The 57,671-nt window shown below is 30.1% G+C and carries 51 protein-coding genes (1 of these 51 only partly in view); 24 read left to right on the top strand and 27 right to left on the bottom strand.

Annotated features, from left to right (window positions below):
* The 4 genes from BTO16_RS05260 to guaB all read left to right on the top strand — a co-directional run.
* On the top strand, positions 1–1,005 hold the 3' portion of the coding sequence (locus BTO16_RS05260; protein ID WP_105020584.1) for an imelysin family protein. Its footprint begins 96 nt before the window's first position; the window shows 1,005 of its 1,101 coding nt (coding positions 97–1,101); the start codon falls outside the window, past its left edge; its stop codon occupies positions 1,003–1,005.
* 67 nt (positions 1,006–1,072) lie between these two features.
* Positions 1,073–2,446, top strand: coding sequence for an HTTM domain-containing protein (locus BTO16_RS05255; protein WP_105020583.1), 1,374 nt, complete (start codon positions 1,073–1,075; stop codon positions 2,444–2,446).
* Positions 2,447–2,449: 3 nt separating this feature from the next.
* Complete coding sequence (locus tag BTO16_RS05250; protein WP_105020582.1) at positions 2,450–4,849, top strand: TonB-dependent receptor family protein; 2,400 nt, start codon at positions 2,450–2,452, stop codon at positions 4,847–4,849.
* A 66-nt stretch (positions 4,850–4,915) separates the two neighbouring features.
* Positions 4,916–6,391 carry an IMP dehydrogenase gene (gene guaB, locus BTO16_RS05245; RefSeq protein WP_105020581.1) on the top strand — a complete coding sequence of 492 codons (1,476 nt, stop codon included), beginning with the start codon at positions 4,916–4,918 and terminating at the stop codon, positions 6,389–6,391.
* Positions 6,392–6,691: 300 nt separating this feature from the next.
* Here the strand turns inward: guaB and BTO16_RS05240 are convergent, their stop codons facing one another.
* The 8 genes from BTO16_RS05240 to BTO16_RS05205 form a co-directional block, all read right to left on the bottom strand.
* Positions 6,692–7,465: a LuxR C-terminal-related transcriptional regulator gene (locus BTO16_RS05240; protein ID WP_105020580.1), complete on the bottom strand. Its 774-nt coding sequence runs from the start codon at positions 7,463–7,465 to the stop codon at positions 6,692–6,694.
* Between the two features lie 177 nt (positions 7,466–7,642).
* Entirely contained in the window at positions 7,643–8,053 is a 411-nt protein-coding gene (locus BTO16_RS05235; RefSeq protein ID WP_105020579.1) for a hypothetical protein, read from the bottom strand.
* Between the two features lie 120 nt (positions 8,054–8,173).
* Positions 8,174–8,464, bottom strand: a complete 291-nt coding sequence (locus BTO16_RS05230) for a hypothetical protein (protein WP_105020578.1) — start codon at positions 8,462–8,464, stop codon at positions 8,174–8,176.
* 9 nt (positions 8,465–8,473) lie between these two features.
* Entirely contained in the window at positions 8,474–8,704 is a 231-nt protein-coding gene (locus tag BTO16_RS05225) for a DUF6090 family protein (RefSeq protein WP_105020577.1), read from the bottom strand.
* 166 nt (positions 8,705–8,870) lie between these two features.
* Positions 8,871–9,383: a hypothetical protein gene (locus BTO16_RS05220; RefSeq protein ID WP_105020576.1), complete on the bottom strand. Its 513-nt coding sequence runs from the start codon at positions 9,381–9,383 to the stop codon at positions 8,871–8,873.
* A 53-nt stretch (positions 9,384–9,436) separates the two neighbouring features.
* On the bottom strand, positions 9,437–9,949 hold the full coding sequence (locus BTO16_RS05215; RefSeq protein ID WP_105020575.1) for a RidA family protein: 513 nt from the start codon (positions 9,947–9,949) through the stop codon (positions 9,437–9,439).
* A gap of 167 nt (positions 9,950–10,116) precedes the next feature.
* Positions 10,117–11,295: an aspartate aminotransferase family protein gene (locus BTO16_RS05210; RefSeq protein ID WP_105020574.1), complete on the bottom strand. Its 1,179-nt coding sequence runs from the start codon at positions 11,293–11,295 to the stop codon at positions 10,117–10,119.
* Between the two features lie 2 nt (positions 11,296–11,297).
* Positions 11,298–12,938 (bottom strand): OstA-like protein, encoded by a 1,641-nt coding sequence (locus BTO16_RS05205; protein ID WP_245891984.1) that lies wholly within the window; start codon positions 12,936–12,938, stop codon positions 11,298–11,300.
* 201 nt (positions 12,939–13,139) lie between these two features.
* On the opposite strand from BTO16_RS05205, the gene BTO16_RS05200 reads away from it, so the two are divergent.
* Positions 13,140–14,576: a pyridoxal phosphate-dependent decarboxylase family protein gene (locus BTO16_RS05200; RefSeq protein WP_105020573.1), complete on the top strand. Its 1,437-nt coding sequence runs from the start codon at positions 13,140–13,142 to the stop codon at positions 14,574–14,576.
* Here BTO16_RS05200 and BTO16_RS05195 read toward each other — a convergent pair.
* A complete protein-coding gene (locus BTO16_RS05195) occupies positions 14,545–15,768 on the bottom strand; it encodes a hypothetical protein (protein ID WP_105020572.1) in 1,224 nt (407 codons plus the stop codon). The genes BTO16_RS05200 and BTO16_RS05195 overlap by 32 nt on opposite strands.
* A gap of 5 nt (positions 15,769–15,773) precedes the next feature.
* Positions 15,774–16,214 carry an RrF2 family transcriptional regulator gene (locus BTO16_RS05190; RefSeq protein WP_105020571.1) on the bottom strand — a complete coding sequence of 147 codons (441 nt, stop codon included), beginning with the start codon at positions 16,212–16,214 and terminating at the stop codon, positions 15,774–15,776.
* A gap of 147 nt (positions 16,215–16,361) precedes the next feature.
* Between BTO16_RS05190 and nirK the strand changes: the two genes are divergently transcribed.
* Genes nirK through BTO16_RS05165 form a run of 5 tightly spaced genes read left to right on the top strand, consistent with a single transcriptional unit; the run spans position 16,362 to position 21,303 of the window.
* A complete protein-coding gene (gene nirK, locus BTO16_RS05185; protein WP_105020570.1) occupies positions 16,362–17,816 on the top strand; it encodes a copper-containing nitrite reductase in 1,455 nt (484 codons plus the stop codon).
* A gap of 19 nt (positions 17,817–17,835) precedes the next feature.
* Positions 17,836–18,609, top strand: a complete 774-nt coding sequence (locus tag BTO16_RS05180; RefSeq protein ID WP_245891982.1) for a formylglycine-generating enzyme family protein — start codon at positions 17,836–17,838, stop codon at positions 18,607–18,609.
* Between the two features lies 1 nt (position 18,610).
* On the top strand, positions 18,611–19,318 hold the full coding sequence (locus tag BTO16_RS05175) for an SCO family protein (RefSeq protein WP_105021515.1): 708 nt from the start codon (positions 18,611–18,613) through the stop codon (positions 19,316–19,318).
* A gap of 4 nt (positions 19,319–19,322) precedes the next feature.
* Positions 19,323–20,045: an iron-sulfur cluster repair di-iron protein gene (gene ric, locus BTO16_RS05170; protein ID WP_105020568.1), complete on the top strand. Its 723-nt coding sequence runs from the start codon at positions 19,323–19,325 to the stop codon at positions 20,043–20,045.
* A gap of 4 nt (positions 20,046–20,049) precedes the next feature.
* Positions 20,050–21,303, top strand: coding sequence for an alginate export family protein (locus BTO16_RS05165; RefSeq protein ID WP_105020567.1), 1,254 nt, complete (start codon positions 20,050–20,052; stop codon positions 21,301–21,303).
* Between the two features lie 83 nt (positions 21,304–21,386).
* On the opposite strand, the gene BTO16_RS05160 is transcribed toward BTO16_RS05165, so the two are convergent.
* From BTO16_RS05160 to BTO16_RS05135, 6 genes are all read right to left on the bottom strand, one after another.
* Positions 21,387–22,658 carry an adenylosuccinate synthase gene (locus tag BTO16_RS05160; protein WP_105020566.1) on the bottom strand — a complete coding sequence of 424 codons (1,272 nt, stop codon included), beginning with the start codon at positions 22,656–22,658 and terminating at the stop codon, positions 21,387–21,389.
* Positions 22,659–22,702: 44 nt separating this feature from the next.
* Complete coding sequence (locus BTO16_RS05155; RefSeq protein ID WP_105020565.1) at positions 22,703–23,152, bottom strand: Fur family transcriptional regulator; 450 nt, start codon at positions 23,150–23,152, stop codon at positions 22,703–22,705.
* A 71-nt stretch (positions 23,153–23,223) separates the two neighbouring features.
* Positions 23,224–25,446 (bottom strand): RelA/SpoT family protein, encoded by a 2,223-nt coding sequence (locus tag BTO16_RS05150; protein WP_105020564.1) that lies wholly within the window; start codon positions 25,444–25,446, stop codon positions 23,224–23,226.
* Between the two features lie 173 nt (positions 25,447–25,619).
* Positions 25,620–26,852 (bottom strand): M48 family metallopeptidase, encoded by a 1,233-nt coding sequence (locus BTO16_RS05145; RefSeq protein WP_105020563.1) that lies wholly within the window; start codon positions 26,850–26,852, stop codon positions 25,620–25,622.
* Entirely contained in the window at positions 26,852–27,598 is a 747-nt protein-coding gene (gene ppgK, locus BTO16_RS05140; RefSeq protein WP_105020562.1) for a polyphosphate--glucose phosphotransferase, read from the bottom strand. The genes BTO16_RS05145 and ppgK overlap by 1 nt, the downstream gene beginning before the upstream one ends.
* A gap of 3 nt (positions 27,599–27,601) precedes the next feature.
* A complete protein-coding gene (locus tag BTO16_RS05135; RefSeq protein ID WP_105020561.1) occupies positions 27,602–28,399 on the bottom strand; it encodes a TrmH family RNA methyltransferase in 798 nt (265 codons plus the stop codon).
* A 367-nt stretch (positions 28,400–28,766) separates the two neighbouring features.
* On the opposite strand from BTO16_RS05135, the gene BTO16_RS05130 reads away from it, so the two are divergent.
* Positions 28,767–29,135, top strand: a complete 369-nt coding sequence (locus BTO16_RS05130) for a hypothetical protein (RefSeq protein WP_105020560.1) — start codon at positions 28,767–28,769, stop codon at positions 29,133–29,135.
* 89 nt (positions 29,136–29,224) lie between these two features.
* On the opposite strand, the gene BTO16_RS05125 is transcribed toward BTO16_RS05130, so the two are convergent.
* The 3 genes from BTO16_RS05125 to BTO16_RS05115 form a co-directional block, all read right to left on the bottom strand.
* Positions 29,225–30,520, bottom strand: coding sequence for an amidohydrolase family protein (locus BTO16_RS05125; protein ID WP_105021514.1), 1,296 nt, complete (start codon positions 30,518–30,520; stop codon positions 29,225–29,227).
* A gap of 5 nt (positions 30,521–30,525) precedes the next feature.
* Entirely contained in the window at positions 30,526–33,534 is a 3,009-nt protein-coding gene (locus tag BTO16_RS05120) for an amidohydrolase family protein (protein ID WP_211298199.1), read from the bottom strand.
* Between the two features lie 93 nt (positions 33,535–33,627).
* On the bottom strand, positions 33,628–34,704 hold the full coding sequence (locus tag BTO16_RS05115; protein ID WP_105020558.1) for a DUF3810 domain-containing protein: 1,077 nt from the start codon (positions 34,702–34,704) through the stop codon (positions 33,628–33,630).
* Between the two features lie 138 nt (positions 34,705–34,842).
* Between BTO16_RS05115 and dnaB the strand changes: the two genes are divergently transcribed.
* From dnaB to bshA, 4 genes are all read left to right on the top strand, one after another.
* Positions 34,843–36,351: a replicative DNA helicase gene (gene dnaB / locus BTO16_RS05110; RefSeq protein ID WP_105020557.1), complete on the top strand. Its 1,509-nt coding sequence runs from the start codon at positions 34,843–34,845 to the stop codon at positions 36,349–36,351.
* A gap of 365 nt (positions 36,352–36,716) precedes the next feature.
* Positions 36,717–37,901: an asparagine synthetase B gene (locus tag BTO16_RS05105; protein WP_105020556.1), complete on the top strand. Its 1,185-nt coding sequence runs from the start codon at positions 36,717–36,719 to the stop codon at positions 37,899–37,901.
* A 131-nt stretch (positions 37,902–38,032) separates the two neighbouring features.
* Positions 38,033–38,878 carry a transketolase gene (locus tag BTO16_RS05100; protein ID WP_105020555.1) on the top strand — a complete coding sequence of 282 codons (846 nt, stop codon included), beginning with the start codon at positions 38,033–38,035 and terminating at the stop codon, positions 38,876–38,878.
* Between the two features lie 148 nt (positions 38,879–39,026).
* Positions 39,027–40,160 (top strand): N-acetyl-alpha-D-glucosaminyl L-malate synthase BshA, encoded by a 1,134-nt coding sequence (gene bshA / locus BTO16_RS05095; protein WP_105020554.1) that lies wholly within the window; start codon positions 39,027–39,029, stop codon positions 40,158–40,160.
* Between the two features lie 75 nt (positions 40,161–40,235).
* Here bshA and BTO16_RS05090 read toward each other — a convergent pair whose 3' ends face one another.
* Positions 40,236–40,874, bottom strand: coding sequence for a DUF937 domain-containing protein (locus tag BTO16_RS05090; protein ID WP_105020553.1), 639 nt, complete (start codon positions 40,872–40,874; stop codon positions 40,236–40,238).
* 122 nt (positions 40,875–40,996) lie between these two features.
* Between BTO16_RS05090 and BTO16_RS05085 the strand changes: the two genes are divergently transcribed.
* The 3 genes from BTO16_RS05085 (at position 40,997) to BTO16_RS05075 (ending at position 44,507) form a co-directional block, all read left to right on the top strand.
* The gene (locus BTO16_RS05085) at positions 40,997–42,325 is read left to right on the top strand and encodes a dicarboxylate/amino acid:cation symporter (protein ID WP_105020552.1); all 1,329 of its coding nucleotides are present in this window, start codon (positions 40,997–40,999) and stop codon (positions 42,323–42,325) included.
* A complete protein-coding gene (locus BTO16_RS05080) occupies positions 42,326–43,174 on the top strand; it encodes a sulfurtransferase (protein ID WP_105020551.1) in 849 nt (282 codons plus the stop codon).
* A 76-nt stretch (positions 43,175–43,250) separates the two neighbouring features.
* On the top strand, positions 43,251–44,507 hold the full coding sequence (locus BTO16_RS05075; RefSeq protein WP_105020550.1) for a dicarboxylate/amino acid:cation symporter: 1,257 nt from the start codon (positions 43,251–43,253) through the stop codon (positions 44,505–44,507).
* A gap of 34 nt (positions 44,508–44,541) precedes the next feature.
* On the opposite strand, the gene BTO16_RS05070 is transcribed toward BTO16_RS05075, so the two are convergent.
* The 4 genes from BTO16_RS05070 to BTO16_RS05055 all read right to left on the bottom strand — a co-directional run bounded on the left by BTO16_RS05070 (position 44,542) and on the right by BTO16_RS05055 (position 48,163).
* Positions 44,542–46,197, bottom strand: a complete 1,656-nt coding sequence (locus tag BTO16_RS05070; protein WP_170064410.1) for a serine hydrolase domain-containing protein — start codon at positions 46,195–46,197, stop codon at positions 44,542–44,544.
* Positions 46,198–46,759: 562 nt separating this feature from the next.
* The gene (locus BTO16_RS05065) at positions 46,760–47,416 is read right to left on the bottom strand and encodes an HAD family hydrolase (RefSeq protein ID WP_105021513.1); all 657 of its coding nucleotides are present in this window, start codon (positions 47,414–47,416) and stop codon (positions 46,760–46,762) included.
* A 1-nt stretch (position 47,417) separates the two neighbouring features.
* On the bottom strand, positions 47,418–47,732 hold the full coding sequence (locus BTO16_RS05060) for a hypothetical protein (protein WP_105020548.1): 315 nt from the start codon (positions 47,730–47,732) through the stop codon (positions 47,418–47,420).
* 14 nt (positions 47,733–47,746) lie between these two features.
* Positions 47,747–48,163 carry a thiol-disulfide oxidoreductase DCC family protein gene (locus BTO16_RS05055; protein ID WP_105020547.1) on the bottom strand — a complete coding sequence of 139 codons (417 nt, stop codon included), beginning with the start codon at positions 48,161–48,163 and terminating at the stop codon, positions 47,747–47,749.
* Positions 48,164–48,340: 177 nt separating this feature from the next.
* Between BTO16_RS05055 and BTO16_RS05050 the strand changes: the two genes are divergently transcribed.
* The 4 genes from BTO16_RS05050 to BTO16_RS05035 are packed head-to-tail and all read left to right on the top strand — an operon-like array spanning position 48,341 to position 52,644.
* A complete protein-coding gene (locus BTO16_RS05050) occupies positions 48,341–49,033 on the top strand; it encodes an ABC transporter ATP-binding protein (protein WP_105020546.1) in 693 nt (230 codons plus the stop codon).
* Positions 49,034–49,035: 2 nt separating this feature from the next.
* Positions 49,036–50,268 carry an ABC transporter permease gene (locus tag BTO16_RS05045; protein WP_105020545.1) on the top strand — a complete coding sequence of 411 codons (1,233 nt, stop codon included), beginning with the start codon at positions 49,036–49,038 and terminating at the stop codon, positions 50,266–50,268.
* 2 nt (positions 50,269–50,270) lie between these two features.
* Positions 50,271–51,515, top strand: a complete 1,245-nt coding sequence (locus tag BTO16_RS05040; protein ID WP_105020544.1) for an ABC transporter permease — start codon at positions 50,271–50,273, stop codon at positions 51,513–51,515.
* A gap of 16 nt (positions 51,516–51,531) precedes the next feature.
* Positions 51,532–52,644: an efflux RND transporter periplasmic adaptor subunit gene (locus BTO16_RS05035; RefSeq protein ID WP_105020543.1), complete on the top strand. Its 1,113-nt coding sequence runs from the start codon at positions 51,532–51,534 to the stop codon at positions 52,642–52,644.
* A 249-nt stretch (positions 52,645–52,893) separates the two neighbouring features.
* Here the strand turns inward: BTO16_RS05035 and BTO16_RS05030 are convergent, their stop codons facing one another.
* Positions 52,894–53,706, bottom strand: coding sequence for a DUF1853 family protein (locus tag BTO16_RS05030; RefSeq protein ID WP_105020542.1), 813 nt, complete (start codon positions 53,704–53,706; stop codon positions 52,894–52,896).
* 125 nt (positions 53,707–53,831) lie between these two features.
* Here BTO16_RS05030 and BTO16_RS05025 point away from each other — a divergent pair, with 125 nt between their 5' ends.
* Positions 53,832–54,506, top strand: coding sequence for a DUF2461 domain-containing protein (locus BTO16_RS05025; RefSeq protein WP_105020541.1), 675 nt, complete (start codon positions 53,832–53,834; stop codon positions 54,504–54,506).
* Positions 54,507–54,606: 100 nt separating this feature from the next.
* On the opposite strand, the gene BTO16_RS05020 is transcribed toward BTO16_RS05025, so the two are convergent.
* Complete coding sequence (locus tag BTO16_RS05020; protein WP_262503046.1) at positions 54,607–55,974, bottom strand: MATE family efflux transporter; 1,368 nt, start codon at positions 55,972–55,974, stop codon at positions 54,607–54,609.
* 74 nt (positions 55,975–56,048) lie between these two features.
* On the opposite strand from BTO16_RS05020, the gene BTO16_RS05015 reads away from it, so the two are divergent.
* Complete coding sequence (locus BTO16_RS05015) at positions 56,049–56,444, top strand: acyl-CoA thioesterase (RefSeq protein ID WP_105020539.1); 396 nt, start codon at positions 56,049–56,051, stop codon at positions 56,442–56,444.
* Positions 56,445–56,532: 88 nt separating this feature from the next.
* Here the strand turns inward: BTO16_RS05015 and BTO16_RS05010 are convergent.
* Positions 56,533–57,671, bottom strand: a 1,139-nt coding sequence (locus tag BTO16_RS05010; protein ID WP_105020538.1) for a hypothetical protein, incomplete at its 5' end; no start/stop codon positions are given.

The raw sequence follows: 57,671 nt of genomic DNA, 5'->3' as shown, positions 1-57,671 counted from the left end.
GATAGAAGTGCACTATTGGTAAATATTGCAGATAACATAATTATTCCCGCTTATGAGGATTTTAGTAATAAAATGAGCGCTTTAAAAACCGCTGGAGAAATTTTTACAACAACTCCTAATCAAACTAATTTAAACACTTTAAGAGCATCTTGGTTTGTTGCCTATAAAACATGGCAACAAATAGAGGTGTTTAATATTGGTAAAGCAGAAGAAATTCAGTTTTCATTTTACATGAATATTTATCCTTTAACGGTCAAAGATGTAGAAGATAATATTGCAAACGGAAGCTATGATTTAAATAGCGTAAATAACCAAGATGCACAAGGTTTTCCTGCATTAGACTATTTACTGTATGGCGTTGCAGATACAGATGCTACTATTTTAGAAAAATATACTTCAGCAGCGAATAAAGAGAATTATAAAAAATATATTACAGCTGTTTTAAATCAAATGAACACACTTACAGCAAGTGTTACTAAAGATTTTAAAGCACAAAGAAATACATTTGTTAACAATACCTCTAACACGTTAACGGGTTCTGTTAATGAATTGATCAATGATTATATTTTTTATTTTGAAAAACGAGTAAGAGCGGGTAAGTTTGGTATTCCTGCAGGAATTTTTTCATCAAACCCTTTGCCAGAAAAAGTAGAGGGATTTTATAAAAATGATATTTCTAAAGAATTGTCATTACAAGCTTTAACTGCTGTAAAAAATTTATTTGAAGGTAAATATTATGCTACTGCAACTACTGGTGTAAGTTTTAAAGCCTATTTAATAAAATTAAATAGAGCTGACATTGCAACAAGTATTTCTAGTCAATTTGAAGCTGCAGAAGCAGAAATTAATAAATTAAATAATAGTTTTTCAATACAAATTAATTTGGATAATACAGCAATGACAAAGTCTTACGACGAATTACAAAAAGCAGTTGTATTGTTAAAAGTTGATATGTTGCAAACTTTTAATGTAAGTGTCGATTATGTTGATGCTGATGGAGATTAATACAAAGAATATAAATTAAACAAATACCTGGTTTCTATGGAGAAATCAATAAAAACTAGGTTTTTTTATGTTAGTAAATAAAATAAAATATAATTTTAAAGAACAAACAAGTGCTGCTCCTTTAGCAATATTTCGTTTGTTTTTTGGGCTGATGCTATTTGCAAGTATTATCCGTTTTTGGACTAATGGATGGATAGAAAAACTCTACTTAGCGCCAAGTTTTCATTTTTCTTATTTCGGTTTTAGTTGGATACAACCAATTGGGAATTACACGTATTTATTGTTTATTATTTGTGGTTTATCGGCACTTTTTGTGGCAATTGGTTATAAATATAGAATCGCAATTTGTACCTTTTTTCTATCATTTTTATACATAGAATTAATGGACAAAACCACATATTTAAATCACTACTACTTTATAAGTATTGTTAGTTTTTTGATGTTATTTTTACCTGCAAATGCTTATTTTTCTTTGGATGCAGTTATCAGAAAAAAGCAATACCAGCAAATTCCAAGATGGACAATAGATAGCATAAAATTATTGTTAGTAATTATCTATTTTTATGCAGGTTTAGCGAAACTAAATTCAGATTGGTTGTTTAGAGCGATGCCTTTAAAAATTTGGTTGCCCTCAAAATATGATCTTCCTTTTATTGGCGAAAACCTCATGCAACAAAACTGGTTTCATTTTGCCATGAGTTGGTCTGGCATGTTATATGATTTGGCAATTCCGTTTTTATTGCTGAATAAGAGAACCCGTTTTGTGGCTTTTTTATTCGTAATCTTTTTCCATGTATTTACAAGAGTATTGTTCCCGATAGGTATGTTTCCTTATATAATGATCGTTTCTGCGCTTATTTTCTTTGATGCCAGCCTTCATGATAAAATTATAAACTTCATTAAGAAATACATTCTAAAATCTAAAAAAACTGTTTTAATAGTTACTGATTTTCATTTCTCTAAGGTTAAAAGAAACTTAGTTCTAGCAGTATTTGGTGTATTTTTTGCAATTCAAATCTTGTTGCCTTGGCGTTATTTAATGTATCCTGGAGAGTTGTTTTGGACAGAGGAAGGCTATCGTTTTTCGTGGCGCGTAATGTTAATGGAAAAAGCAGGAAGTACTAATTTTAAAATTGTTGATTTGGAATCTGGTAAATACTTTAGCGTTCATAATACCGATTTTTTAACTTCTTTTCAAGAAAAACAAATGAGTTATCAACCTGATTTTATTTTGGAATATGCACATTTTTTAGGAGATCATTTTACAAAACAAGGACATAAAAATGTGGGCGTTTTTGCAGAGAGTTATGTAGCTTTGAACGGCAGATTAAGCACCGAATTTATTGATAAAAAAGTAGATTTATATCAACAAAAAGCATCTTTTAAACATAAAAAATGGGTTCTACCTTTTCAATCAAAAATAAAAATTAAAGGAATATAAATAATGAAATTTAAAAGACTAACATTTTTTTTAATCTTTATTCAATCTAGTATTTATAGTCAATATAAAATAGCTGGCGTAGTAGTTTCAAAAGACAATCAACCTATTCATAAAGTTCAAATTTATAATGAAACGGGCGGTTTGTTAGCACAAACAGATGTTTTAGGTAAGTTTAGTTTTTCGACGGATAAAAAGGAAGTTCCATTAATTTTTTATGCAGAAGAATATCGACTTAAAAACGTATTTATCCAATTAAAAAATTATGAAAACTTAAATGTAATTTTAGAAATTTTTTCTCAAAATTTATCAGAAATACAAATTAAAGCAAGAAAAGAAAGAGTTTTTGAACTCAAGAGATTACAAGATGTAGAAGGTACCTCGATTTTTGCGGGTAAAAAGACAGAAGTTATTTTAGTAAATCAATCTACGGCAAATTTAGCAACTAACAACGCACGTCAAATTTTTAATCAAATTGCGGGTTTAAATATTTATCAAAATGATGATGCAGGTTTGCAATTAAATATTGGCGGTAGAGGTTTAGACCCAAATAGAACGGCTAATTTTAATACGCGTCAAAACGGATATGATATTAGTGCAGATGTTTTAGGATATCCAGAAAGTTATTATACACCAGCTTCAGAAAGTCTCGAAGAAATTCAGGTAATTAGAGGTGCAGCATCACTTCAATATGGAACTCAGTTTGGTGGTTTGGTGAATTTTGTTACTAAAAAACCAACCAAGGAACAAGAAATAGTTTTTAGAAATACTGCGGGTAGTTTTGGTTTGTTTACCAATTTTACAAGTTTAAGCGACACGCAAGGAAACTGGAGTTATTATACCTTTGTAAATTATAAAAAGGGAGAAGGGTTTAGACCAAATTCTAATTTTGAATCTAAAAATGCTTTTCTACATTTAGAATACCAATTGAATGAAAAAAGTAAACTTTCTTTAGAATTAACAGGTTTAGATTATTTAGCGCAGCAAGCTGGCGGATTAACAGATGCAATGTTTAATGAAAACCCATATCAAAGCAATAGAAAGCGAAATTGGTTTCAAGTAAAATGGTTTTTGTACAACTTAAAATGGGAGCATAAATTCTCTGATAAAACTAATTTTTCTTTTAATTTCTTTGGATTGGATGCGTCTAGAGATGCTCTTGGTTTTAGAACGAATAGAGTAAATCAAGCAGATCCTGGTTCTGAAAGAGATTTAATAAAAGGAACTTTCAAAAATTTTGGGTTTGAATCTAGATTGTTAAGCTCGTATACAATATTCGATAAAAAAGCTACTTTTTTAATTGGTTCAAAGTTTTACAAGGCAAATAACACAAATATGCAAGGTCCAGGTTCTAATGGTTCAGCAGCAGATTTTGAAATGAGATTAGATGAATATCCTAATTATCCAAGACAATCGAATAGTAAATTCCCTAATTTAAATCTTTCTTTATTTGGAGAAAATATTTTTTATATCAATGAAAAACTTTCAATCACTCCTGGTTTTAGAGTAGAATATATCAATACTAAAAGAGACGAAATTATAAAAGATATTGTTACCGATGCTGCTGGTAACGTAATTAATGACAACTTGCGAGATGAAGAAGAAAGCAACGAAAGAAATTTTATACTTTTAGGAATTGGTACAAGTTATAAGTTCAACAACTCGTTAGAATTTTATGGAAATATTTCCCAGAATTATCGTTCTGTAACTTTTTCTGATATTAGCACAGCAAACCCGGCTTTCGAAATTTCACAAGATATAACCGATGAAAATGGATTTACTATCGACGCTGGTTTTAGAGGAAACTTTAAAAATTATTTTTCTTATGATGCCAATGTTTTTGGGGTTTTTTACAACGACAGAATAAATATTTATACCAGAGCAGACGGCAAAGCAGAGAGAGATAATATTGGTGATGCAAGAATTTTAGGAATCGAAAGTTTAATCGATTTTAATGTAAAAAAAATCTTAAACATGAATTCAAATTATGTTTTTAATTATTTCATTAATTTGTCTTTTATTACATCAGAATATACAAAATCAGAAAAAAGTGGGGTGGTTGGCAATGAGGTAGAATTTATACCGAATGTAAATATAAAAACAGGCATTCGTTTTGGCTACAAAAACTTTTTATCAAGCCTACAATATTCGTATTTGTCAAGTCAGTTTTCGGATGCTACAAATGCAAAAGGAGGAAGTCTTAGCGGCGTAACGGGAGAAATTCCTTCCTATGGTATTTTAGATTTTTCAACATCCTATAAATATAAATTTGCTAAATTAGAAGCAGGTGTAAATAATGTATTAGACAATTCTTATTTTACTCGAAGAGCAACAGGATATCCTGGTCCAGGAATTATCCCGTCTGCACCGAGAAATTATTATATAGGTTTAGAACTTAAATTCTAGCGTTGAATTCTCTATAAATTCAATAATAAATCGTAAATTCGCTGGCAATTATACCTTAATTGCAACATGATAGCACATAACAACAAAATTTTAGGAGAAGGCTTAACATACGACGATGTCTTACTCGTACCAGCCTTTTCTAAAGTACTTCCAAGAGAAGTAAATATTCAAACAAAATTTACTAGAAATATAACTATAAACGTTCCTATTGTATCTGCAGCGATGGATACGGTTACCGAATCTGCTTTGGCAATTGCCATGGCTAGAGAAGGCGGAATAGGAGTTTTACATAAAAACATGTCTATAGAGCAACAAGCTCAAGAAGTTAGAAAAGTAAAACGTGCAGAAAGCGGAATGATTCTAGACCCAGTAACGTTGCCCTTAACTGCAGTTGTTTCTGATGCTAAACAAAACATGAAAGAACACGGAATTGGTGGAATTCCAATTGTGGATAAAGACGGAATTTTAAAAGGAATCGTTACCAACAGAGATTTGCGTTTTGAACATGACGGTAATAGACCTATTGTTGAGGTAATGACCAGTGAAAACTTGGTAACTGCTGCAGTTGGAACATCTTTATCAGATGCAGAAAAAATTCTTCAGAATTATAAAATAGAAAAACTTTTAATTGTTGATAAAGATTATAAATTAAAAGGATTAATCACTTTTAGAGATATAACTAAAGTAACTCAAAAGCCAATTGCAAACAAAGATTCTTTTGGTAGATTAAGAGTGGCAGCCGCTTTAGGTGTTACTAGTGATGCTGTGGAAAGAACAGAAGCTTTAGTAAATGCTGGTGTAGACGCCGTAGTAATAGATACAGCTCACGGTCATACAGAAGGAGTTGTAAACGTTTTAATGGCAATTAAAGCTAAATTCCCAAATTTAGACGTTGTTGTTGGGAATATTGCTACTCCAGAAGCCGCACAATTTTTAGTTGCCGCAGGTGCGGATGCTATAAAAGTAGGTATTGGCCCTGGCTCTATTTGTACCACTAGAATTGTTGCAGGTGTTGGATTTCCTCAGTTTTCTGCAGTTTTAGAAGTTGCCGAAGCAATTAAAGGTAGTGGAGTTCCTGTAATTGCGGATGGTGGAATTCGTTACACAGGTGATATTCCAAAAGCAATTGCTGCAGGTGCAGATACAGTAATGTTAGGTTCGTTATTGGCAGGTACTAAAGAATCTCCTGGTGAAACTATTATTTACGAAGGTAGAAAATTTAAATCCTATAGAGGAATGGGCTCTATTGAAGCGATGAAGCAAGGCTCAAAAGATCGTTATTTTCAAGATGTAGAAGATGATATTAAAAAACTAGTTCCGGAAGGAATTGTAGGTCGTGTGCCTTATAAAGGTGAATTGTTTGAAAGCATTCATCAATTTATTGGCGGTTTACGAGCAGGAATGGGATATTGCGGAGCAAAAGATATTGAAACGCTAAAAGAAACAGGTAAATTTATTAGAATTACCGCAAGCGGAATTAATGAAAGTCATCCTCATGATGTAGTAATTACAAAAGAGTCACCAAATTATAGTAGGAGGTAAGTCTAGACTTTTTATAAAAATATAAAACCAAGCAAATTTTGCTTGGTTTTTTTATGGTTTTAGGATTTGTAAAAATAAGTTTCGAAGCCTAAGTCTTAAGGCGAATAAATAAACTACAGACAAAGACTTCGTGATTACTATTATCGATAATCTATATTTATATGCTATTGCTAAACTAATAATTGAGAGCTTAACTTCTGTATCTCTTGCTAAAGTTTAAGGGAATAATTTTATCTTTCAATTTAAACTTTATATAAAACTTAGCAAACCTATTTTTTAAAATCAGAAAGAACTTTAATTTTAAAATAACTGATTTACTAAACAATATTGCACTAATTGAATCGTCGAGTCAAAGTTTAATTTACTTAAAATATTCTTTCGATGCACATTTACGGTATGTGGACTTATAAAAAGTTTTTCGGCAATTTCTGCACTTGTATTATTTAAAGCCAATAAGCGAACCACATCTTTTTCTCTATTTGTTAAAGCAACAGATAATAATTTTTGAGAATAGTTTTTATAAAAAAGAGTCTCATATTCGTTTTCTTCATTCAGTTTCTTAACAGATGCTATAATTGGTCGTTGCTCTCCGCCACCAACAATACTTAAATGAGCAATACCAATAATGGGTTTGCCAGTTTCGTCAAAAATAATAGGTGTTAAATGCTCAAACGTATTTAGGTATTCTCCTTTACTATTTTTTATTCTAAAATTCCAAGAATAACACAATTTAGGTCTATCGATTGTAGGAATTTCGGTCATTGTAAAAAGCATCAAATCTTCTAAAACACGCATCCAAATAGGTAAATCATCAGGATGAAAATGAGAAAACCAATACGGCGCGCCAAGTGTTGCCATTTTCTCTATATCTAAACCAAGTGTGTATTCGAAATTTTTACTAACAAAAGGATATGTTTTAGTACTTGTATTTGTTATGATAAAAAAAGATTGCATTCTTGGTAAGTATGCATCTAGTTCTTTTAATTTTTCAATATGAGTTTCAATTACAGTTCCACTAAACTCTTTATGAGTTTCAAATATTTCAGCAAAGAGGTCGAGGTTGTTTTTTTTCATCTTTTTAATATCTGACACAAAATAAAATTTAAATTTAGAAGAACAACATATTTAAGACTTTAAAATCATTTTAATATTACTAAACGCTGTTTAACAGTTAGTTAAGGTTTTTATAATAAAGATTACTAAATCTGTAATAATCTACTTAATTTTTTCATGTATTAACATTGAATTTTATCATTTCGAAATTCGTCTTAAACTTATAGGTTTATTATAGAAAATATTTATTAAAGAAACACTTCCATCAGCATTTAATTTTATATTTTCCACACGGTTTCTATAAAAAAGATTGTCATTTAAATATCTTAAATTACCATCAATAAAACGGCGCTGAGAATTATATTGAAAATTCTTTTTATCATAAGTACTTTCATATAATTGATTACCTCTTTCCTCAAAGAATAGGGTGTCATTTTTTTTATTTACATAAGTACCTACAACGCTTTTTAAGATTTTTGAACTAGGATTTGTAATTGAAAACTCTTTATCGATATCTCTGTTTAAATTAAATTCTGAATTTATTTTACTGCAAAATTTAATTGCATAATCCTCAAACAAACGCGACGGAATTATTACATTTCGAATCATTTGATTATAATAAACAACAAAATTGCGATAGGTTGGGTTGTATTTGTAATAGTCAAATTCTTCTGGTTTTTTTCTCTTAGTTTTTATATCTTGAGAATACCAGTCATAATTTTTTATTTTTTACATCCTATGCTCTACGAGTAGATTTTCTAAATTTTTATTATAATGATCAATATCAACCCGAACATTTTGATATAAAAAGAACAATTTTTCGATATGATTTTTGTATTTATTATTAAGTTCATTTGTTTGATTTATTAATAGATTAAAACCTCTATCATTTATCGTAAAAGGTACGTTGGTTCTAATCATCTCAGCCAAATTAAAATCGTCAATTTTGTTTTCATCCTGTGATTTCAAGTTTTTAAAATCGGTTTGACTGTACTCCTCAATAATAGAGTCTTTATGCAAATAAAACTTTTAAACATCCTGAATAATCTTTACATCAACAACTAACTCGTTTATTATTTGATTAAAAATAACTTCCGTTTTTTTATGTTGAAGCTTATTTTCATTCCAATTATTAACTTGCAGAGCAATTAAAACACCAATAACGACGAGTATTATTTCACCAATTGCGTAAATAAAATATCTATTAAATTTGCTTTCTTTCAATAGTCTTCGGCGTATTTTTTGAAAGAATTTTATCATTGGTTAGCGGTTTGTTATAATTTACTAAAATATTTTTTTGTTGCAGAAAGTTACGGTTTTCTGAACGAGGAATTTACTAGAGAAATTTAGAAGTAGGTAAAAGAGCAACTAACTTTTGGTTTAGTTAAATACACTAATTTTTTAGATACGGATTAGATAAAGTTTTTTATTCCTTATTCAAAAAATCAGCAACTACGGTGTTTTTATCAGATTCCATTTCACAAGTCCAACTATCTATCCACCATCTTCCATTCTCAAAATGTAGTTGTATGCTATTTAGTCCTCTAATATTGGATTCAGTTTTTGGGTCAGTTCGTATTTCAAAAGCACTCCATACTTGCGCAATATTTCCATACTTACTAACTAGCCTTTTTAGTTCTTTTTCATAAAAATCTTCTTTTGGAGATAATCCCACGGGTATATATTCCGCTTCCAATGAATGAGTTTCTGCTTTTCCATTTTCATCAAATCTTGTAATGAAGGCATTTTTTGAGTGAATAAAATTATCTCTTTCAAACTCCCAAGGTTCGTTACTTGAACCTGAAACAACATCATAATATGCATTTATTATTGAATCTATTGATTTAACATTTTCTGCGTATTTCTCTTCGGTAGTTTGTGCGAAAATTGAATTACAAACAAAAATTAAGCTAATTGATAAATGTATTATTTTATTCATATCTATTGGTTTTGAAATCTTTGAGAACTGTTTTTATCAAAGTAATTTTATAATTACTCGGGTTTATAAACTTCAAGTTCAATTTCTATCATAAAACTTGGTAATGCCAATTCATTAACTCCAAGCCAAGAACCAGTAGGAAACTGTTTTTTATAAATGTAATTTCTATATTCTGCATTTTCAAGAAATAATTGCATGTTGGTCGTAAAAATATTTTCGACAACAACATCATCAAAAGTACAACCATAGTGTTTTAAAATGGCATCCAAATCTGCATAACAGTTTCTCATTTGTTGGGCAAAATCTCCTATTGCTGTTGGGTTACCTTCATCATCCATACTAACAGCTCCAGAAATTTTAATATCGTTTCCTATTTTCACAGCATGTGAATATCCATAGGCTTTTTCAACTTCTGGTCTAAGCGAAAAATACTCTGGTTTTTCTTTTTCGATTATAATTTCTTCTTTTTGCTTCTCATTTTGTTTGCAACTTTGAACAACAAAAGTTAAGGAGAAAAGAACCATTAGAAAAGTTAATTTTTTAGAGTAGTTTTTTAGCTTTTTCATTATATATGTATTTTATGCCTACTTTTTTCGGTTTTCAGCGATCCCGTATCTTAATCAATATTATTTTAAATACTTGAATTTGTATTATTTATAAAAGTAGATGATTTCTGTTATAGATACAAGTTTGTAATAAAAAGTGAAGTTAAATAATTTTAGGAGATAAAAAGCTAAACCAATTCCTCAATAGTTTCAATAATAATAGAACAACCAAGTAGTAATTCCTCATCAGAAATAGTTAACGGAGGCGTAATCCGCATTGCTTTTCCTTCAAATAATAAGAAGAATAAAATCAATCCTTTTTCTAGACATTTTAGAATAATTTTTGCTGCTAATTCAGGCGATTCAACAAGCGCAATTAACATTAATCCTTTTCCTCTAATTTCTTTTATTGCTGGATGTTGTAAGTGTTTTCTGATGATAATTTCTTTTCGTAAACTTTCTGAAAGCAAGTTTTGATCTAGAATCTCTTTTACAGTTGCAGTTGCGGCAGCAGCAATAACAGGATGTCCTGCAAAAGTAGAAATATGGCCTAATTTAGGATTGTCTTTCAACAAACTCATGTGCTCGAAAGACGCAATAAAAGCTCCAATTGGCATGCCGCCGCCCAAACCTTTTCCTGCAACAATAATATCCGGAACGACATTGTAATTTTCAAAGCCCCAAAACTTTCCTGTTCTGCCTATTCCAGATTGTATTTCATCCAAAATTAACAAAGCACCTACTTCTTCGCAACGTTGTTTTACTTTTGTTAAATATCCGTTTAAGGGTTCTATAAATCCTGCTCCTCCTTGAATCGTTTCTAAAATTACAGCGGCAGTTTTGTGCGTTATTTTTTGCAAGCAAAAATCGCAATTAAAAGCAATAAATTTTATACCCGGAATTAAAGGTCTAAAAGCAGCATTCTGTCTTTCAACACCAGAAACACTCATGGCACCTTGTGTATTGCCATGATACGAGTTTTTTGCTGCAATAATTTCTGATCTGTTAGTTACTCTTTTTGCTAGTTTTAAAGCGCCTTCTGTAGCTTCTGTACCTGAGTTTGTAATATATACGGATGCTAAATTTTCTGGTAATGTGGAGGCTAATAATTTGCATAAATCCACTTGTGGTTCTTGAATAAATTCACCGTAAACCATGACATGTGTGTATTTATCAACCTGATTTTTAATAGCTTCAGAAACTTTTGGATGATTATGGCCTAAACTATTTGCAGAAACTCCAGCAACAAAATCTAAATATTTTTTTCCGTGAACATCGTAAATATAACTTCCTTTTGCATGAGAAATTTCTATTGCAAGTGGGTGAGGTGAAGTTTGTGCTTGATATTTAAAAAAATCTGATGTCATTTTTATTGCTTTTTAGTTGAAGCAGACAAATCTTTTTCTTTTTTAGGCTTTTTCTTTTCGAACGCTGCATCCTCCATCATTATTGCCGGTTTTTTTGAACCTTCTTTTTTTATAGGTGCTTTCTTTTCATCAGCATCTATAATAAAAATGTCTTCCATCTTTTTCGGTTGTTCACTTTCTCGCCAAATAAAATCTTTTAATTTTTTTACATCTTCTGGCAACATCGATGGTGGATAGGTTTTTCCTTCGGATGCTTTTAAATATTTTATAGACGCTACAATTCCGTTCTCAAAAGTAAACTCAATATTACTAGAAATTTCCTTAGTAATTGTTTCAATAATGTTAGTTTCTTCGTTTCTATTGTAATAAACAGACTCTGCATTTCCTTTTACTAGGAGCGTTTTTAGCTTGTTTTCTTCAAATCTGCCAAACATATTTCTACCTTTAATTTGATTAAAGTCGTCTAAAGACAATGAATCTTTAGAAATTATAAAGGCATTATTAAACACTTTTAAAGAGTCTAATTTTTCGGTATCAACATTCGATTTTAGATAAATAGTATCACCAGTAATTTGATTTTTATCAGACCAAATAACCGGATTTCTATACATTTTTGTTAAACCAGTAGCTTGATTGGTGTGAATAGAATCGCACTTTCCTTGCAAATCTGATTTGAATATTTTTACATTATGGTAGGTTCTCACAATACGTTTTTTTGCTTTACCAGTAACCAATAAAGTATCACCATGAATAAACATAGAATCCTTTTCTACAATAGAAATCGCGACCGCTTTTTTAATAATAAAAAGAGAATCTTTTAACTCAAAAATTTCTGCATAATTTCCTTTGGTAATAAAATTCTGAATCGTATCAATTACTTGAATATTGTTTGTTGCAGAAGCAAAACCTTTTTTCTTATCATAGTACAAACTATCGCCTTCAACAGTTCTTTCTTTTAAATATAATTTTGCGTTTTTTACAAAGTGAGAAATATCTGTTTTTGTATCGTAAAATCCTTTTTCGCAGTAAATTTTATTGCTATTTTTTGTATTTGTTATGGTCGACGGTCCCCATAAATAGGTAAAACCAGTTTCGGTGTAATAATCTAAATGTTCAGACACTAAATTATGCTCAGGATTTACAACGGTTACTCTTGTAGTGGCAATAAATTTTTTATTTTCTAAATAGTAATTTCCAACTTTACTTTTTAATGTATTTGTAGCATCTTTAATAGTTGCATAGCTTTTATAATATAACTTTTGATTGATTCTGTCAAATTGTAACGTATCTGTGCTTAAAGTCATCGTTGGATCTTTCAAAACAACATTTCCCCAAGATAGCGCTTGTTTAGAATTAGCATCGTAATCTGCATAATCACTAGTTTGGGTAATGGTATCTCCTTGTTTTATAAAAACGTTACCAATCGCTTTAAAGAAGTTTTCTTTTTTGTAGTACAATGCTTTTTGGCAAGTTAAATCGATGCCTTCATGGTTCATTTTTACATTACCAATAAGTATACTTGCGCCTGGATATTTTTCCTCATCAGCTTCCTGAATCTCAGCTTTATAGACAATTCTCCTTTTTTCTTGCGAAAACGAAATTGAAGTAAAAAGGATGAGTATTAAAAAAAAGAATCTTTTCAAGATATTTGTTTTGTCGCAAAAATAACGAAAAGAATATTGTTGGTTACTAAAGAAAAGTGAAAGTTCGTTTTATTTGTAATATCAAGTAATTTTAGCTGTTTAAACCGATAATTAATTTATGAAATTGACAATTTTTCATAAAATGATATTTATTAGCTAAATTGTATTTTACATCTTGTAATTTTACCAAAAAATAATATAATGAAGCCTTTTTTTGATTTATCAGTAGAAGAAATGAAATCGTACGGTTATAAAATTGTTGATTTAATTGTAAGCCATTATGAGCATATAGAAAGTAAAAAACCAGTAAGTACAGCTTCTAGAAAAGAAATGGATACTATTTTTTTACAAGAAGCTCCAGAAAAAGGAATGCCAGCAGATAAAGTTTTAGATTTTGTAATGGAAAACGTAATGCCAAATAGCAACATTTCTAGTCATCCAAAAGCATTTTCTTTTGTGCCAGGACCAAGTAATTTTATTAGCACCATGGCAGATTCTTTAGCAACCGGTTTTAATATTTTTTCTGGCGGATGGATCGTTTCTCCAGCGGCTGCAGAATTAGAAATTGTAACCTTAAATTGGTTATTAAAAATGTTTAATTTTCCAGTTGCACAAGGAGGCGGAATTTTTACAAGCGGTGGCTCTATGGCAAATTTAACAGCTTTGGTTACCGCTAGAAGAATTAAATGCGGAGATGATTTTTCTGATGCAATTATTTATTTATCAGATCAAGCGCATTCATCAAACATAAAAGCAATTAGAGTTTTAGGCTTTAAAAAAGAACAAATTAGAATAATTCCGACGGATATTGAATTTAAATTTAGCATTAATAAGCTTAAAAATGAAATTGCAAAAGATCGCTTAAAAGGGAAAAAACCTTTTTGTATTATCGCATCTGCAGGGACAACAAATACAGGAACAGTTGATCCTTTAGATGTCTTAGCAGACATTTGTGAAAAAGAAAACTTATGGTTTCATATTGACGGCGCTTATGGTGGAGCTGCAATTTTATCCAAAAAAGGGAGCAAAATTTTACAAGGAATTGAACGTGCAGATTCTTTGACTGTAGACCCTCATAAATGGTTTTTTCAACCGTATGAAATTGGTTGTTTGTTGGTTAAAGATGCTTCTTGGTTAAGCAATACTTTTAGCGAAAAACCAGCGTATTTAAGGGATATTGAAGGCAATGAATCCGAAATTAATTTTTATGATTATGGCATTCAATTAACAAGAAGATTTAGAGCTTTAAAGTTTTATATGTCTATAAAAACCTATGGTTTAGAAACATTTAAAGAGGCTATTTCTTACAATATCGATTTAGCAGAAAAAACGGAAGATACCTTAAGAAAAAGTAAGAATTGGGAAATTGTTTCTCCTGCAACTTTAGCGATTATCAATTTTAGATATAATCCTTTAGATTTAAATTTATCCGAAGAAACACTAGACAAATTAAATCAAGAAATTTCTGCTAGGGTAGTAGCATCCAAAGAAGCCCTATTGGTTACGACTATTTTACAAAACCAAATCGTTATAAGAATGTGTTTAATAAACCCAAAAACGACTATTAATCATATTAAAGAGACGCTAGAACAGTGTAATAAATTTGCTATTGAAATTCTTGAGGAGTGGAAAAAATAGCTTTAAAATTCTGAATACATATTCCTAAAACGGCAATGGGAATTAATGCACTTACAGTTACTAAAACTACATAATAATTATTGATGATTGAGAGTTGCTGCCAATTGCAAAAACCTTTGTAAAAAATAAGTATTTCTGATAAAATAAATCCTAAAAGATAAATTCTTATCCAAAATTTTGAGAGATTTAACAAACCAAATTCTTTTAAAAAAATAAACAAACTTAGGCTCACAATTCCTAAAAAAGTAAGGTGTAAATATCCTATCACAAAATCGATAATTTGCGATACTAATTCAGCAAAAAGTGGAATGGCAGTAAATGCTTGTAAAACAATTTTAAATACAAAAAGTATATAAATAAATTGTAATAAATGATAGGTAAAAGGAGCTAATTTATTAGATAAATCAAGTTTAATAGAATTTAGTATTTGTTGAAATTTAAATAACGCAAATAATTGTAATACAGAACCTAAAAAGGCTATTACGTAAATAATAACTGAAGGTTTTATCCATAAAAAAGATAAAAACAAAGTAAGGCAACAACTTAAAACTAAGAGTTTATAAAATAAAGAAATTGCTTTTTTATTAATTAAAATTTTGTGTTTCTCCAACAAGAAAATAAAGAGTCCTAAAAGACAAAAAATAAACCAGCCATTATATTGAAAGTGCAAATAGAAATAGATAGCATTTTTATATAAAGTAGATGTGTTACCAAGTGTTTTCATAATAACTCCTAAAGCCCAAGGCCCAATGCTAGAAATCACCAAAAATAGTAGAGATGTATTTATAAATTGATAAGAATAGCTTTTTTTGCTACAGTGATGATGCTTTCTAAAAAAAGAATAAAACCAATACGTACAAATTAAAAAAAGTGTAGAAAAAATAATTGAAAATAAAGCATATCTTGTAATTGGGAAACTTACAAGCATGCCTAAAATAGTAACTTGTGTAATCCAAAATAAAACTGAATATTTCTTGCTTACATTTTTATTAATAAATAAATGATAAATTAAGCTAGTTAAAGCGATATAAACCCAACCTAAAAGTGCAATATGAGAATGTGTATGTACAATAAATTTATAGGTTGCATCTACATTTGTTACAGGAAATAAACGAAGTAAAACACCTAAAAAAGCAGCTATTAAAAAATAAGTAACACTAATAAAACTTTGAGCTTTTATTTTTAGTAACATTTAATTTAGACTATTGGTGATTGATTACTATTATTATTGATTGCAAACTCTTTAGCCATTTCTAAAATTGTTTTTGTTTTTAGCTTTTTTAGTAATGCATTTTTAAAAGGAGAATATAAATCATGCACTACACAAGGGTTTTCTTTATCACAATCTAATTGGCCTAAATAACATTGGTTAAATTTATCTATATGGTCTACACAAGCTATAATATCATAAATAGTATTCTTTTCGTTTTCTTTTGTTAAATAAAATCCGCCATTTGGACCTTTAACAGATGAAATTATTCCTTTTTTCGTTAATTCTTGTAGATTTTTAGCCAAAAAAGCGGGAGGTATTTCTAATTTTTGAGCAATTTTTTTAGAACCAATTTTATTTTCTTCAGAGGCTGAAATTGTAAGGTATAAAACAGCGGAAATAGCATATTTACTGGCTCTTGATAACATAATATGTTTTTACAAATATAAAAAGATAAAATTATCTTTTTATATGACAAATGTCATGTTTTATATTTTAAAACAGTTATAAATTTGTTTTAATAAAATACTATTTGATCTTTTATTAGAGAACTATTAACTAAAAACAAATTTAAAATGAATTTATTAAAATCACTATGGATATTAATTTTAGTTAGCCTGTTGCTAACAAATTGTAAGAACAAAGAAAGTAATGAGCTAGCAATTTTAGATACCGCAAATATTTATATTAAAGGAACTATGGACGCTGAATTAACTTCACCACCTTTTGTACCTGCGCCTGTAGGCAATAGAACTGCAAAAAAACTGCTCGTAAATATGGAGATTCTTGAAAAAGAAGGAACAATGACAGATGGTGTGCAATATGTGTATTGGACATTTGGCGGATCTGTTCCTGGTAGTTTTATAAGAACTAGAGTAGGTGATTTGGTAGAATTTACATTGTCAAATCATCCAGATAATAAATTACCACATAATATAGATTTACATGCAGTAACGGGTTCTGGTGGTGGTGCAACATCTTCTTTTGTAGCTCCAGGTCACAATAAAACGTTTTCTTTTAAAACTCTAAATCCAGGTTTATATGTATACCACTGCGCAACAGCACCTGTAGGAATGCATATTGCAAACGGAATGTATGGTTTAATTTTAGTAGAACCAGAAGGCGGTTTACCAAAAGTTGATAAAGAATACTATATTATGCAAGGTGATTTTTACACAAAAGGTGAAAATGGAGAAAAAGGATTACAACCTTTTGATATGACAAAAGCTATTAAAGAAGATGCCGATTATGTCGTTTTTAATGGTAAAGTAGGCGCACTAACGGGTGATAATGCAATTACTGCAAATGTTGGCGAAACAGTACGTTTATTTGTTGGTAATGGTGGTCCTAATTTAACTTCTTCTTTTCATGTTATTGGAGAAATTTTTGATAAAGTAAATATAGAAGGTGGAGATATGATAAACACAAATGTACAAACAACATCAATACCTTCTGGTGGCGCTGCAATAGTAGAGTTTAAAGTAGAAGTTCCTGGAACATTTATTTTAGTAGACCATGCAATTTTTAGAGCATTCAATAAAGGAGCTTTAGGAATGTTGAAAGTTATAGGTAAAGAAAATAAAAATATTTACTCGGGCGTAAAACAAGAAGGAATTTATCATCCAGAAGGAGGAACAATTCAAACGATGCCTGTTGATAAAAAAGTAGAAGTTGCCGCTTTAGTTCAAGAAAAACCATTGGCACAAAAAATTGCAGATGGTAAACAAGTTTATATGACTACTTGTTTTGCTTGTCATCAAGAAAAAGGACAAGGAATTCCAAATGCTTTTCCTCCTTTATACAAATCAGATTATTTAAATGCCGATGTAAAAAGAGCTATTGGTATTGTTTTAAACGGAAAAACAGGAGAAATTACGGTTAACGGAAATAAATACAATAGTGTAATGACAAAACAAACTTTAACAGATGTTGAAGTAGCAGATGTAATGACGTATGTGTATAATTCTTGGGGAAACAATAAAACCAACGTGAGCGTAAACACTGTAAAAGAAGTTAAAAACAGTCATTAATTACGATAATTTAAAAAAGATGAAAACTATTTTAAGATTGGTAATTTTTACAATTTTTGCATATGCTACCGCCATAAATTGCCAATCTAAAATGGTAAAAATTAAAGGAAAGGCATACATTCCTTTATACGGCAGAGATTCTATGAAAGTTTCAATAAACGATTTTTTTATGGATGTGTATCCAGTTACAAATAAAGAATTTTTAGCATTTGTAAAGAAATACCCAAAATGGCAAAAATCAAATGCAATAAAATTATTTGTTGATGAAAGCTATTTACGTGATTGGAAGTCGGATACGTTATTAAATTCAAATCAGAAATTAAACTCACCAATTACAAATATTTCTTGGTTTGCAGCAAAGAGTTATTGCGAGTGTTTAGGTAAAAGATTGCCAACTGTTGATGAATGGGAATATGTTGCTATGGCAGATGAAAAAATGGCGGATGCCCGAATACAAAAAAACTATAATGCGTTTATTTTAAGTTGGTATGAAAAACCAAAATCTTTTAATCAGACAATAGGTTCAACATTTAAAAATTACTGGAATGTGTATGATTTACACGGCTTGGTTTGGGAATGGACATCCGATTTTAACTCTGTTTTAATTTCTGGTGAATCTAGAAAAGATGTAGACACAGACAATAACTTATTCTGCGGAAGTGCCGCAATTAACGCAACAGATTTAATGAATTATGCCGCATTTATGCGCTATGCAATTAGAGGAAGTTTAAAAGCAAAATACACCATGAAAAACCTTGGATTTAGATGTGTAAAAGATGATAAAACAAACTAAAATGAAATCGAAATTATGTATACTATTTTTTGGAACGACCTTGTTTTTTGGGTCTTGTAATAAAGCTTCTAAAGCAATTGATAAAACTGAATTTCAATGCCCAATGAAATGCGAGGGTGATAAGGTCTATGCAGAAAAAGGTGTTTGTCCTGTTTGTAAAATGGATTTACAACTAAAATCAAAACCCTCTAAAACAGTTGCAATCGATTTTATTTCTGATGAATCTATTTTCAATTTAACCTCAAAATGGAATACAGAAGAAGGTAAAATAATTACTCTAAAAGAGTTAAAAGGCAAAACGTTGGTAGTTGTAATGATTTACACAACTTGCAAAGCAGCTTGCCCAAGATTAGCCGCAGATATGAGAAATATTGAAGCTAAAATTCCTACAGATTATAAAAATGAAGTGAATTATATTTTGGTAAGCATTGATCCAAAAACAGATACTCCAGAAAAATTAAAAAAGTTTGCAATAGAAAATTATATGGATGATAATCAATGGACTTTTTTGCAAGGAACAGAAATTGGTGTTAGAGAATTTGCAAATGTGTTGGCGGTAAAATATAAAGAAATATCGCCGTTAGATTTTTCGCACTCCAACATTATCAGCGTTTTTGATCCTTTAGGAGAATTAGTGCATCAGCAAGAGGGTTTAGGAGTTGATAATAATGAAACAATTAAAAAAATTATAGAAACAGTTAATAACTAAAATTATGAATATTACTAAAGAAAACACGGTAGCAGAAGTTGTTACAAACAATATAAAAACTGCGGATGTATTTAAAAAACACGGAATAGATTTTTGCTGTGGAGGCGGAATCACCATTAAAAAAGCGTGTGAAAATAACAATATTTCTTTTTCTGATATAGAAAAAGAACTTTTAGATATCCAAAATTCTACTTCTAAAGTATACAATTATGATAGTTGGCAACTAGATTTTCTGGCAGATCATATCGTAAATATACATCATGCTTATGTAGAAGAAAATACGGCAATCTTGCTACAATACGCGGCTAAAGTAGCTAAAGTTCACGGGCATCATTATGCTGAAGTTTTAGAAATAAACAGGTTGTTTAAAGAAGTTGCGCAAGAATTAGCAGCGCATATGAAAAAAGAAGAATTGATTCTATTTCCGTTTATTAAAAAATTAGTAAAAGCAGACAAAGAAGCTGTTAAAGCAACTATTCCACATTTTGGTTCTATAAATAACCCTATAAAAATGATGGAAGAAGAGCATGAAAATGCAGGTGATATTCTTAAAGAAATTAAGAAACTAGCTAATAATTATACGCCACCAAAAGAAGCATGTAATACCTTTAAAGCATTGTATGCAAAATTAGATGAGTTTGAACAAGACTTGCATCAGCATATACATTTAGAAAATAATATTTTGTTTCCGAAAGCAATTGCTTTAGAACAAAAAAATAGCAAATAGCAAAATGAAAAACTCACTTTTTTTAACAATAGGATTTTTATTTTTCACTTTTTATATTGCTGCTCAAAAAGTAGAAATATCATCAGAAATTAGACCACGTTTTGAAAATAGACACGGTTATAAAACGCTTTTAAAAAATGGTGAAGAAGGCGCTAGTTTTATCTCTCAAAGAAGCCGAGTTAATTTTAACTTTCAACAAGAAAATTTAACACTTGGTTTTTCTTTGCAAAATATTAGAGTTTGGGGAGATGTTAGTACTTTGGCTTCTGATGACAATGCAAATTCTTTTCATCAAGCTTGGGCAAATTATCAATTTTCTGATAATTTTTCTATAAAAATGGGAAGACAAGAAATAGATTATGATGATAGTAGAATTTTTGGTAATGTTGATTGGGCCCAGCAAGCAAGAAGTTTTGATGCTATTATTGCACATATAAAAACATCAGAAAATGGAAAACTAGATATTGGTTATTCTTTAAATAATGATTCGGAACAACTCATAAACTCCTTATACACAAATGTAGCAGGCTATAAAACTTTTCAATACGCCTGGTATCATAGAACTATAAGTAATTTAGGTTTAAGCCTTTTAGCCATAAATAACGGTGTTGAGTTTATAAATTCAAATCTAAAAGAAGATTTAAATTATTCTCAAACTTTAGGAAGTAGAGCTACTTATAATAATGGAAAAATGTATTTTGACGCAGCAGTTTATTTTCAAACAGGCGATATTTCTGGCGTCAAAATTAATGCCAACTATTTTGGTGGAAATTTGAATTATAAAGTTTCAAGTGCGTTTAATGTTGGTTTAGGTGTAGAGTATTTGTCCGGTAAAGACATGAATGATTCTAGCACTAAAATTAAATCATTTAATCCTTTGTACGGAACCAATCATAAATTTAACGGTTTAATGGACTATTTTTATGTTGGTAATCATATAAATTCTGTTGGTTTGTTAGATTTGAATGCTACTTTGGGGTATTCTAAAGACAAATTTACAGCAAAAATAATTCCTCATATTTTTTCATCCGCAGCTGACATTTATAGTTTTGGATCAAAAATGAGTAATAGTTTAGGAACAGAGGTTGATCTTGTTTTAGGGTATAAAATTGCCAAAAACGTAAATATAAATGGTGGTTTTTCTAAAATGTATGGAACAAGTTCTTTAGAGGTCTTAAAAGGAGGAGAGCGAACTGCAAATAATTCTTGGACTTGGGTAATGGTTGCTTTTAAACCAACTTTATTTGTATCGAAATAAAATAGTTTTAGTTAGTTTTTTTTAGTAGAAAAGCACCTTTTAAAAATTTAAAAGGTGCTTTTTGATTCTATCAAATACTAAAATTATCTAGTAATTGTTTGTTTTCTATCTGGACCAACAGAAACTATTTTTACAGGAACTCCTGTTTCTTTTTCTATAAAAGCAACATAGTCTAGTAAGTTTTTTGGTAATTGATCTGCAGAAGTCATTTTTGTTAAATCTTCTTGCCAGCCTTTAAATTCGGTATAATTTACAGAAACATTTTCTGGTTCAATGTTATAAGGGAAATGCGTAATCTCGTTTCCTTTGTAGTTGTAAGAAGTACAAACTTTTAAAGTTTCAAAACCAGAAAGAACATCACCTTTCATCATCATTAATTGTGTAACTCCGTTTACATCCACAGCATATTTTAAAGCTACTAAATCTAACCAACCACACCTTCTTGGTCTACCAGTTGTTGCGCCAAACTCATTACCAATTCGTGCCATTTCTACACCATCTTTATCAAATAATTCTGTAGGAAAAGGTCCAGAACCAACTCTGGTTGTGTACGCTTTAAATATTCCAAAAACATCGCCAATTCTGTTTGGAGCAACTCCTAAACCAGTACAAGCACCAGCTGCAGTTGTGTTTGACGAAGTTACAAAAGGATAGGTACCAAAATCAATATCTAATAAAGAACCTTGTGCGCCTTCTGCCAAGATTGTTTTTTTGTTTTTTATTGCTTGGTTTAAAAACTCTTCACTATCAATAAATTCTAAAGTTCTTAATTTGTCAATTCCTTTAATAAATTCAGCTTCTAATTCTTTTAAATTATATTCAACTTGAACATCAAAAAACTCAAGCATTTTAATATGTTTTGCTGTTAAAGCATCATATTTTTCTTTCCAGTTTTCTAATTCTAAATCACCAACACGCATTCCGTTTCTGCCGGTTTTGTCCATATAAGTTGGGCCAATTCCTTTTAAAGTAGAACCAATTTTAGCTTTTCCTTTTGAGGTTTCTGAAGCGGCATCTAACAATCGATGAGTAGGTAAAATTAAATGTGCTTTTCTAGAAATTAATAATGTCTTGGTATAATCTATATTGTGTTTGTCTAAATTTTCAAGTTCTTTTTTAAAAATTACAGGATCTATAACAACGCCGTTACCAACAACATTTAAAGCTGTTTTATGAAAAATTCCTGAAGGAATTGTGTGTAAAACATGTTTAAATCCGTCAAAAATTAAAGTATGTCCAGCATTTGGTCCTCCTTGAAAACGTGCAATGATGTCGTAATTTTTGGTAAGAACGTCTACAATTTTACCTTTACCTTCATCTCCCCATTGCAATCCTAGTAATAAATCTACAGCCATTAGTTGTGTTAATTTGTTGTTTGTCTTTGTTGTATAGTTGTTTGTTACTCTTTTTTCTTTTTAGTTCCGTAAAAATAAAGTGAATGATTTTGAATGTCAATATCAAATATTTCTTCAATTGTTTTTTTGATAACTTGAATTCTTGGATCACAAAACTCTTTAACTTCACCAGAATCTGTAAAAATTACATGATCGTGGTTTTTATCAAAATAACTTTTTTCGTAGCGCGCCATCGATTGCCCATCAAATTGGTGTTTTCTAACCAAATTACAATCTAGCAATAAATCTATGGTGTTATAAAGTGTAGCTCTGCTTACCCTATAATTTTTATTTTTCATTTTAATATATAATGACTCTATATCAAAATGTTCTTTGGCATCATATATTTCTTGAAGTATAGCATAACGCTCAGGAGTTTTTCTGTGCTTGTGCTCTTGCAAATACGAGGTAAAAACTTTTTTAACTACTTCTTGATTTTCAAGAGAATTACTCATGGTTTTATTTTTACTAAAAAACAAATTTACAGCTATTTCTTAATAAAAATAACCTTTTTTAGAAATGATATCTACAAACTGTTAACACGTACTATTTTTTTAACCCCTTCTACTTTTTCAATTTTTTTCATAAGTTTGTTTAATTGAGTACTATTTTTTACACTTAAAGATATTTTTCCGTCAAAAAAACCTTCATCCGCAGCAATATTTATACTGTTAATAAAAACACCCATATTATTAGAAATGATTCTAGTTACATTGTTAACAATGCCTTTATTATCGATACCTGCTATATGCAAAATTGCTTTAAAATCTTGTTTTGTAGAATCAATCCATTTAGCTAGCATAATTCTGTAAGCATAATTAGATTGTAATGAAATAGAATTTGGACAGTTTTTTTTATGAACTTTAATACCATCATTAATAGTCACAAATCCAAAAACTTTATCACCAGCTATAGGATTGCAACATTTAGAAAGTTTATAATCTAGTTTTTCCTCTTCTTTACCAAAAACTAAAGCGTCATATTTATCTGTAACTTCTTCTGCTGTTTCTAAGATCTCTTTAGGGGTGCTATTTCTTCTTAATTTAGATTTTAAGAAACTTACAAAAGCACCATTTCTTTGGGCCACAAAAGCTTTTAGCTGCGAGTTATCTATTGCGCCATTACCAAGTCTATAAAATAAATCGAAACTTGTTCTTAATTTAAAATAAGTAACTAATTCATTAACAACTTGGTCGTTAAAAGTAATTTTTAAATGACGTAATTTACGCATTAAAACAGCTTTACCTTCGTCTGCTACTTGCTTTTCGTCGTCTTTTAATGCAGCTCTAATTTTTGTTTTTGCTCTAGCTGTAATTACAAAATCTAACCATCTAGAGTTGGGTTTGTTTGTAGAACTTGTAATTACTTCTATCTGATCTCCACTTTTTAAAGTATGACTTAACGGAACTAATTTTCCGTTTACTTTTGCGCCTCTACATTTTAAACCAACATCTGTATGAATAGAAAAAGCAAAATCTAATGCAGATGCATCTTTTGGAAGCGATTTTAATTCACCTTTTGGTGTAAAAACATAAATTTCTTTTGAGTATAAATTCAATTTAAAATCTTCAACAAAATCAACTGCATTTAAACTTTGGTTTTCTAAAGTTTCCTTTAATTTATTTAACCAATTTTCTAAACCGCTTTCTTTTTCATCTCCTTGTTTGTATTTAAAATGTGCTGCATATCCTTTTTCTGCAATTTCATTCATCCTTTCCGAACGAATTTGAACTTCTACCCATTCTGCATCCGGCCCAACAACCGTAATGTGCAACGCTTCATAACCTGTAGATTTTGGTTGCGAAATCCAATCTCTTAAACGAGCAGGATTTGGTTTAAAATAATCGGTTACAATTGTGTAAATTTTCCAAGCATCAAATTTATCGTCATTAGAAGAAGGGTAGTAAATAATACGAATTGCATATTTGTCATATACTTCTTCAAAAGTTACGTTTTGATTTCGCATTTTTCTTCGGATGGAATAAATAGATTTAAATCTACCTTTTATTTCATAAGAAAAATTTTCTTTATCTAAACCACTTTTAATAGTGTTGGTAAAACGCTCTAAATAATTTTTTTGATCTTCTTTACTCTCTTTTATTTTATCAATAATTTCTTCAAAAACTTCTGGTTCTGTGTATTTTAAACCTAAATCTTCAAGTTCTGTTTTTATGTTATATAAACCCAGTCTGTGTGCTAAAGGTGCATAAATATATAAAGTTTCTGAAGCAATTTTTAGTTGTTTATCTGGTGGCATTGCATCCATCGTTTGCATATTGTGCAACCTGTCTGCAATTTTTATCAAAATAACTCGAACATCATCATGCAATGTTAAAAGCATTTTTCTAAAATTCTCTGCTTGAATCGATGCGTCTTGCTCTTTGTTTAAACGTGATATTTTAGTTAAACCAAGTACAATCCTTGCAATGGTTTTACCAAACATTTCTTCAATGTCTTCTATGATATATTTTGTATCTTCTACGACATCATGCAACAACGCACAAGCTATAGAAACGGCTCCCAAACCAATTTCTTTCGCTACAATTTTTGCAACAGCAATAGGATGATAAATATAAGGTTCGCCAGTTTTTCTTCGTTGAGAAGAATGTGCTTCTACAGCAAGATCAAAAGCTTTACGTATGAGTTCTTTATCTTCTTTTGATAAAATTTCGTACGTGCCTTTTAGCAAATCTTTGTAACGATTTGCAATTTCTTTATTTTCTTCTTCTACAGTTACCGTATACTCCATAAACTTAGGGACTAAATATTTTAATATCTAAAGTGAAGTTAGGAATAAGAAATTGAACAACCAAGAATTAAAGATTCTAAATTTTATTAAAAAAAGGTGAGATTTTTTTAGGTTTTAATAGATTTTAAATTGAGTTAAATTATGCGGGTAAACCATTAAAATTAGGTGCTATACTATTTCTCTAAATTTTCAATTCTTTCCAACAAAGTTGGATGTGAATAATGCACAAAAACGTAAGATTTATGTGGCGTTAAATTACTTAAGCTATTTTTTGATAATTTTTTAAGAGATGAAATTAAAGGCTTTGCAGCAAAAGTTTCTTTGGCAAAATTATCTGCCTGATATTCAAATACTCTAGATATATAATTCATCAGTAAACCTGTAATTTCTGATATCGGCGAATACAAAATTCCGAATGCAATTAAACCAATATGAAAACTAGGAATGGAAATGCCTAATGCTTCTGATAAAATTGAAGAATTGATAAATAGTGATAAAATAAACAACGTAAAACCTGTGAGTAGGATAGAGGAAGCTAAGTTAAAAACGATGTGTTTTCTTTTATAATGACCAACTTCGTGTGCTAAAACGGCTACAATTTCGTCAGTTTCTAAATCGTTTATTAAAGTATCAAAAAGTGTAATTCGCTTTTGCGAACCAAAACCAGAGAAATAAGCATTTGCTTTTGTTGATCTTTTAGAACCATCAATTACAAAAATATTATTCAATGTAAATCCAACTTTTTGGGCATATTTTTCTATTGCTGATTTTAATTCGCCATCTTCTAAGGGAGTTTGTTTATTAAACAACGGAACAATTAATTTTGCGTAAAATAGGTTGATCAACAAAGAAAAAACAGCTACTAAAACCCAAGCATAAATCCAAAAATTTTCTCCAGCAAATTGATAAAACCAAATAATTAAAGATAAAATTCCACCACCTAAAACAATACTCATCAACCAACCTTTTAGTTTATCAAGCCAAAATATTTTTTTAGTAGATTTATTAAATCCAAATTTTTCTTCAATAACAAATGTTTGATAATACGAAAAAGGCGTTGTTAAAAAATCCGAACCAAACATAATAACACCAAAGAAAATTAAAGCAACCAAAATAGGTTGATCTGTATAGCTTCTTGCAAAATCATCTACATATTTAAATCCGTCAGCAAAAAAGAAAACCAATGTTAATAGTATTGAAAATGTAGATGTTAAATTAGAAAATTTAGAATTTGTCTTTTTATATTCTTGCGATTTTTTATACTCTTGTTCCTCATAAACATCTGCTAGTTTGTCAGGAATTTTGTCATCAAAATGCTTTACATTTAAAGTGTCTAAAATTTTATCAACAATAAAACTGATAACAATTATTGCTATAAAAATATAGAATAGCGTAGTAGGTTGCATTATTTTTTAACTTTTTTACTAGCGTACATTGCAGCACCAATAATACCTGCATTATTTTTAAATTTAGCAACTTTTACTTTCACATCCGAAGTTAAATATTCTTTAAATCCATCATATCGTTTGCTAATTCCACCACCCAAAATAATAAGACTTGGTGAGAAAACAACTCTCGCGTAATTTAATAAAACATCAAAACGCAACGCCCAATTTTTTAGTGTTAATCCTTCTTTTTTTCTAACAGAATCCGCAGTAAAATATTCAATAATCTTTCCATCAGAATGCAACATTTTTCCAATTTCTAAATTAGGAATTAACTTTCCGTTATAAAATAAACCAGAACCAATTCCTGTTCCTATTGTAATTACAATAACAACTCCTTTTTCTCCTTTTCCTGCGCCTAAGTTTACTTCAGCAACTCCTGCTAAATCTGCATCATTACTAACATAAAACGGAATTTTACATTCTTTTTTAAATAATTTATCAACTTTTACATTAAGCCACTTTTCACTTAAATTACCAGTGTGAATACATTTGCCATCAACAATTGTAGTAGGAAAGCTACAGCCAACAACTTTTGTCCATTTAAAATGAGCTACCATTTCTTTTACAACTTTTGCCACAGCTTCTGGTGTTGCTGGTTTTGGAGTATCTATTCTGTGTCTTTCAGAAAGTAATTCTCCTGTTTTTGTATCAACAACAGCTGCTTTAATTCCTGTGCCACCAATATCTATTCCTAATACTTTCATTTTTTATATTTTAAAATCTCTTTGTCTTTTTGCTTCGAAAACAACAATTGCAGCAGCTACAGAAACATTCATAGAATCTATTTTTCCTTGCATTGGTATATTTATATTTTGAGTCGCATTTTCTCGCCAAATATCCGATAAACCAGTTGCTTCCGTTCCAACTACAATCGCTGCGGAATTGGTGTAATTTTCTTTATGATATTCATTTGAATTTTGCAGAGTTGCAGCAAATATATGGATGTTTTTTTCCTTTAAAAAAGTAATTACTTCTTCGGATGTTCCAACCGCAATTTGATTTGTAAAAACACAACCTACACTAGATCGTATAATATTTGAGTTGTACAAATCGCTTTTAGCATCGGCAATAAAAACGGCATCTACATTTGCAGCATCCGCAGTTCTTAAAATTGCGCCCATGTTACCAGGTTTTTCAATACTTTCTGCAACTAAAATTAAAGGATTGGCATTTTTAAATTGGATGTTTTTCAAAGAAAAATCCTTTGCTTTTGCAACTGCAATAATCCCTTCGGTAGAATCTCTGTAGGCTAATTTTTGATAGACCTCTTTTGAGATTTCAATTCTGTTGATGTTTTCATTAAAAAGATGTAAAATTTCATTTTCTGTGATCAAATCAGGATAAAACAGAATCGAATCAAACTGATATTTAGCAGCAATTGCCAATGATATTTCACGTTTACCTTCAATAATAAATAAACTTTGTTTTCTTCGTTCACGAGCTTTTTCTTGCAGTTTTAGCAAGTTTTTTATGTAAGAATTTTGAATGCTAGTAATTTCTTTCATTAGTACAAAGATACCTAATGTTAGGTATTGTTTGATGTTCATTTAATCAGAATCTTTGTAAGATAATAATTAATAGGCTAAATTTTTTGTTATTGATTGGTAGAAAAAAAAATAAACCCAGAAAAAGTTTGTGATTTTATTATTGTTAACTAGTCCAGCTTTAAGGCTCGCAAATTGCGAGCCTTTTTTTTTGAACTTATATAAAACTTATTATAATTAAAGTTTATCTAAATGTTGTTTTAGAAATATAAAATTCTAATTTAATAAAGTGATTAATTTTAGACAGCACAAATTACTTATTTGTAGGTATATTAATTACTTTGATTATGTTTAATATTTGTACTTTATTAATCTTAAAACATAATTTATGAAAAGTTTAAAATTTAATTTATTTCTAGTAATATTTTGTTTGTTTAGTCTTGGGATATTTTCTCAAAGTACAGCAGGATACACTTATCATGGAACAGATGGTGAAGTTTCTTTATATTATAAAGTTAGTGATTATGATGTAATATTTAGAGCTGTTAACCAGAACGAAAGAAGCGTTTACGTTAGAGTTCATAACGTAATTAGTAATTGGTCTAATGGTAAGAAAAAGAAAAAAACAGTAAATATTGGGTTTGTAAGATCTGGAGGAGCATCTAATAGAGGGGGTTTAAATTTAGATAATTATGCCAAATTAAAGAAATGGAGTTTTTCCGGTTGGGAATGGTCAACAAAACCTTTTAATGATTAATTTTATTTACGAATTAAATTTATAAAAAAAGGCTCGTAAATTTCGAGCCTTTTTTATTTAAAATCTATGTAGTTAATATAAATTCTGTGCTAATTGGTTTTATATTTATTGGCATACCGTTTCCAAAGTTTTGTTTGATGCGTTTCTAAGCTAATTTTTCTTCCTTGTATAAAAGCATCCGTTAAAATATTTGTTCTCATATCCAAAGCATCTCCTTCAGAAATAAATAACGTTGCATCTTTACCAACTTCTAAGGTTCCAACAAAATCATCGATTCCTAGAATCTTTGCTGTGTTTAATGTTAGCAACTGTAAAGCAACTTCTTTATCTAAACCATGGGCAGCAAATGTGCCTGCATAAAAAGGTAAATTTCTAGTATTCATACGCTCCATTTGTCCTTCCATTCCTAAACTTACTAAAATACCTTTATCAGTTAAAACTTTTGCAATTGTATAGGTATAATCATACGCATCGTCTTCTTGATTAGGATTTCTATGAGGTCTGTCTAAAATTACAGGAATGTTATTTTTTAGTAGCAAATCTGAAATCTTATCAGCTTCTTCACCATGAACTACTACAATATTTTCAATTCCTAGTTCTTTAGCAATTGTAATCGCATCCGTTATTTCTCGTTGTCCGCTTACATGAATAAATAACTTTTGAGAGCCATTAAATAAACCTTTAGTAGCTTCATAAGGCAAATGTTTCTTTATTTTTTCGCCTGCTAAATAATTTTTTGCATTTGAAAAATACAGCTTTATATTGTCAATTTTTTCAGTATATTTTTCATCAACTTTTAAAGCAGGATCTTCTCCCAACCACCATCGTCCAGTTTTAAAACTTGTAGGCCAATCCATATGAATTGCATCATCAACTTTAATAGCTGCGTCTTCCCAGTTCCAAGCATCTAATTGTACAATGGATGAAGTACCAGAAATTGTACCGCCTCTTGGTACAATTTGCGCCATTAAAACACCATTTGGTCTCATAGATTCTACAACTTTACTTTCTGCATTATAAGCTATTAAACTTCTAATATGTGGGTTGTTAGCACCTATTTCGTCTTCATCATCACTTGCTTTTACCGCATCAATTTCTACTAAACCTAAGGTTGCGTTTGCAGCAATAAAACCAGGATACACATGTTTACCAGTTGCGTTTATAACCGTTCCTCTTCTTGCAATTTTTACGTTTGCATTTCCTACAAAAACAATTTTACCTTCGCTAAACATAATCAAAGAATTTTCTATGACTTTTCCGTTTCCTAAATGCGCAGTTGCGCCTTCAATAGCATAATCGGTACTTTGTTTATCTGCTGGAGTTTGCTGTGCTGCGATGTTTCCTACTAAAAAGAAAAATAGCAAACTATATATTATTTTTTTCATCATTTTTAGTTTTTAAGTTCTTCTAAAGTATCACATTGAAAGTTGATGTCTTCTTTTTTCTTAGGTGCTTGTGTTTTTCCACCACTTAATTTTTCTTTTAACATCATGGTAACTAATTTACTTTTTTCTAGTGTGATTGCTTCACGTTTTTTGATGTCTTCATTTCTATCAAAAAATATTTTGCCTTCAATAATTGTTTTTTCCGCTTTTGCATAAATCGACATTGGATGATCGCTCCATAAAACAACATCTGCGTCTTTACCCACTTTTATACTACCAACTCTGTTATCGATATGTAATAATTTTGCAGGATTTATAGTAACCATTTTCCAAGCTTCTAGTTCAGACATTCCACCATATTTTACAGTTTTTGCTGCTTCTTGATTTAACCTTCTAGACATTTCTCTGTCATCAGAATTAATGGCAACCGTAACACCTGCATTGTGCATAATTGCTGCATTATAAGGTATTGCATCGTTAACTTCGTATTTATACGCCCACCAATCCGAAAATGTTGAACCACCAACGCCATGCGCTGCCATTTTATCAGCAACTTTATAACCCTCTAAAATGTGAGTAAAAGTGTTGATTTTAAAATTGAATTTCTCAGCAACTTTCATTAACATATTAATTTCTGATTGCACATACGAATGACAAGAAACAAAACGTTCGCCGTTTAAAATTTCTACCAAAGTTTCCATTTCAGCATCTTTTCTATATGGTTTTCCACTTTTCTTTAGAGTTTCGTATTCTTGAGCTCTCGTAAAATAATCTGTAAATAGTTGTTCAACACCCATTCTTGTTTGAGGAAAACGTGTTCCGTTAGAACTTCTAGACTGTTTTACATTTTCACCTAAAGCAAATTTTATAAATTTAGGAGAATTATCATAGATCATATTTTCTGCATTTTCTCCCCATTTTAATTTGATGATTGCCGAGCGACCACCAATCGGATTTGCAGAACCATGTAAAATTTGAGAAGTTGTTGTTCCTCCAGAAATATTTCTGTAAATATTAATGTCATTAGGATCTACAACATCCTCAATAGTAACTTCTGCGGATGAATTTTGTGCACCTTCATTGATTGATGATGCTGCAATATGAGAGTGTTCATCTACAATTCCGGCAGTTAAATGTTTGCCCGTTCCGTCTATTTCTGTAGCTCCTTTTGAACTTACGTTTTTACCTATTTTAGAAATTTTACCGTCTTTTAATAAAACGTCTGTATTTTCTAAAATCCCGTCTTTTTCACTAGTCCAAACAGTAACATTTTTAATAAGTAGTGTTTCGGTTTTAGGCTGTGTAAAGTTTCCAAAACCAATATTAGGATAACTAACAGGTAATACTAAAATTTCTTTATCATCAGAATCCTCTTCGGCATCTTCGTCCGTTTTTTCTTTCGATTTTTCTGCTACTTTCATTTCTGATTTTGTTTCATCCTCTTTTTTAACTTGAATACTTGCAGACCATGAAGATTTTTTTCCTTCTGCATCAAAAGCATCACCCTGTATTGCATTGGCATCATTAATAACTTTACCTAACATTCTTGTAAAGTTATCGTCATCATTTAAAGTAATCGAAATCCAATCGTCACTATAAGAGAATTTAGCTTTTAGTTTTTTATCACCTAGTTTAATAGTGGCAGTTTGTTTTGATCCTTTTCCTGTAATTGCTAAATCGTAATTTATGTTATTAACATACAACATATAATTACCTGTAATATCTTTAATGTCAATGTCATTAATTACATTTTTATCACCTTGAACCCAGTTTTCAAAAATGGTTGTTTTAGCGTCAAAAACATCACCAGAAGTAATTATAAAATTAGCATAACTTCCTGTTTTTAAGTTTCCTATTGAATTATTCCCGATTATAGCTGCAGGAATTGTAGTTAATGCAGCCAATGCTTTTTCTTTATCAAAACCGTATTTAATCGCTTTTTGCAAATTTTTATGAAACGATTTTACATCTTTTAACTTGTAAGTTGTCAATGCAAAATTTATATTATTTTTTGCAAGCACACTTAAATTTGAAGGTTCTTGATTCCATTTACGCATATCTCTTAACGAAATATATTGCGTTAATAGAGGATCTGAAACATCATACGCATCACTAAAATTAATCGGAATTATAAAAGTTGCATTCGTAGATTTAATATCATCAATTCTTTCAAATTCTTCTCCGCTTCCAACGATTGTATACTGAATTCCAAATTCATCACCCACTTTATCAGCTCTTAAAGCATCTAAAACGTTATCGGTTTCAAAAATCTGAATTAAATTTTTATTTCTATTTAAAGCTTCTAAGGCTAAATCTTTATTTTTCATGTTTCCTTTTGCATACCAATCTGCATCATTATACACTTGGCGCAATAAAGCCATCGCGCCCATTAGTGAACTAGGATAGGCTTGTCTCGATTTATTACTTTTAGAAAAAGATAAATACTGTGCAGATTTTGTGTCCAAAATTCTGTAAGCATTAGTAGAATTAGGATTTAAAGCAACCAATAAACCGCTTCCACGAATAATTCCGTCTTGTAAATGCGTATTTACAACTCCAAAACCAGCATCAATAAAACTCTTTGCTTGTTTAGCATCAAATTTAAAATCATCAAAAGAATTTGTTTCTGGTCTTATGTGATCGTTCCAATAATACCCTTCACGTTCAGCCTCATATTGACTTTCTCTAGAACCTCCAGATTGTCTTTTTGGCTTTTCAATTCCAAAATCAGCATATATATCAATAAAAGAAGGATAGATTGTTTTGCCTTCTAAATCTATTGTTTTTGTGCCTTTCGGAATTTTTACAGATGCACCAGCACTAATTACTTTACCGTCTTTAATAAGTAAAGTTCCTTTTTTAAGAACCTCTGTAGGTGTTACATAAATAGTGGCATTTGTAAATGCAAAAGTGGTACTTTCGGTGGTTTTTACACCTTCATCCGTAGGAAAGTAATCTTGTGCATTCGTGACAGAAAGCGACAAGAAAAAAAATAAAAATAGTAGTTTTTTCATGTAGTTTGATTTTATTTTTGAATTGCCCTAAATTTATTGATACCCTTTGTTATAAATGATTAATATTTTTAATTTAACAAAAGTTTAAGAAATCTAGATCTCTTTTGAAGTTTCAAAATAAGAGATAAATAAATCAACAACATAATTGTAAGATTGCACACCTTTACTTTGTTTGTTGGCTTTTAAGTAGGCATTATATCCTTTTTTAACAAGTGGTTCAAACAGGTTTTCATATTGTTGCCAGAACTCATTACTTGCGTTAAAATCTTTGAGAACTCCTTTATTTACAGATTGTATGAGTTCTTTAGCTTTTTTGGTGTCGCGTTTTCTAATTTCTGAAAAACAATACACAAAAGCCATTCTATAACTGGCATATTTAAAATACACATCGTTATTATAATTGGCGGCTAAAAAACCTACAAAATTTGCTTCATTTTCTGCTGCAAAACCTATTTGATGTGCCATTTCATGACAGGTGGTTGTTGGATAACTCGTTTTAGGAATTCTGTCATTTACTTGGGCTTCGCCAGTTAACGGATTTAAATAACCAGAAGTTCCGTTATAGGTTTGCAACAAACTCATTAAAGAACTTTTTACAGATGGATAGTTGTATTTTAATTGCGGAAAATCTTTAGACAAATGTTGGTATCCTGCAATAGCCATAGTATACATTTCTTTTTGCTGATAAGGATTTTTGACAAGTACAGAATCATTTTTTGTAATTTCTAAATGGTAGTAATTTAGCTTTTCAACAATGTGTTCAGTAACTTTTAGAAGTTGTTCTGTGGTATATTTTTGCTGATGATAATTCAAGTTCTTAGCCAAAGGTTCTCTGTAATAATTTAATCCCCAGAATAGATAAAAGCAAAAATAGACGACCGATAAAATTGCCGTAAAATGAATCATTTTAGGAATAAAATTTTTGAATCTCGTTTTTATCAAACGAAATAAAAACCGAATTAAAATAAACAGCCCAAAAGCCAATAGCAAATCACCAACAGAGAAAGGAACCCAACCAAAAACAATTCTAAAAAAGGATGAAATAAAAGGATAGTTTCCGTTAGAATAATACCGTTCAATAAATACAGGATTGTTAGTTACAACTTGCATTAAAAGAAGTTGAATTGGCAATAATATTGCTAAAATTATATGTGATTTATTCCATTTCATTGCTGTAAAAATAAGGATTCAATTTAGAAGTTGACTGGTTATTAACATGATAATAACATTTTTGTTTACAATAAATGTTTACAAATTAAAGTTATTAATTACAAAGCACATTGAACCTAAAAAAGTACATTTGTAACCATGGAAAAAACGAATCCTATAGTAGGTACAAAAATAGATAAATCAAGAATTATTAGTCTTGAAAAAGGGAAAATTCCGCCACAAGCAGTAGAACTAGAAGAAGCTGTTTTAGGAGCAATGATGATTGATAGAAAGGGAATTGATGATGTTATTGATGTTTTAAGTTCTGATGCCTTTTACGATTCTAAACACCAAGAAATTTATGCAGCAATTTATGAATTGTTTCAAAATTCTGAACCCATAGATCTTTTAACAGTTTCAAATTTATTAAAAAAGAATGGGAAGTTAGATTTTGTTGGTGGTGATTTCGCTTTAATTCGTTTAACTCAAAAAGTGGCTTCTTCTGCGCATATTGAGTTCCATGCTAGAATTATTTTGCAAAAATATATTCAGCGTAAATTAATTTCTATTTCATCAGAAATTATAGAAAACGCCTATGATGACGGTACCGACGTTTTTGAATTGTTAGACGATGCAGAGGCAAAACTTTTTGAAGTTACACAAGGAAACTTAAAAAAGAGTTCAGAAGATGCTGGTTCACTTGTAAAACAAGCTTTAAAAAAGATTCAAGAAATAGGTAATTCAGAAGGAATGTCTGGATTAGAAACTGGTTTTACTAAATTAGATGCGTTAACTTCTGGTTGGCAACCATCCGATTTAGTAATTATTGCTGCACGTCCTGGTATGGGAAAAACAGCATTTGTAATTTCGATGGCAAAAAATATGGCAATTGATTTTGGTCATGGTGTTGCTGTGTTTTCTTTAGAGATGTCTTCTGTACAGTTAATTACGCGTATGATTTCTTCGGAAACGGGTTTAACATCAGAAAAACTAAGAAAAGGAAATTTGGAACCTCACGAATGGGAACAATTAAATGTAAAAGTTAAGAAATTATCTGATGCACCTATCTTTATTGATGATACGCCATCGCTTTCTGTTTTTGATTTACGAGCAAAAGCAAGACGTTTGGTTTCGCAACATGGTGTAAAAATTATTGTAATTGATTATTTACAATTAATGACGGCAGGTGGAAAAGCAGGAGGAAACCGTGAACAAGAAATCTCTATGATTTCTAGAAACTTAAAAGCATTGGCAAAAGAATTAGCAGTTCCTGTAATTGCACTTTCTCAATTATCACGTGCTGTAGAAACGCGTGGAGGAAGCAAAAGACCTTTACTTTCTGATTTACGTGAATCTGGAGCAATTGAGCAAGATGCAGATATTGTATCGTTTATTTTTAGACCAGAATACTACGGAATGACAGAATGGGACGATGATGAGCATACGCCATGTGAAGGACAGGGTGAATTTATTGTAGCAAAACACAGAAATGGTGGTTTGGATAATATCCGTTTAAAATTTACAGGTCACTTAGCAAAATTCTCTGATTTAGAAGAAAGCTTTAGTTCTGAATTCCAATCTTCTATGAATGCAGATGTATCTCCAGATCACAGAATTGAACCAAAAGATGCTTTTGGTGATGATGATGACGATGATATGCCTTTTTAAATACTAAAGAATTTATAAAATTATAGAAATACACAATTGCTTTAAAGTAATTGTGTATTTTAGTTTTCTTTAAATTTAAAGTAAATAGTTGGAAGTTTTTTTCGGCATACTAGTCTCTATAATATATCTATCTATTTTCTATTTTGGATATAAAAAAGAGTATCAAAGAAATTCAACTAAATTTATAAAAACAATTATAGGAATGCCTTTAGGCTTTTTATAAAGTGCTTTTGGTTTTCATGTTTTAGATGAAAAAATAAAAAAATGGACAAAGAAAAATAAAACAAATGATTAGAAAAGTTTTTTTAATTTTTACATTCCTATTTATATCAAACTCAATTTGGGCATCATTTATATACGTGCCAATGAATGATAATAATCAGAAAAATCATTTAAAAGCATACGGAATTGTCTTTTACGCTTTAGAAGCTGGCATAAAATCGAAATGGTTACTAAATTATGATGGCGGCGCTTTTTTAATAGAAAATAACAAAGCCATAGAAAACGAATGTAAAATTAGAGGAGTTTCGTATCAAATAATTTCGGATACAAAAGCACAAATTATATTAGAAGAAATTTCTTCGCCATCGTCAAATCAAGATGCGGTAACTTTAGAGAAAGCGCCAAAAATTGCAGTGTACTCTCCAAAAGATAAAATGCCTTGGGATGATGCGGTAACGATGGTTTTAACCTATGCAGAAATCCCTTTTGATGTAATTTACGACAAAGAAGTTTTAGAAGATAAACTCTTATTATATGAATGGTTGCATTTACATCACGAAGATTTTACGGGTCAATATGGTAAATTTTATGGTGCTTTTAGAACCGCACCTTGGTATATAGAAGCAAAACTAGCATCAGAAAAACAAGCTAAAGAATTGGGTTTTGCAAAAGTATCCGAAGAAAAACTAGCAGTCGCTAAAAAAATTAGAGATTATGTAATTGGCGGCGGTTTTATGTTTGCCATGTGTTCTGCAACCGATAGTTTTGATATTGCTTTGTCTGCTGAAGGTGTGGATATTGCAGAAGCAATGTTTGATGGTGATGCAACAGAACCTAACTATCAATCAAAAATAAATTACAACAAAACGTTCGCTTTTAAAGATTTTGATTTGGTTAGAAGCCCTACAACTTATGAGTTTTCTTCGATTGATATGACCAGCAAACGTACTATTCCTAAAACTTCAGATTATTTTTCATTGATAGAATTTTCTGCAAAATGGGATCCTGTACCAACGATGTTAACTCAGAATCATACCACTTTAGTAAAAGGTTTTATGGGCCAAACTACTTCTTTTGATAGAGAAACGGTAAAAACAAATGTGTTGGTTTTAGGCGAAAATAGAACCAACAGAGAAGCACGTTATATTCATGGTACAAAAGGAAAAGGAATGTTTACGTTTTACGGTGGTCATGATCCAGAAGATTATACGCACAGAGTTGGTGATCCAAAAACGGAATTAGACTTGCATCCAACTTCGCCAGGATATCGATTAATATTGAATAATGTTTTGTTTCCGGCAGCAAAGAAAAAGAAGCAGAAAACGTAATTTTTCATCATTTAGAATCCCTATTCACAAGAAATCGTATTTTAATTGTTAACAACCCTGTTTTTTGCTGATAAATAATCTTGTAAGTTGCTATTAAAAAAATTACTTTTGCCATCAAATAAAACAACAAAATGCCGACAACACAAAAATTACAAGATTTTACACAACAAGTTCGTAGAGATATTTTAAGAATGGTACATGCCGTAAATTCTGGACATCCAGGAGGTTCTTTGGGATGTGCTGAGTTTATTACTTGTTTGTATCAAGAAGTAATGGAGTATTCTACAGATTTTACAATGGATGGTAAAAAAGAAGATTTATTTTTTCTTTCAAACGGACATATTTCTCCTGTGTTTTACAGTGTTTTGGCGCATAGCGGATTTTTTCCTGTATCAGAATTAGCAACTTTTAGACTGTTAGATTCACGTTTACAAGGTCATCCAACAACGCATGAAGGTTTACCTGGAGTAAGAATTGCTTCTGGTTCTTTAGGACAAGGAATGTCTGTAGCTTTAGGTGCTGCACAAGCTAAAAAATTAAATGGAGATTCTAAATTAGTGTACACTTTACATGGTGATGGTGAGTTGCAAGAAGGTCAAAACTGGGAAGCAATTATGTATGCATCAGGTAAAAAAGTTGACAATATAATTGCAACAATCGATTTAAACGGAAAGCAAATTGACGGTTCTACAGATGAAGTTTTACCAATGGGAAGTATCAAAGCAAAGTTTGAAGCTTTTGGTTGGGATGTTTTAGAAGTTAAAAAAGGAAATGATATTGAAGCTATTTTAGCAGGTTTAGCGAAAGCAAAATCATTAACAGGAAAAGGAAAACCTGTTTGTATTTTATTATATACAGAAATGGGTAATGGCGTAGATTTTATGATGCATACACATGCTTGGCACGGTAAAGCACCAAGCGATGAACAATTAGAGGATGCATTGGCTCAAAACCCTGCAACTTTAGGAGATTATTAATACTAAACTTATTTTAGTATTCTTTTATATAAACCTGCAATTTTTATTGTAGGTTTTTTTTGTGAATTTCTTTACAACGAAACTGTAAGATTACCTTTATCTTTACAACTAAGAGATAAAGTGTAAAAAATAATCTTTCAATAAAAATATGAAGATCGGAATTGTTTGTTATCCCACCTTTGGTGGAAGTGGAGTAGTAGCGACTGAATTAGGAATGGCTTTGGCTGATAATGGTCATGAAGTTCATTTTATTACGTATAATCAACCAGTTCGTTTAGATTTTTTATCGCATAAATTACATTTTCACAGAGTTATCATTGAAGAATATCCGTTGTTTCAATACCAACCTTATGAGTTAGCATTATCTAGTAAAATGGTAGAAGTTGTTGAGAAATATCAGCTAGAAGTTTTACATGTTCATTATGCAATTCCGCATGCTTATGCAGCTTTTATGGCTAAACAAATGTTACTAGAAAAAGGAATTCATATTAAAGTGGTTACTACTCTACATGGAACGGATATTACACTTGTAGGCAGCCATCCAACCTATAAAACTGCCGTTGAGTTTAGTATTAATAATTCTGATGTTGTAACGGCTGTTTCTAATAATCTGAAGCAAACTACAAATCAACTTTTTAATATTAAAAAAGACATTAAAGTTGTTTACAATTTTATTGATATAGAAAAATATAATATAGCAGAAGAGCAAGAGTGCAAAAGAGATGCTTTAGCAAAACCAAACGAAAGAATTTTAACGCATATTAGTAACTTTAGACCCGTAAAAAGGGTGGAAGATGTAATTAAAATCTTTTATGAAGTTCAAAAAGAAATTCCTTCTAAATTATTGATGATTGGCGAAGGACCAGAAAGGGAAAAAGCAGAAGTTTTAGCTAAAAAATTAGGAATAAAAGACAAAGTGTTTTTTTTAGGAAATAGCACAGAAATTGCTAAAATTTTATGCTACTCAGATGTGTTTTTATTACCCTCACAAACAGAAAGTTTTGGTTTAGCAGCTTTGGAAGCAATGGCTGCAAAAACTGCAATTATATCAACAAATACAGGTGGTTTACCAGAAGTAAATATACATGGAGAAACTGGTTATTTAAGTAATTTGGGTGATGTAGCCGATATGGCTAAGAATGCAATTTCTATTTTAAAGGATGATGTTACTTTAGAACGTTTTAAGCAAAATGCTAAAGATCATACTAAACGGTTTTCTATAAAAAATATCTTACCAGTTTATGAAGATATTTATAAATCTTGTTATAAAAATAAAGTATAATAAAAAAGCTCAAAATTATTAATTTTGAGCTTTTTTATTTCTTTTAACTTCATTAATCCAACTTTATTCTTAATTTTATTTTCCAAAAAGACCACCCAACATTCCGCCAATTCCACCAGATTGTTTTTTATCGCTTCCTAAAAACATTCCTGCAACATCATCAATAATACTTCCGTCACCATCTGCGTCTAACATTTGTTCTAGAAAATTTTGCTCGCTTTTACTACTACTTCCACCTAATAATCCACCTAAAAGACTTGTTAAATCACCAGAATTAGTAACATTTTGTTCCTTTTTTTGTTTTGCTAAAACACCCATTAATATAGGTGCTGCAACTTTTAAAATGTTGGCAACAGAACCAGCATCTAAACCAGATTTTTGACCAATTATTTGTTCAACTCCTTTTTGTTTATTTCCTAAAATATGGCTTAAAATTCCTGCACCATCTTGTTTTACAGATTCATCAACGCCTCCGCCAAATAAACTACCAAGATTATCTAAAATACTTCCATCATGTTTATTTTCTAAGGCATTTTGTAAACTTTGTGCACCTTCGGGAGTTGCAGCATTTCTTTCCATAGCTTTCATTAAAACGGGTAAAGCCATTGTTAAAACACTACTTGTTTTAGTTGCATCAGTATCCGTAGAACCAGCTACTCCTGATATGATTGATTTTCCTAAATCACTATTTAATATGTCTAAAATTCCTGCCATTTTCAATTTTTAATAATTAATATAAAAGTTTTCTACTTTTTTGACACAATATATGTCTAAAGTCACACTCAATTTTAATTTTTTTTTTACCTTTCAAAATATTTACAATATAAATCGATTACATGAAAAATATGGCATTACATTGGAAAATTTTAATAGGAATGGTAACCGGAATCCTTTTTGGATTAGGAATGATAAGTGTAGATGGTGGTGCTGTATTTGTTTCTAACTGGATTAATCCTTTTGGAAATATTTTCGTAAAACTATTAAAATTAATTGCGGTTCCTTTAATTATAGCTTCTTTAGTAAAAGGAATATCAGATTTAAAAGATATTTCTAAATTTAAAAATATAGGTTTAAGAACAATTTCTATTTATATAGGAACTACCGTAATTGCCATTACAATTGGCCTGTTATTGGTAAATATTGTAAAACCTGGAGACGGAATATCCGAAGAAACAATTAATAAACTTACAGAAACCTATGCAAATAGTGGTGGTGTACAATCTAAATTACAAGAAGCTTCTAATCAAAAAAATACAGGACCTTTACAGTTTTTAGAAGATATGGTTCCAGACAATGCGTTGCAGGCTATGAGCGATAATACGTCTATGTTACAAGTAATATTTTTTACTATTTTCTTAGGAATTTCTATGTTGTTAATTGGCGAAAAAAGATCGAAACCTTTAAAAGATTTCTTTGATTCTTTAAACGAGGTAGTTTTAAAAATGGTCGATTTAATTATGCTTTCTGCTCCTTATGCCGTTTTTGCATTGTTATCAAATGTGGTGGTCTCTTCAGATGATCCAGATTTATTATTAGCATTATTAAAATATGCATTAACTGTAGTTGCAGGATTATTAATCATGGTTACTTTCTATATGGTTTTGATAAGCATTTTTACAAAAAAGAACCCGCTTTGGTTTTTAAAACAATTAAGTCCAGCGCAATTATTGGCCTTTTCTACGAGTTCAAGTGCAGCAACTTTGCCTGTAACTATGGAAAGAGTTGAAGAGCATATTGGTGTAGATAAAGAAGTTTCTAGTTTTGTGTTGCCAGTTGGAGCAACTATTAATATGGACGGAACCTCTCTTTACCAGGCCGTTGCAGCTGTTTTTATAGCGCAAGCTTTAAATTTCGATTTAACATTTGCAGATCAATTAACAATCGTTTTAACGGCATTATTAGCATCAATTGGTTCTGCAGCCGTTCCTGGTGCCGGCATGGTAATGTTGGTAATTGTATTAGAATCCATAGGGTTTCCTGCGGATAAGTTAGCAATTGGTTTGGCTTTAATTTTTGCTGTTGATAGACCTTTAGATATGTGTAGAACCGTAATTAATGTTACAGGAGATGCAACAGTTGCTGCTTTGGTAGCAAAATCTGTTGGTAAATTACATGACAATCCAAAGCCTAAAAACTGGGATGATAATTATGACGAAGTAAAATAAATGGTTTTAAAAATCGATAAATCGGTAGTTTCTGTTGATTGGTTGTTTAAAAATTTAGACAACCAAAAGCTTATTATTTTTGATGCTACGATTCTTAAAGTAACCGCTAAAAAGGAGGTTTCTTCGGATGAAAAACAACAAATAAAAGGCGCTTTCTTTTTTGATATTCAAAAAACATTTTCGGATGAAAATGCACCTTTTCCAAACACCGTTTTATCAGCAAAAACCTTTGAAGTTAAAGCACAACAACTAGGAATTAACCAAGATAGTTGTATTGTTGTGTATGATGATTTAGGAATTTATTCTTCACCAAGAGTTTGGTGGATGTTTCAATTGATGGGTTTTACAAATATTGCTGTTTTAGATGGCGGACTTCCTGCTTGGAATTCTAAAAATTATCCTACAGAAAAACCTATAAACCATTCGCCTAAAAAAGGAAATTTTATAGCAACCTATCAATCAGAAAAAATAAAATGTACTGCCGATGTACTTTCATTTATTAAAAGTGATTCCTTTTTAATTGCTGATGCGCGCTCAAAAGGGCGTTTTTTAGCAACAGAACCAGAGCCTAGAAATGATGTAAAAGGAGGGCGAATTCCTAATTCTGTTAGTTTACCGTATTCCGAAATTGTGGAGAACAACTTGATGAAATCAGAAGAAGATTTAAGAGCCGTCTTTAATAAAATCAATCCAAAAAATAAAGACTTCATTTTTTCTTGTGGATCCGGAATTACCGCTTCCGTTTTAGCTTTAGGAGCAGAAATAGCAGGCATTAAAAACCACTCAGTTTATGACGGATCATGGACAGAATGGGGAATTACAGACGGTTTACCTATAGAAAATAATTAATGAAACAAAATATAAATATTGGTTTTTAAATTATATATTCGAAGATTATTTTTTATATCTAAATCATTACTATTAAGTGAAAAACAACAAACTTTTTGTTGCTATTATCCTATCGTTGATACTAGGAATTGTAGCGGGTGCTGTAGTACATTATTCATTTTTTTCTTATCAAGCAGAATTTTCTAAAAACATAAAATTATTAGGAACTATTTTTATTAGAATGGTTCAAATGATAATTGCTCCATTAGTTTTTTCAACATTAGTTGTCGGAATTGCTAAAATGGGTGATTTAAAAATGGTTGGTAGAATAGGAGCAAAAGCGATGGCTTGGTTTATAACTGCCTCTTTAGTTTCTCTTTCTTTAGGACTTGTTTTAGTAAATGTTTTAAAACCAGGAAAAAACACTTCTATTTCTTTAAAAGAGCTAGATGGCGCTTCTGAATTGTTAGATAAAACACAGGGGTTTTCATTAGAAGAATTTATAAAACACCTAGTTCCTAAAAGTATTTTTGAAGCATTGGCGAATAATGAAATTTTACAAATTGTAATTTTCTCCATTATTTTCGGAATCGCATTGGCTTCTCTTGGTAAGCAAGGAAAATCAATTATTGAAGCATTAGATACTTTATCTCATGTTATTTTAAAAATGGTTACCTACATTATGTGGGTTGCACCTTTGGGAGTATTTGGTTCTGTATCGGCTGCTGTGGCTAAATATGGATTTGGAATTTTTAGTTTATACGCACATTATTTAATAGATTTTACAATTGGTATCGTTCTATTATGGATCATATTATTAGGCGTTGGATATTTATTTTTAGGAAAAAAGCTGTTTTTATTGCTAAGAAGAATTAAAAGTCCGTTGTTAATTGCGTTTTCAACCACAAGTTCAGAAGCTGTTTTTCCAAAATTGGTAGAAGAACTCGAACGATTTGGTTGTCAAAACAAAATAGTTTCTTTCACGCTACCTTTAGGATATTCATTTAATTTAGACGGGAGCATGATGTATATGACATTTGCAAGTGTATTTATAGCGCAAGTGTATGGAATAGAAATGACTTTAGGAGAACAAATTACGATGTTATTAGTTTTAATGCTAACAAGTAAAGGTGTTGTAGGTGTTCCAAGAGCATCCTTAATTGTTATTGTGGCAACCTGCTCAATGTTTGGCATTCCGCCAGGAGGAATTGCCTTAATATTACCAATTGACCATTTTTGTGATATGGCAAGAAGTACTACAAATGTTTTAGGAAACTCTTTAGCAACCGCTGTAATTGATAAATGGGAAACAAAGTCGATTACAATAAATGACCATGAAAATCAGCTAGTATAAAAAACAGAAATCATATTTTTTGATACGATTAGTACTATTTTTTCTGAAACTTTAAGTTTTTAACTCTACCAGAATCCAGTTCGAAACCAGAAATAAGTCCTTTTTTACTGTAAAATCGCAGTAAACCTAGTTGCGTTGAAAATTGATCTAAATCACTAATTATGCATTTTATAGTTGATGTTTTGTCTTCTATTCTAATGCTTAGAATTTCGTTTTCTAGTTCAAAATTATAGGTTACATTTAGTTCTTTACTAAAATAACTTCCTATGTAATTTTTTAGGTTAATTGCAGAAATGTCGATTTCTTTTTTTCTTTTCGCTATTGTTTCTGTATCACCCTGTAACACTTTCATTGTTTGTGTAAAACCATCTTTTAAGTTTAAAAAAGTAAAAATTAAATTTTTTGATCCAAGTATTTTAAAGCGATTAGTAGCTATTTTTACAATATTATAGGTTGATGTATTCCAGTTTTGAATTACATTTAAGGAGTCATTTTTAATAGTTAAGGTAGCAACATAACCAGGTTCAATTTCATAATTACCTACTATTTGGTTTAGGGTAAATTCTACTTTCGGAATCTCAATTTCTATTTTTTTCTCTTTAGTAACCACTTCTTTTAAAAATTTATCTTTTAATAGAATATCAGCAACTTGGTCTGCCATATCTGAAGGATTGGCATCACCTCTATTTGCAAATATTGCAATTGATAATTTTTGATCTGGAAAACGCACTATTTCTGCTCTAAAGCCAACAAAAGCTCCACCATGTCTTATCGTTTTTAATCCTTTATATTTTTCAATAATTAAACCAGCGGCATATTCTATAACTTCTCCGTTATTTAAAATACCTTGCTGTGTCATTAGTGTCCAAAAATTTTCACTTAAGACATCGGATTTATAAAAAGAATCATCCCATTTTTTGATGTCATTAATAGTTGTAAAAATTCCACCATCTCCAATCATATCTAAAGTAGTCATGCTAATTTTATAACCGTCATTAGTATCAGGTACGTATCCAGAGGCTCTGTTTTTGACTATTTTTGTATGGTCATTATGAAAATGTGTATCCATCATTTTTAAGGGCTCGAATAGTTCTTTTTTTGCAAAATCGGCCATGTTTATTCCTGCAACTTTTTTTACAATTTGACCTAAAAGCCAATACCCCGAATTGCTATATAAATATTCTTCTCCAGGCGCAAAGTTTAAATCAGATTGGTTTATTAGCCACTGCATTACATGATCATCTGTATAAAAATCATCACCACCCATTCCTTTCAAATAACTTATTTGTAAATAATCTCTAATTCCGCTTGTGTGATTTAATAAATGTTTGATGGTAATCTTTTCTGCGTATGCTGGAAAATCAGAAAAAAGACTTTTTAAATTATCATCTAAACTTAGTTTTCCTTTTTCTGCAAGAAGAATAATACATGCAGCGGTAAACTGTTTGGAGGTAGACCCAATTCTAAATACAGAAGAAGCTGAATTTGGAATATCATATTCCATATTGGCTAAACCATAACCTTTGGTATAGATTAGTTCGTTATTTTTTATAATACCTAATGCACAACCTGGCGTATCTGCTTTATTCCATTCTACAAAAATACTGTCAATAGCTGCACTTTGTGTAAATTGACTAAATGAACAGATCGAAAAAGATAAGAGAAGAAATGATAGTACTATTTTTTTCATAATTTTATATTTAATACGATTATAACTTGTTTTCATTTAGGAGTAAATTTATAAGACACGATTCATATGATAATTAGCTAATTTACCTTTTTTTATTAGAAAGGCTGCTTCATGTTCTTCTGTGTTTATTTTTAAGCGTCTAGTTATATTATCTAGCATAAATAGATCGCCTTGAATCTCATTTCGGCTAAGTATTTTGAGTCCAAATCATTTTTATTCTTATTTTCATTTCAATTATTTAATTGTAACGCAATAAAAATTCAAAAAACTACCAGTATAATTTATAAGATAGCATATTTAAAATAAGCACTAGTTTTACTTGCTTTACTGGCAAATTGTTTTTTTGTAAGTAGATTCCGTCTAATTTTTCTGAAGAATTTTATCATTTAGTTAGCTGTTTGTTTTAAATGATTGGCGCTTTAATATTGATATGATGTTGTTTTAAAAATTACATCACAATAATTGCAACCAATTAAATTTCAGTGTTAACTAAAATAAAATTAGCACAAATACGATATTTACTATTCTTTAATTAGGGAGTTAATTTGGGTACTATTTATTTTTAAATCAATTTTTTTAATTGGCTAAGATCATCAATAATAAAATCAGCATTTTCTAAAGTTTGATCTTCAGCCATTTTATTTCTGTAACCAAAAACAAAAATACCAGCATCATTTGCCGCTTTTATTCCATTGTCTGAATCTTCTATAACAACACAATTTCTTTTAGGTGTATTTCCTAAAACAGCAGCTTTTTCAAAAATTTCTGGATGTGGTTTAGAAGCAATTAAATCTGCGCCACTAATTTTTGCAGAAAAATATTGATTTAAATTAAATCGGTTAAAAACTCTATTAATATTAACCATGGCAGATGAGGATGCTAAAATTAAGGTAAAACCTCTGTTATAGCAATGTTTTATAAGTTCTTCAACACCGTCTACTAAATGTAAAGTAGGGTCATTTTCAAAGAAATTTACATAGCGTTTTCTCTTAATAAGAACTAACTCTTCTGGTTTTAAATCTAAGTTAAAATGTGTAACTAATCTTTGAAAAGCATTAATTGTAGATGAACCTGTAAGTGTTTTGTAAAGATGATCAGAAACATTTACACCAATAGAAGTAAACGTTTCATAATAGGCTTTTTTATGAATTTCTTCAGAGTCTATAATAACTCCATCCATATCAAATATTACGCATTTTATTTCTTTTGGAAAGTTCATCTTAAATAAAAATATTAATTGCTTCCATAATATTTTCAACAATTATATATAGAATAGTACAAACAAATATTGCTAATACGATTACAGAAAGAACCCTTTTAAAAGTAGAAGGTTTTTTCATTTTTTGTATCGCATTGTACAAACCAACAATAGAAAATAAAGCTAATATTATGGTTAAAAAACTAATGATTGTTGATATAATATAAAAGTTAGAGGAATTAAATTGATAACTTAATATTCCAATAAAAATAAATAATGATAAAATAATAATTGGCAATTTAATTTTAAAATCTGTGTTAATTTTAAATTTTCTCATGGGGGATGGGGTTTTTAATTTAAAAATTTAATTTTCAATTCAGGCGTTGGAATCATACAACTTTCTTTTTTGCCAAACCATTTGTATCTGTTTTTGGCAATATAATCGTAAAAATAATTTCTAATTGTTTCGGGTACTATTTCGAAAATTTGTGTTAGCGACCAAAAACTTCCAAAATCATTCATAATTTTTAAAACTGCTGTAGATTTAATATCATAAGCTACGCCAGGTTCGTATATTATTATTGAGTCAATTTTAGTAATATCTATTTTTAGATAATTAATAATATCTTGTCCGCTTTTAGATTGTAAAGAAGCAAACATAAAAGTATTTTTTTTGTCATATTTTATCACTTTTAAAACAGAATTGTTGCACAAATTGCAAATACCATCAAAAAGAATTATTTTTTTATTTTTTGGAATATCAACCATTTAGGTAAAATTAAACATTAAGACTGTAAATGTACCTTATCTTTCTTTAAAATCGGTGTAACATTTTTTTATTTGAAGCGTCTTATTTGTGTACTGTGTAAAATCTTTGTTTTTAACAAATAATTAATAACAGCAACCAAGCGCAATAAGTAATTTCGCACAAAATTATCCCTGATAATGATTAGAATAGAAAAAATGCATAAATCTTATCCAATTGGTAAAGATTCACTTCACGTATTAAAAGGTATTGATTTACATATAAAAGAAGGCGAATTTGTCTCTATTATGGGCTCGTCTGGATCTGGAAAATCTACGCTTTTAAATATTGTGGGTTTATTAGATATTCATGATGAAGGTAATTACTATCTAAATGGTGAACTTATTAAAGATATGAATGAAAAGAAAGCAGCAATTTTAAGAAACAAGTTCTTAGGTTTTGTTTTTCAGTCATTTAATTTAATTTCCTATAAAACTGCTCTAGAAAATGTTGCGCTACCTTTGTATTATAAAGGAATAAATAGAAAAGAAAGATTAGAAATTGCCATGGATTATTTAGACAAAGTTGGTTTAAAACAATGGGCTAATCATTTACCAAATGAACTATCTGGCGGTCAAAAACAACGTGTTGCAATAGCAAGAGCTTTGGTTACAAAACCAAAAGTTGTTTTGGCAGATGAACCTACTGGAGCGTTAGATTCTACAACAACAGATTCTGTGATGGATTTATTAAAGGATATTAATGATGAAGGTATGACTGTTTTTGTAATTACACACGAAGAAGAAGTGGCAGAACAAACTAAAAGAATTGTGCGTTTAAAAGATGGTGTTATTATTAGTGACGAATTAACTAATATAGGAAAAGCAGTTTAAATATGTTCGATATAGATCGTTGGAGAGAAATATTTCAGAGTATTAATAAAAACAGGTTACGTTCTGTAATGTCTGGTTTTACGGTATCTTTTGCAATTTTACTTTTTACACTTTTATTTGGTATTGTAAACGGCTTAAGTAACTCGTTTACAAGTGCTTTTGTAGACGATGCACAAAACTCTATGCAAGTTAGAGTTAGAAAAACAACCAAACCGTTTAAAGGATTACAAACAGGAAGAGAAATACAATTAAGAAATGATGACTATAATTTTGTTAAAGACACTTATAAAGACAAAATTCAATATCAATCTGCTAGAATTTATAAAAATTTTACTTTAAAATATAAAAACGAAGCTAATAACTACGATGTTAGAGCAGTAAATCCAGATCATCAATTTTTAGAAAAAACAATTATTGATGAAGGTCGTTATTTAAATGAAAGAGATTTAAATGAAAAATCTAAAGTAATTGTAATTGGCCGTTTAGTAAAAGAAGACTTATTTGGAGAAAAACCAGCACTTGGTAAAAGGCTAAACGTAAACGGAAGTTCTTATTTAATTATTGGTATTTTTTCTGATGAAGGAGGAGACAATGAAGAACGAATTGCATACATACCAGTAACTACAGCGCAAAATATTTATGGCAATAATGATTACATAAGCCAAATTAATTTAGGGTACAATCCTAATTTAAGTTTAGATGCGGCCATTGCATTCGGAAATAAAATAGAACGCGATTTACGTAAAAAGTTAAATATTCATCCAGATGATCAAAGTGCGCTTTCTGTTAGAAACATGGCAGAAGCAAACAAAGGTGTTGGTATGTTTATGGGCGCTTTATATGCTATTGTAATATTAGTTGGTTCTGGAACTTTAGTTGCAGGAATTATAGGAATTAGTAACATTATGATTTTTGTAATTAAAGAGAGAACAAAAGAATTTGGCATTAGAAAAGCTCTAGGAGCAACACCAGCATCAATAATTGGTATGGTTGTGCAAGAATCTGTTTTAATTACCACAATAGCAGGGTATTTAGGATTATCATTAGGAACTTATATTTTAAGTTTAATAGGTAATAATTTAGAAGAAAAATATTTTATTAAAGACCCAAGTGTTAGCCCAGCAATTGTAATAGCAGCAACAGTAGTTTTAATTTTATCAGGATTAGTTGCAGGTTATGTACCAGCAAAAAGAGCAGCAAATATTAAACCAATTGAAGCATTAAGAGCAGATTAACTATGAACTTTTTATTTGAAGCAGATACTTGGCAAGAAATTTACGGAAGCATTCGTAAAAATAAAATAAGAACCGTAATTACTATTATTGGTGTTTTATGGGGTATTTTCTTATTGGTGGTTCTTTTGGGAGCAGCAAGAGGAATGGAAAATGGTTTTAAAAAAATATTTGGAGATTTTGCAACCAATAGTGTTTTTGTGTGGACGCAAGCTACAGATACACCTTTTAAAGGCTTTCAAAAAGGAAGAACTTTTAGGTTAAATACTAGAGATATTGAAGCTTTAAAATCTGAATATTCTAATGAAATTGAATTATTAGCACCAAGAAATCAAACAAATAATTTAATTGTACATGATTTTAGATCGGCGAGTTACCAAGTTAGCGGAGACTATCCTGTGTTAGATCAAATTCAAAAAAAGAGTCTTATTTATGGGCGGTTTTTGAATGAAAATGATATGTCATCCGCAGCAAAAGTTACTGTTATATCAGAAGAAATGTACAAGCAATTGTTTGACAAAAATGAAATTCCAATTGGCGAATACATCAAAATAAATAGTATTAATTATAAAGTTATAGGTGTCTACGGTCCTTCAAGCGCCATAGATTTAGATGGTGATACTGCATACATCCCTTTTACAACATTTAAAAAAGTGTATAATACGGCCAATAATATATCTTGGATGGTTATTACTGCAGAAGAAGGTGTTGATATTGAACAATTGGAAAAAGATGTTCTTTTAACTTTAAAGAATTTACACAAAGTACATCCAGATGATAAAAGAGCATTTGGTTCTTTTAACTTAGGCGTTCAAATTGCAAAGTTTACAGGCTTTTTAACAGGCATGCAATTTCTTACTTGGTTTGTAGGTATTGCAACTTTAATTGCGGGTGTTTTTGCTATTGGTAATATCCTTTTAATTACAGTAAAAGAACGTACAAAAGAAATAGGAATTAGAAGAGCTTTAGGCGCAACTCCAAAAAATATTCGTCAGCAAATTATATTAGAATCTGTTTTTTTAACAACAATTGCTGGTATGTTAGGTATTATTTTTGGCGGCTTTGTCTTATTTTTAATTGATTGGAAATTTGGTCAAGGAGAAGACGCAACATTAATAAACCCCACCGTAAACATCCCTATTATAATGATTGCATTTGCCACATTAATTGTGTTAGGAACCTTAATAGGATTAATTCCTGCACACATGGCAACAGTAGTAAAACCAATAGAAGCATTAAGAGAAGAATAAAATCAATTAATTAATTATGAGCAAAAGATCAAAAATTATTTTAGCAATTATAGTAGTGTTTTTTATAGCTGCTTTAATTTGGTTCGGTAAAAAGAACTCAAATGGCGTTGTCGAGTTTGAAACAGAAAGCCCTTTTAGAACTACTATTGTTAAAAAAACAGTGGCAACTGGTAAAGTTATCCCTTTAGAAGAAATTGAAATTAAACCTCAAATTACGGGTATAATCGATAAAATTTTACTGCTAGAAGGCGCACAAGTTAATAAAGGCGATTTAATAGCTACTGTAAGAGTAGTACCAAATGAGCAATCTTTAATTAGCGCAAAAGGTAGAGTAGACAATATTAAAATTGGTCTAAATAATGCTGAAATCTCATACAAAAGAAATAAAAATTTATTTGAAAGAGGTGTTATTTCAAGAGCAGAATTCGAAAATATTGAGCTAACATATAAACAAGGAATGCAAGATTTAAAGAATGCACAAAATGATTATCAAATCATTAAAATAGGATCTTCGGGTTCTGGTGCTTCTGCAAACACCAATATTATTGCACAAATGTCTGGTACAATTTTAGAAATTCCTGTTAAAGAAGGAGATCAAGTAATACAATCAAATAACTTTAATGCAGGTACAACAATTGCTTCTATTGCAGATATGAGTAAAATGATTTTTGAAGGAAAAGTAGATGAGTCGGAAGTTGGGGATTTAGTAAAAGGTACAGACATTCAAGTTTCAATTGGTGCAATTGAAGGCGTAAAATTTCCTGCTAAATTAAACTTTATTGCTCCTAAAGGAATTGAAGTTGGAGGCGCTGTTCAGTTTAAAATTAAAGCGGATGTTTCTCTTGATACTAAATACTTTATTAGAGCTGGTTATAGTGCAAATGCGGATATTATTTTAGAAGAAAAAGACAGTGTATTAGCAATTAAAGAAGCTTTGTTAAAGTTTGATAAAAAGACAGAAGAGCCTTATGTAGAAGTCTTAATGGCAGATGGCAGTTTTGAAAAAAAGACTGTTAAATTGGGTACTTCGGATGGCGTAAATGTAGAAGTTTTAAAAGGTGTTACCAAAGATGATAAAATTAAAATTTGGAACAAAGCCTCTAAAGACGATGAGAAAAAAGTGAAGTAATTATTTAAGTTGATATAATTTTAAAGAGGAACTTTATTTAGTTAGTTCCTCTTTTTTATTGTTGAAGTTTTTAAATAAGAAATATTTAATAAGAACCAACAACCAAGAACCAAGATTGAAGACACAAAAAAACTATGTATGCTATGTAGCTATGTGGTAGTTTTTTTACAGAAATAAGAAACAAGGCAATTAAAGTTAATGTAGTATTAAAATGACGTTTAGAGTAGCAACTTTAGATTTCTAAACTCCTTACCACCAAACTAAAAACAACTTTTTAATTTCTCCGTTAGATTTTTTCATCCAGCAAAGTGGCGAAAACTCTCTTTCTAAATATTTAGATGATTTTTCCTTAAATCGATAAAAATCGATCCATGCTACATTTTGATGAGCAATAATAAGCCAATCCTTTTTATTTGGGATGAAAAACTTACATTCTTTAAATTGTTCTAATTCTTTTTTATTGATGTAAAAACCAACAACACACTCTTGATTTAGCTCATTTAAAACAATGTTTTCTTCTGATAACGGAACAAATAATTGTGCTTTAAAATACACTTGTTGTTCAATTTTATCAACATCTAAATCAATAGTTTTTAAATAGTTTAAACATTCGCTAGCGTAGAGAAGTGGCAACTGTTTTTCTTTCAGTTTCGTTAATTTATCAACTAAAGAATCTTTTCTATTTGGACCAATAAAGTGTTCAATTTCAGTCACTCCAACCAAAGGGTCATACAAATAAAACTTATAAATAATTTCTAAATGAATTGTTTTTTTATCCTTTAAAACAATACAATCCAACTCACCCAAAGTGATTTTTTCTCGTTGAATTTGAATATTCTCGCAAATAATAGAAATGTTATATTCTTGCTGTAATTGATACGAAACAAAACGCTCTACATATTTACCTAATCGTAATTTTTCATCAATTATAATATCAATTTTTGAGGATGTAGCTTCAATTTCAAAAGCGTGTAATCCATAAACGCTATTGCTTTTCCACAAACAATTTGTCTGTAAAAAACCTTCATATCTTTTTTGAATAATTTTTGTTGTTTGTTGCATAGAAAGTAAGAAGCTCGTTGTACGAATTTACATAAATTAAGGGCGTTTCTCTATTTTTATTATAGAATTAGTCACAGTATTTTTATAGAATAATTCGTAAATTGTACTTTCAAAATTACATATAAATGCAATTCGAAAAAGCAACATTTACATATTTACAAGATTTACAAAAAAACAATAATAGAGATTGGTTTGCAGAGCACAAACCTACCTATACAAAAGCGCAAAAAAATGCAAAAGATGTTTTCGCAGCAATACACAGTAAATTACAAATGCACGACGAAATAGAGAAATCTAAAATGATGCGTATTTATAGAGATGTTCGTTTTTCTAATGATAAAACACCTTACAAAGCTCACTTTGCAAACTCGTATTCAAGATTAGGTGCAACATTAAGAGGAGGCTATTTTCTTAGAATAAGACCAGGAGAATCTTTTTTAGCGGGTGGATTTTGGGAACCAAGCAAAGATGATTTATTTAGAATTAGAAAAGAAATAGAACAAGACGCATCAGAAATTAAGGCAATTTTAGAAGCAGAAGATTATAAAAAACATTTTGGAGGTGCTTACGAAAGCTTTGAGGAACTAAAAACCGCACCAAGAGGTTTTGATAAAGAGCATCCAGATGTTGATTTGTTGCGTAAAAAAGGATTTATTGCAAGTAAGAGTTTTACAGATGAGCAAGTGCTATCAGAAAATTTTATTGATGAAGTAGATAAAAGCTACAAAGCTTTACGTCCGTTTTTTAATCTATTTAGCGATATTTTAACGACTAATTTAAATGGGGAACCGTTGGTTTAAATTTATTAAATAAAGATCTACATGTAACACCCATAGCAAAAATATTTAGCGAATGTTAGACACTAATTTTGTCTATTTTTCTCAAAAATCAAAAACCAATTTATTTAAGATTCTTATCAACTTCACGCTTTAAAACCCAAATTGTAATAATTGTAGATAGCACATCTGCAATAGGAAAAGACCACCAAATACCATCAATACCATAATATTTAGGTAAAATATAGGCTAACGGAATTAAGAAAATACCTTGTTTTAAAAGTGTTAAAAATAAAGCAGGCATTGCTTTTCCGGCTGCCTGAAAATAAGCAGAACCAATTAATTGCATCGTAACAATTGGTGTTACTAAAAACACAATCAACATTGCATTAGGAGTTTCATCCAACAAAGTTGCATCATTTGTAAAAACCCAAATAATTTCTTCTTTAAAAATTACAATTCCTATAAAAATAATAGTTCCTAAAATAGACCCAAACCAAATTGCTTTTTTGATGGTTTCTTTTACTCTGGCATTGTTTTGTGCACCAATATTAAAACCAGCAACAGGCAAAAACCCTTGTGAAACCCCTAAAACCGGAGAAAGAGAAAACATCATTACTCTATTAATAATACCGAAAACAGAAATTGAAATTTCGCCACCGTAGGTAAAAAGTGAATAGTTTAAAACAATCATTAAAATGCTAATTGCACCTTGTCTTACAATAGAAACACCACCTAGTTTTATAATTTCATCTACAATTTTAAAATTTAATTTAAAGTTTTTTGGTATTATTTTTAACTCACTTTTAGAAGATAAAAAGAAGTACAAAATATACAACCCGCAACTTGCGAAAGAAATAGAAGTTGCTAAGCCTGCGCCCCACATACCCCAATTAAAAAACTTGATAAAAACAACATCTAAAACCACGTTTAAAACTGCAGGAATCATCATTGCATACATGGCAAATTTTGGTTTTCCTTCTGCTCTAATTGTTGGATTTCCCATCATAGCAAAAGCTAAAAACGGAACACCATAAATAACGACACTAAAATATTCTGATGCAATTGGTAAAATAAGTCCTTTAGCGCCAAACAAGTTTAAAATAGGAACACTAAAGATAGTGCCTAAAATAACAAAGAGAAGTGCTAAAATAACGGTTAAAGAAATTTGATTTCCAAAAGTTAAAAATGCTTTTTCAGTATTATTTGCGCCTAAAGCTCTTGATATAATTGAGCTTCCCCCAATACCAATTCCCATTCCTATAGAAGAAATTAAGAATACAATTGGTAAAACAACAGTAATTGCAGCAATTGCTAAAACACCAATCCATTGACCTACAAAAATAGTATCAACAATCATATTTAAAGACATTACAAGGATGCCGATGGTTGCTGGAACGGCTTGTTTTATCAATAATTTGCCAATATTCTCTGTACCTAATTCGTTTGCTAGTTTATTCATAAAAGTTTTGCAAAGAAACGGCTTATTAATTATTTTTTTTAAAATGGGACATCAATAATTATTATAGAACTATTAAAATTTTTATTTTTGTTAAAATTTGTGAAATGAATACTATTTTTGAATTTAAAATTACGGTAACAACAGAAGATATAGATGATTTAAATCATGTAAATAATGTTGTATATGTAAAATGGATGGATGAAGTAGCTTTTCATCATTGGGCTTATTTAACTAAACAAATTCCTTTGCCAGCATATATTTGGGTAGTTGCAAGGCACGAAATCGATTATAAAGGGCAAGCACTTTTGGGTGATAAAATTATTGCAAAAACGTGGGTAGGAGAGACCAAAGGTTTCACATCAGAGCGGATAATTGAATTTTATAAGGACGATGTTTTGTTGGCAAAGTCTAAAACAACTTGGGCAATGTTAGACGCAGTAACCTATAAACCAACTCGTATTAGAGAAAACGTTTTAAAAGTATTACAGCCAAATAATTAATCGTTTATTTTTTTTGAAGTTAATTATGGTCTGCACTCATTTTTTTTGATAATTTATTTTTAGAGTAATTCTTGAATTCCAAAGAGTTTTATTTTTTTGATGTTTTAAAGTTAATTAAAAATGGTTTTAATGGGATTCCGTCTTTTGACAGAAAGCGATTTGTTATTAGACTTTGATAGTGTTTATCTGGCTCTAATGCTATTTCAAAAGTAAATGATTTTGCGTCTTCAGTAAATCCAATAATATTTTGAACACTTAAAACATGATTTTCGCCCAATGGACCATAATCAAAACCTCTACTTTCTACATTCATTGGCATAGAAAAGTTTAACGTTATTCTTTTAAGGTTTGGGTTTACAGTAGTACTATCTACAATTACAGGTTCAATACTTAAAATGGTTGGTCTGCTTTTATCAAAATCTGCATAAAGTTTGTTTATGGGTTTAGAAAAAAACTTGGTTCTGTTTACAAAATCTTCAACATCAGCTTCGTTAGTATAGTCTAACTCAATCATTTTTTTTATAGCCGCTTGTTTATTGATTGCGTTATTGTAATTTATTTCTGCAATTGCATAACCTATATAATACCCTAAATCTCTAGTGTCAAATTCATTTTTAAAATCACTCCAAAGCCAATGATGAGTATTATTTCCATAAAATAGTTCTTCTTCAAACTTTTGCTTAACTTTTTTATTTTGTTTTCCGTAATTTATAGCTGGCGTTGAAGATGGAACATTCATTGCAATTACAGAAACAAATTCTGCTATTCCTTCATGTAAAACATAGGATAATAGATTATTAACTCTAGGTTTTTGTTGTGTATGAACATATTCATGCAAGTTTAATAACACTAAATTATCTATTGGATTGCTATCAAAATAAATACGTCTTCCTGCGCCTAAATTTTCATCAAATTCAGCTGAATTTGTATTTTTATCTGCCATTGCCAGTTCGCTACCAATTAGTACTAAACTATCAATAGTAGTTCCGTTGGAGCGCAAAGCACCTATGGTAAAGTATATTTTGGCAGGTTTTAATTGTGGATAAATAGCTCTTATTTTCTCAACTCCATTGTTTAATTCCTCATTATATCTATTGGTTTTTAAGGTATTTTCACGAATTGACGTCCAAAATTTTGGATAACTATTTATAGCATTTATATAATCATCATGTGTATAATTTTTTACTTGCATAACGCCTTTTAAACCTAAAGTTCCTTTTTTAATAT

Source organism: Polaribacter glomeratus, from assembly GCF_002954665.1.
Classification (GTDB): domain Bacteria; phylum Bacteroidota; class Bacteroidia; order Flavobacteriales; family Flavobacteriaceae; genus Polaribacter; species Polaribacter glomeratus.
Note: the sequence above shows the minus strand (reverse complement) of the source record. Positions and strands in the feature narration are given on the sequence as shown.

What these genes read in the sequence shown, in the direction of transcription:
- BTO16_RS05015 (WP_105020539.1), top strand. Translation starts at nt 56,049, where the DNA reads ATGAATACTATTTTTGAATTTAAAATTACGGTAACAACAGAAGATATA.
- BTO16_RS05125 (WP_105021514.1), bottom strand. Translation starts at nt 30,520, where the DNA reads ATGAAAAAAATAATATATAGTTTGCTATTTTTCTTTTTAGTAGGAAAC.
- BTO16_RS05195 (WP_105020572.1), bottom strand. Translation starts at nt 15,768, where the DNA reads ATGTTACTAAAAATAAAAGCTCAAAGTTTTATTAGTGTTACTTATTTT.
- BTO16_RS05215 (WP_105020575.1), bottom strand. Translation starts at nt 9,949, where the DNA reads ATGAAAAAGCTAAAAAACTACTCTAAAAAATTAACTTTTCTAATGGTT.
- BTO16_RS05135 (WP_105020561.1), bottom strand. Translation starts at nt 28,399, where the DNA reads ATGAAAGAAATTACTAGCATTCAAAATTCTTACATAAAAAACTTGCTA.
- ric (WP_105020568.1), top strand. Translation starts at nt 19,323, where the DNA reads ATGAATATTACTAAAGAAAACACGGTAGCAGAAGTTGTTACAAACAAT.
- BTO16_RS05150 (WP_105020564.1), bottom strand. Translation starts at nt 25,446, where the DNA reads ATGGAGTATACGGTAACTGTAGAAGAAGAAAATAAAGAAATTGCAAAT.
- BTO16_RS05160 (WP_105020566.1), bottom strand. Translation starts at nt 22,658, where the DNA reads ATGGCTGTAGATTTATTACTAGGATTGCAATGGGGAGATGAAGGTAAA.
- ppgK (WP_105020562.1), bottom strand. Translation starts at nt 27,598, where the DNA reads ATGAAAGTATTAGGAATAGATATTGGTGGCACAGGAATTAAAGCAGCT.
- BTO16_RS05025 (WP_105020541.1), top strand. Translation starts at nt 53,832, where the DNA reads ATGCAATTCGAAAAAGCAACATTTACATATTTACAAGATTTACAAAAA.
- BTO16_RS05120 (WP_211298199.1), bottom strand. Translation starts at nt 33,534, where the DNA reads ATGAAAAAACTACTATTTTTATTTTTTTTCTTGTCGCTTTCTGTCACG.
- BTO16_RS05035 (WP_105020543.1), top strand. Translation starts at nt 51,532, where the DNA reads ATGAGCAAAAGATCAAAAATTATTTTAGCAATTATAGTAGTGTTTTTT.
- BTO16_RS05065 (WP_105021513.1), bottom strand. Translation starts at nt 47,416, where the DNA reads ATGAACTTTCCAAAAGAAATAAAATGCGTAATATTTGATATGGATGGA.
- BTO16_RS05055 (WP_105020547.1), bottom strand. Translation starts at nt 48,163, where the DNA reads ATGGTTGATATTCCAAAAAATAAAAAAATAATTCTTTTTGATGGTATT.
- guaB (WP_105020581.1), top strand. Translation starts at nt 4,916, where the DNA reads ATGATAGCACATAACAACAAAATTTTAGGAGAAGGCTTAACATACGAC.
- BTO16_RS05080 (WP_105020551.1), top strand. Translation starts at nt 42,326, where the DNA reads ATGGTTTTAAAAATCGATAAATCGGTAGTTTCTGTTGATTGGTTGTTT.
- BTO16_RS05175 (WP_105021515.1), top strand. Translation starts at nt 18,611, where the DNA reads ATGAAATCGAAATTATGTATACTATTTTTTGGAACGACCTTGTTTTTT.
- BTO16_RS05235 (WP_105020579.1), bottom strand. Translation starts at nt 8,053, where the DNA reads ATGATTCGAAATGTAATAATTCCGTCGCGTTTGTTTGAGGATTATGCA.
- BTO16_RS05155 (WP_105020565.1), bottom strand. Translation starts at nt 23,152, where the DNA reads ATGAGTAATTCTCTTGAAAATCAAGAAGTAGTTAAAAAAGTTTTTACC.
- BTO16_RS05030 (WP_105020542.1), bottom strand. Translation starts at nt 53,706, where the DNA reads ATGCAACAAACAACAAAAATTATTCAAAAAAGATATGAAGGTTTTTTA.
- BTO16_RS05255 (WP_105020583.1), top strand. Translation starts at nt 1,073, where the DNA reads ATGTTAGTAAATAAAATAAAATATAATTTTAAAGAACAAACAAGTGCT.
- BTO16_RS05040 (WP_105020544.1), top strand. Translation starts at nt 50,271, where the DNA reads ATGAACTTTTTATTTGAAGCAGATACTTGGCAAGAAATTTACGGAAGC.
- BTO16_RS05130 (WP_105020560.1), top strand. Translation starts at nt 28,767, where the DNA reads ATGAAAAGTTTAAAATTTAATTTATTTCTAGTAATATTTTGTTTGTTT.
- BTO16_RS05105 (WP_105020556.1), top strand. Translation starts at nt 36,717, where the DNA reads ATGAATGATAATAATCAGAAAAATCATTTAAAAGCATACGGAATTGTC.
- BTO16_RS05180 (WP_245891982.1), top strand. Translation starts at nt 17,836, where the DNA reads ATGAAAACTATTTTAAGATTGGTAATTTTTACAATTTTTGCATATGCT.
- BTO16_RS05210 (WP_105020574.1), bottom strand. Translation starts at nt 11,295, where the DNA reads ATGACATCAGATTTTTTTAAATATCAAGCACAAACTTCACCTCACCCA.
- BTO16_RS05190 (WP_105020571.1), bottom strand. Translation starts at nt 16,214, where the DNA reads ATGTTATCAAGAGCCAGTAAATATGCTATTTCCGCTGTTTTATACCTT.
- BTO16_RS05220 (WP_105020576.1), bottom strand. Translation starts at nt 9,383, where the DNA reads ATGAATAAAATAATACATTTATCAATTAGCTTAATTTTTGTTTGTAAT.
- BTO16_RS05045 (WP_105020545.1), top strand. Translation starts at nt 49,036, where the DNA reads ATGTTCGATATAGATCGTTGGAGAGAAATATTTCAGAGTATTAATAAA.
- BTO16_RS05225 (WP_105020577.1), bottom strand. Translation starts at nt 8,704, where the DNA reads ATGATAAAATTCTTTCAAAAAATACGCCGAAGACTATTGAAAGAAAGC.
- BTO16_RS05090 (WP_105020553.1), bottom strand. Translation starts at nt 40,874, where the DNA reads ATGGCAGGAATTTTAGACATATTAAATAGTGATTTAGGAAAATCAATC.
- BTO16_RS05200 (WP_105020573.1), top strand. Translation starts at nt 13,140, where the DNA reads ATGAAGCCTTTTTTTGATTTATCAGTAGAAGAAATGAAATCGTACGGT.
- bshA (WP_105020554.1), top strand. Translation starts at nt 39,027, where the DNA reads ATGAAGATCGGAATTGTTTGTTATCCCACCTTTGGTGGAAGTGGAGTA.
- dnaB (WP_105020557.1), top strand. Translation starts at nt 34,843, where the DNA reads ATGGAAAAAACGAATCCTATAGTAGGTACAAAAATAGATAAATCAAGA.
- BTO16_RS05085 (WP_105020552.1), top strand. Translation starts at nt 40,997, where the DNA reads ATGAAAAATATGGCATTACATTGGAAAATTTTAATAGGAATGGTAACC.
- BTO16_RS05240 (WP_105020580.1), bottom strand. Translation starts at nt 7,465, where the DNA reads ATGAAAAAAAACAACCTCGACCTCTTTGCTGAAATATTTGAAACTCAT.
- BTO16_RS05115 (WP_105020558.1), bottom strand. Translation starts at nt 34,704, where the DNA reads ATGAAATGGAATAAATCACATATAATTTTAGCAATATTATTGCCAATT.
- BTO16_RS05050 (WP_105020546.1), top strand. Translation starts at nt 48,341, where the DNA reads ATGATTAGAATAGAAAAAATGCATAAATCTTATCCAATTGGTAAAGAT.
- BTO16_RS05165 (WP_105020567.1), top strand. Translation starts at nt 20,050, where the DNA reads ATGAAAAACTCACTTTTTTTAACAATAGGATTTTTATTTTTCACTTTT.
- BTO16_RS05250 (WP_105020582.1), top strand. Translation starts at nt 2,450, where the DNA reads ATGAAATTTAAAAGACTAACATTTTTTTTAATCTTTATTCAATCTAGT.
- nirK (WP_105020570.1), top strand. Translation starts at nt 16,362, where the DNA reads ATGAATTTATTAAAATCACTATGGATATTAATTTTAGTTAGCCTGTTG.
- BTO16_RS05070 (WP_170064410.1), bottom strand. Translation starts at nt 46,197, where the DNA reads ATGAAAAAAATAGTACTATCATTTCTTCTCTTATCTTTTTCGATCTGT.
- BTO16_RS05145 (WP_105020563.1), bottom strand. Translation starts at nt 26,852, where the DNA reads ATGCAACCTACTACGCTATTCTATATTTTTATAGCAATAATTGTTATC.
- BTO16_RS05100 (WP_105020555.1), top strand. Translation starts at nt 38,033, where the DNA reads ATGCCGACAACACAAAAATTACAAGATTTTACACAACAAGTTCGTAGA.
- BTO16_RS05060 (WP_105020548.1), bottom strand. Translation starts at nt 47,732, where the DNA reads ATGAGAAAATTTAAAATTAACACAGATTTTAAAATTAAATTGCCAATT.